This is a genomic window from Pseudomonas sp. S30 (genome assembly GCF_016518545.1).
Taxonomy (GTDB): domain Bacteria; phylum Pseudomonadota; class Gammaproteobacteria; order Pseudomonadales; family Pseudomonadaceae; genus Aquipseudomonas.
The window spans coordinates 113,575-171,245 of the sequence record NZ_JACVTO010000011.1 but is presented as its reverse complement, the minus strand read 5'-3'; the positions used below and the strand labels follow the sequence as shown (position 1 = coordinate 171,245).

Annotated in this window: 50 protein-coding genes and 1 pseudogene (2 of these 51 only partly in view); 36 read left to right on the top strand and 15 right to left on the bottom strand. The window is 65.1% G+C overall.

Annotated features, from left to right (window positions below; all coding sequences use genetic code 11):
• The 8 genes from sdhA to brnQ all read left to right on the top strand — a co-directional run.
• On the top strand, positions 1-1,535 hold the 3' portion of the coding sequence (sdhA, locus tag IAE34_RS14465) for a succinate dehydrogenase flavoprotein subunit (protein WP_200139644.1). The gene continues 238 nt to the left of window position 1, outside the view; only the last 1,535 of its 1,773 coding nucleotides appear in the window; its start codon lies off the left edge, out of view; the stop codon is at positions 1,533-1,535.
• A gap of 10 nt (positions 1,536-1,545) precedes the next feature.
• Complete coding sequence (locus tag IAE34_RS14460) at positions 1,546-2,250, top strand: succinate dehydrogenase iron-sulfur subunit (protein WP_060478582.1); 705 nt, start codon at positions 1,546-1,548, stop codon at positions 2,248-2,250.
• A gap of 238 nt (positions 2,251-2,488) precedes the next feature.
• A complete protein-coding gene (locus IAE34_RS14455) occupies positions 2,489-5,320 on the top strand; it encodes a 2-oxoglutarate dehydrogenase E1 component (RefSeq protein ID WP_200139643.1) in 2,832 nt (943 codons plus the stop codon).
• Positions 5,321-5,362: 42 nt separating this feature from the next.
• On the top strand, positions 5,363-6,595 hold the full coding sequence (gene odhB, locus IAE34_RS14450; protein WP_200139642.1) for a 2-oxoglutarate dehydrogenase complex dihydrolipoyllysine-residue succinyltransferase: 1,233 nt from the start codon (positions 5,363-5,365) through the stop codon (positions 6,593-6,595).
• Between the two features lie 96 nt (positions 6,596-6,691).
• On the top strand, positions 6,692-8,128 hold the full coding sequence (lpdA, locus tag IAE34_RS14445) for a dihydrolipoyl dehydrogenase (protein WP_200139641.1): 1,437 nt from the start codon (positions 6,692-6,694) through the stop codon (positions 8,126-8,128).
• Positions 8,129-8,297: 169 nt separating this feature from the next.
• The gene (sucC, locus tag IAE34_RS14440) at positions 8,298-9,464 is read left to right on the top strand and encodes an ADP-forming succinate--CoA ligase subunit beta (RefSeq protein ID WP_200139640.1); all 1,167 of its coding nucleotides are present in this window, start codon (positions 8,298-8,300) and stop codon (positions 9,462-9,464) included.
• The gene (gene sucD / locus IAE34_RS14435; protein WP_016393102.1) at positions 9,464-10,348 is read left to right on the top strand and encodes a succinate--CoA ligase subunit alpha; all 885 of its coding nucleotides are present in this window, start codon (positions 9,464-9,466) and stop codon (positions 10,346-10,348) included. Before sucC ends, sucD begins: the two co-directional genes overlap by 1 nt.
• A 376-nt stretch (positions 10,349-10,724) precedes the next feature.
• On the top strand, positions 10,725-12,038 hold the full coding sequence (brnQ, locus tag IAE34_RS14430) for a branched-chain amino acid transport system II carrier protein (RefSeq protein WP_200139639.1): 1,314 nt from the start codon (positions 10,725-10,727) through the stop codon (positions 12,036-12,038).
• A 247-nt stretch (positions 12,039-12,285) separates the two neighbouring features.
• On the opposite strand, the gene IAE34_RS14425 is transcribed toward brnQ, so the two are convergent.
• Entirely contained in the window at positions 12,286-12,561 is a 276-nt protein-coding gene (locus IAE34_RS14425; RefSeq protein ID WP_200139638.1) for a hypothetical protein, read from the bottom strand.
• Positions 12,562-12,713: 152 nt separating this feature from the next.
• Here IAE34_RS14425 and IAE34_RS14420 point away from each other — a divergent pair, with 152 nt between their 5' ends.
• The 5 genes from IAE34_RS14420 to IAE34_RS14400 all read left to right on the top strand — a co-directional run bounded on the left by IAE34_RS14420 (position 12,714) and on the right by IAE34_RS14400 (position 17,516).
• Positions 12,714-13,205, top strand: a complete 492-nt coding sequence (locus IAE34_RS14420; protein ID WP_233631148.1) for a PaaI family thioesterase — start codon at positions 12,714-12,716, stop codon at positions 13,203-13,205.
• Positions 13,202-13,660: a PaaI family thioesterase gene (locus tag IAE34_RS14415; protein ID WP_200139637.1), complete on the top strand. Its 459-nt coding sequence runs from the start codon at positions 13,202-13,204 to the stop codon at positions 13,658-13,660. Before IAE34_RS14420 ends, IAE34_RS14415 begins: the two co-directional genes overlap by 4 nt.
• A gap of 86 nt (positions 13,661-13,746) precedes the next feature.
• Positions 13,747-15,654, top strand: a complete 1,908-nt coding sequence (gene htpG, locus IAE34_RS14410; RefSeq protein ID WP_200139636.1) for a molecular chaperone HtpG — start codon at positions 13,747-13,749, stop codon at positions 15,652-15,654.
• A 63-nt stretch (positions 15,655-15,717) separates the two neighbouring features.
• Positions 15,718-16,443, top strand: a complete 726-nt coding sequence (locus IAE34_RS14405; RefSeq protein ID WP_200139635.1) for a dienelactone hydrolase family protein — start codon at positions 15,718-15,720, stop codon at positions 16,441-16,443.
• A 68-nt stretch (positions 16,444-16,511) separates the two neighbouring features.
• Positions 16,512-17,516, top strand: a complete 1,005-nt coding sequence (locus IAE34_RS14400) for an amidohydrolase family protein (protein ID WP_200139634.1) — start codon at positions 16,512-16,514, stop codon at positions 17,514-17,516.
• Positions 17,517-17,582: 66 nt separating this feature from the next.
• On the opposite strand, the gene IAE34_RS14395 is transcribed toward IAE34_RS14400, so the two are convergent.
• The gene (locus IAE34_RS14395) at positions 17,583-18,278 is read right to left on the bottom strand and encodes a type 1 glutamine amidotransferase domain-containing protein (protein WP_200139633.1); all 696 of its coding nucleotides are present in this window, start codon (positions 18,276-18,278) and stop codon (positions 17,583-17,585) included.
• Between the two features lie 351 nt (positions 18,279-18,629).
• On the opposite strand from IAE34_RS14395, the gene IAE34_RS14390 reads away from it, so the two are divergent.
• From IAE34_RS14390 to IAE34_RS14365, 6 genes are all read left to right on the top strand, one after another.
• On the top strand, positions 18,630-18,944 hold the full coding sequence (locus tag IAE34_RS14390; protein ID WP_200139632.1) for a DUF3077 domain-containing protein: 315 nt from the start codon (positions 18,630-18,632) through the stop codon (positions 18,942-18,944).
• Positions 18,945-19,088: 144 nt separating this feature from the next.
• Positions 19,089-19,595 (top strand): hypothetical protein, encoded by a 507-nt coding sequence (locus IAE34_RS14385; protein WP_200139631.1) that lies wholly within the window; start codon positions 19,089-19,091, stop codon positions 19,593-19,595.
• Positions 19,596-19,795: 200 nt separating this feature from the next.
• Positions 19,796-21,055 (top strand): cytosine permease, encoded by a 1,260-nt coding sequence (codB, locus tag IAE34_RS14380; RefSeq protein ID WP_200139630.1) that lies wholly within the window; start codon positions 19,796-19,798, stop codon positions 21,053-21,055.
• Positions 21,052-22,269, top strand: coding sequence for a PucR family transcriptional regulator (locus IAE34_RS14375; RefSeq protein ID WP_200139629.1), 1,218 nt, complete (start codon positions 21,052-21,054; stop codon positions 22,267-22,269). Before codB ends, IAE34_RS14375 begins: the two co-directional genes overlap by 4 nt.
• A 4-nt stretch (positions 22,270-22,273) precedes the next feature.
• Complete coding sequence (gene codA, locus IAE34_RS14370) at positions 22,274-23,515, top strand: cytosine deaminase (RefSeq protein ID WP_200139628.1); 1,242 nt, start codon at positions 22,274-22,276, stop codon at positions 23,513-23,515.
• A gap of 100 nt (positions 23,516-23,615) precedes the next feature.
• Complete coding sequence (locus IAE34_RS14365) at positions 23,616-24,359, top strand: hypothetical protein (RefSeq protein WP_200139627.1); 744 nt, start codon at positions 23,616-23,618, stop codon at positions 24,357-24,359.
• Between the two features lie 50 nt (positions 24,360-24,409).
• Here IAE34_RS14365 and fabB read toward each other — a convergent pair whose 3' ends face one another.
• The 5 genes from fabB to IAE34_RS14340 form a co-directional block, all read right to left on the bottom strand.
• On the bottom strand, positions 24,410-25,630 hold the full coding sequence (gene fabB, locus IAE34_RS14360; protein WP_200139626.1) for a beta-ketoacyl-ACP synthase I: 1,221 nt from the start codon (positions 25,628-25,630) through the stop codon (positions 24,410-24,412).
• Between the two features lie 11 nt (positions 25,631-25,641).
• Complete coding sequence (fabA, locus tag IAE34_RS14355; protein WP_200139625.1) at positions 25,642-26,157, bottom strand: 3-hydroxyacyl-[acyl-carrier-protein] dehydratase FabA; 516 nt, start codon at positions 26,155-26,157, stop codon at positions 25,642-25,644.
• A gap of 209 nt (positions 26,158-26,366) precedes the next feature.
• The gene (locus IAE34_RS14350; protein WP_200139624.1) at positions 26,367-28,286 is read right to left on the bottom strand and encodes an ATP-binding protein; all 1,920 of its coding nucleotides are present in this window, start codon (positions 28,284-28,286) and stop codon (positions 26,367-26,369) included.
• Entirely contained in the window at positions 28,283-29,173 is an 891-nt protein-coding gene (locus IAE34_RS14345) for an ABC transporter substrate-binding protein (RefSeq protein ID WP_200139623.1), read from the bottom strand. Before IAE34_RS14345 ends, IAE34_RS14350 begins: the two co-directional genes overlap by 4 nt.
• A complete protein-coding gene (locus tag IAE34_RS14340) occupies positions 29,173-31,284 on the bottom strand; it encodes a TonB-dependent receptor plug domain-containing protein (RefSeq protein WP_200139622.1) in 2,112 nt (703 codons plus the stop codon). Before IAE34_RS14340 ends, IAE34_RS14345 begins: the two co-directional genes overlap by 1 nt.
• Before the next feature lie 182 nt (positions 31,285-31,466).
• On the opposite strand from IAE34_RS14340, the gene IAE34_RS14335 reads away from it, so the two are divergent.
• From IAE34_RS14335 to IAE34_RS14265, 15 genes are all read left to right on the top strand, one after another.
• On the top strand, positions 31,467-32,492 hold the full coding sequence (locus IAE34_RS14335; protein ID WP_200139621.1) for an NAD(P)H-dependent glycerol-3-phosphate dehydrogenase: 1,026 nt from the start codon (positions 31,467-31,469) through the stop codon (positions 32,490-32,492).
• 24 nt (positions 32,493-32,516) lie between these two features.
• The gene (locus tag IAE34_RS14330) at positions 32,517-32,864 is read left to right on the top strand and encodes a DUF4389 domain-containing protein (RefSeq protein ID WP_200139620.1); all 348 of its coding nucleotides are present in this window, start codon (positions 32,517-32,519) and stop codon (positions 32,862-32,864) included.
• Positions 32,861-33,319 carry a phosphohistidine phosphatase SixA gene (sixA, locus tag IAE34_RS14325; RefSeq protein WP_200139619.1) on the top strand — a complete coding sequence of 153 codons (459 nt, stop codon included), beginning with the start codon at positions 32,861-32,863 and terminating at the stop codon, positions 33,317-33,319. The genes IAE34_RS14330 and sixA overlap by 4 nt, the downstream gene beginning before the upstream one ends.
• Before the next feature lie 91 nt (positions 33,320-33,410).
• Positions 33,411-33,791, top strand: a complete 381-nt coding sequence (locus IAE34_RS14320) for a hypothetical protein (protein WP_200139618.1) — start codon at positions 33,411-33,413, stop codon at positions 33,789-33,791.
• Positions 33,792-33,882: 91 nt separating this feature from the next.
• Entirely contained in the window at positions 33,883-34,671 is a 789-nt protein-coding gene (locus IAE34_RS14315; protein WP_200139617.1) for an alpha/beta fold hydrolase, read from the top strand.
• A complete protein-coding gene (locus tag IAE34_RS14310) occupies positions 34,668-35,522 on the top strand; it encodes an alpha/beta hydrolase (RefSeq protein ID WP_200139616.1) in 855 nt (284 codons plus the stop codon). Before IAE34_RS14315 ends, IAE34_RS14310 begins: the two co-directional genes overlap by 4 nt.
• A 105-nt stretch (positions 35,523-35,627) precedes the next feature.
• A complete protein-coding gene (locus IAE34_RS14305) occupies positions 35,628-36,422 on the top strand; it encodes a DUF4892 domain-containing protein (RefSeq protein ID WP_200139615.1) in 795 nt (264 codons plus the stop codon).
• A 12-nt stretch (positions 36,423-36,434) separates the two neighbouring features.
• A complete protein-coding gene (locus tag IAE34_RS14300) occupies positions 36,435-37,502 on the top strand; it encodes an AI-2E family transporter (protein WP_200139614.1) in 1,068 nt (355 codons plus the stop codon).
• 228 nt (positions 37,503-37,730) lie between these two features.
• Positions 37,731-37,820: a K(+)-transporting ATPase subunit F gene (kdpF, locus tag IAE34_RS14295; RefSeq protein WP_200139613.1), complete on the top strand. Its 90-nt coding sequence runs from the start codon at positions 37,731-37,733 to the stop codon at positions 37,818-37,820.
• Between the two features lie 9 nt (positions 37,821-37,829).
• The gene (gene kdpA, locus IAE34_RS14290; protein WP_200139612.1) at positions 37,830-39,524 is read left to right on the top strand and encodes a potassium-transporting ATPase subunit KdpA; all 1,695 of its coding nucleotides are present in this window, start codon (positions 37,830-37,832) and stop codon (positions 39,522-39,524) included.
• A 10-nt stretch (positions 39,525-39,534) separates the two neighbouring features.
• Positions 39,535-41,586, top strand: coding sequence for a potassium-transporting ATPase subunit KdpB (kdpB, locus tag IAE34_RS14285; protein ID WP_200139611.1), 2,052 nt, complete (start codon positions 39,535-39,537; stop codon positions 41,584-41,586).
• 13 nt (positions 41,587-41,599) lie between these two features.
• Entirely contained in the window at positions 41,600-42,163 is a 564-nt protein-coding gene (gene kdpC, locus IAE34_RS14280; protein ID WP_200139610.1) for a potassium-transporting ATPase subunit KdpC, read from the top strand.
• Positions 42,164-42,251: 88 nt separating this feature from the next.
• Positions 42,252-44,900, top strand: a complete 2,649-nt coding sequence (locus IAE34_RS14275; RefSeq protein ID WP_200139609.1) for a sensor histidine kinase — start codon at positions 42,252-42,254, stop codon at positions 44,898-44,900.
• Complete coding sequence (locus IAE34_RS14270; protein WP_200139608.1) at positions 44,897-45,607, top strand: response regulator; 711 nt, start codon at positions 44,897-44,899, stop codon at positions 45,605-45,607. Before IAE34_RS14275 ends, IAE34_RS14270 begins: the two co-directional genes overlap by 4 nt.
• A 113-nt stretch (positions 45,608-45,720) precedes the next feature.
• Positions 45,721-47,073 carry a spinster family MFS transporter gene (locus IAE34_RS14265; RefSeq protein ID WP_200139651.1) on the top strand — a complete coding sequence of 451 codons (1,353 nt, stop codon included), beginning with the start codon at positions 45,721-45,723 and terminating at the stop codon, positions 47,071-47,073.
• A gap of 8 nt (positions 47,074-47,081) precedes the next feature.
• Here the strand turns inward: IAE34_RS14265 and IAE34_RS14260 are convergent, their stop codons facing one another.
• Both IAE34_RS14260 and IAE34_RS14255 read right to left on the bottom strand, forming a co-directional pair.
• A complete protein-coding gene (locus tag IAE34_RS14260; protein ID WP_200139607.1) occupies positions 47,082-49,625 on the bottom strand; it encodes an HWE histidine kinase domain-containing protein in 2,544 nt (847 codons plus the stop codon).
• Between the two features lie 204 nt (positions 49,626-49,829).
• Positions 49,830-50,177: pseudogene (locus IAE34_RS14255) on the bottom strand (MerR family transcriptional regulator); the annotation flags it as partial.
• Between the two features lie 88 nt (positions 50,178-50,265).
• Here IAE34_RS14255 and IAE34_RS14250 point away from each other — a divergent pair.
• Positions 50,266-50,691 (top strand): hypothetical protein, encoded by a 426-nt coding sequence (locus IAE34_RS14250; RefSeq protein ID WP_200139605.1) that lies wholly within the window; start codon positions 50,266-50,268, stop codon positions 50,689-50,691.
• On the opposite strand, the gene IAE34_RS14245 is transcribed toward IAE34_RS14250, so the two are convergent.
• From IAE34_RS14245 to oxdA, 6 genes are read right to left on the bottom strand one after another with little or no spacing between them, the layout of a single operon-like run.
• Positions 50,685-51,869 (bottom strand): GTP-binding protein, encoded by a 1,185-nt coding sequence (locus tag IAE34_RS14245; RefSeq protein WP_200139604.1) that lies wholly within the window; start codon positions 51,867-51,869, stop codon positions 50,685-50,687. The two genes, IAE34_RS14250 and IAE34_RS14245, sit on opposite strands and share 7 nt — an antisense overlap.
• A 14-nt stretch (positions 51,870-51,883) precedes the next feature.
• Positions 51,884-52,531 (bottom strand): nitrile hydratase subunit beta, encoded by a 648-nt coding sequence (gene nthB / locus IAE34_RS14240; RefSeq protein WP_200139603.1) that lies wholly within the window; start codon positions 52,529-52,531, stop codon positions 51,884-51,886.
• A gap of 36 nt (positions 52,532-52,567) precedes the next feature.
• Positions 52,568-53,167, bottom strand: a complete 600-nt coding sequence (nthA, locus tag IAE34_RS14235; protein ID WP_200139602.1) for a nitrile hydratase subunit alpha — start codon at positions 53,165-53,167, stop codon at positions 52,568-52,570.
• Positions 53,168-53,197: 30 nt separating this feature from the next.
• On the bottom strand, positions 53,198-54,712 hold the full coding sequence (locus tag IAE34_RS14230; protein ID WP_200139601.1) for an amidase: 1,515 nt from the start codon (positions 54,710-54,712) through the stop codon (positions 53,198-53,200).
• Between the two features lie 48 nt (positions 54,713-54,760).
• Positions 54,761-55,639: a transporter gene (locus tag IAE34_RS14225; protein WP_200139600.1), complete on the bottom strand. Its 879-nt coding sequence runs from the start codon at positions 55,637-55,639 to the stop codon at positions 54,761-54,763.
• Positions 55,636-56,715, bottom strand: a complete 1,080-nt coding sequence (oxdA, locus tag IAE34_RS14220; RefSeq protein ID WP_200139599.1) for an aliphatic aldoxime dehydratase — start codon at positions 56,713-56,715, stop codon at positions 55,636-55,638. The genes IAE34_RS14225 and oxdA overlap by 4 nt, the downstream gene beginning before the upstream one ends.
• A 347-nt stretch (positions 56,716-57,062) precedes the next feature.
• On the opposite strand from oxdA, the gene IAE34_RS14215 reads away from it, so the two are divergent.
• A protein-coding gene (locus tag IAE34_RS14215) for a helix-turn-helix domain-containing protein (RefSeq protein ID WP_200139598.1) crosses the window boundary here: on the top strand, positions 57,063-57,671 show its 5' portion. Its footprint extends 324 nt past the window's final position; only the first 609 of its 933 coding nucleotides appear in the window; the start codon lies at positions 57,063-57,065; the stop codon falls past the right edge of the window.

The following is a 57,671-nucleotide window of genomic DNA, read 5'->3' as shown; positions in this document are numbered from 1 at the left end:
ACATCGGTGACCAGGACGCGATCGAATACATGTGCCAGGAAGGCCCGGCTGCGGTCTTCGAGCTGGACCACATGGGTCTGCCGTTCTCGCGCACCGAAACCGGTCGTATCTACCAGCGTCCGTTCGGTGGCCAGTCCAAGGACTTCGGCAAGGGCGGCCAGGCCGCTCGCACCTGCGCAGCTTCCGACCGTACCGGTCACGCACTGCTGCACACCCTCTACCAGGGTAACCTGAAGGCCGGCACCACCTTCCTCAACGAGTACTACGCGGTCGATCTGGTGAAGAACCAGGATGGCGCGTTCGTCGGTGTGATCGCGATCTGCATCGAAACCGGCGAGACCATGTACATCAAGTCCAAGGCCACCGTACTGGCCACTGGCGGTGCTGGCCGTATCTACGCCTCCACCACCAACGCCTTGATCAATACCGGCGACGGTATCGGCATGGCCCTGCGTGCCGGCGTGCCGGTGCAGGACATCGAGATGTGGCAGTTCCACCCGACCGGCATCGCCGGCGCGGGCGTACTGGTCACCGAAGGTTGCCGTGGTGAGGGTGGCTACCTGATCAACGCCCAGGGCGAGCGTTTCATGGAGCGTTACGCGCCGAACGCCAAAGACCTGGCTGGCCGCGACGTGGTCGCCCGTTCCATGGTCAAGGAAATCATCGCCGGCAACGGTGTCGGTCCGAACAAGGACCACGTGCTGCTCAAGCTCGACCACCTGGGCGAGGAAGTCCTGCACAGCCGTCTGCCCGGCATCTGCGAGCTGTCCAAGACCTTCGCCCACGTCGACCCCGTGGTCGCGCCGGTGCCGGTCGTTCCAACCTGCCACTACATGATGGGCGGCGTTGCCACCAACATTCATGGCCAGGCCATCACCATGGACGCCGACGGCCAGGATCACATCATCCCGGGTCTGTTCGCCGTGGGTGAAGTGGCGTGCGTGTCGGTCCATGGCGCCAACCGCCTGGGTGGCAACTCGCTGCTGGACCTGGTGGTGTTCGGTCGCGCGGCCGGCCTGCACCTGGAAAAGGCCTTGAGCGACGGCGTCGAGTACCGCGATGCGAGCGACACCGATGTCGACGTGGCACTGAACCGCCTGAACAAGCTCAACGAGCGCAGCACCGGCGAAGACGTCGCCAGCCTCAAGCGCGAGCTGCAGAGCTGCATGCAGAACTACTTCGGTGTATTCCGTACCGGCGAATACATGCAGAAGGGTATCGAGCAGCTGGCGGGCCTGCGTGATCGGATCGCCAACGTCAAGATCAACGACAAGTCCCAGGCCTTCAACACCGCGCGTATCGAAGCGCTGGAGCTGCAGAACCTGCTGGAAGTCGCCGAGGCGACCGCCATCGCGGCCGAGGCCCGCAAAGAATCCCGCGGTGCCCATGCCCGTGAAGACTTCGAAGACCGTGACGACGAGAACTGGCTGTGCCACACCCTGTACTACCCGGGTGAGAAGCGCGTAGCCAAGCGTGGTGTCAACTTTGCGCCGAAGACCGTTCCTGCCTTCGAACCAAAAGTCCGGACTTACTGAGGTGGCCACTATGTTGAAAGTCGAAGTTTACCGTTACAACCCGGACACCGACTCGGCGCCCAAGATGGAGTCGTTCGACGTCGATACCGGTGGCAAGGACCTGATGGTGCTGGACGTGCTGGCCCTGATCAAGGAGAAGGACGAGGGCTTCTCGTACCGTCGCTCCTGCCGCGAAGGGGTCTGCGGTTCCGATGGCATGAACATGAACGGCAAGAACGGCCTGGCCTGCATCACCCCACTGTCGGGCGTGGTCAAGGGCAATAAGCTGGTCCTGCGTCCACTGCCTGGCCTGCCGGTGATCCGTGACCTGGTGGTGGACATGAGCATCTTCTACAAGCAATACGAGAAGGTGAAGCCGTTCCTGCAGAACGACACCCCGGCGCCGGCCATCGAGCGTCTGCAGTCGCCGGAAGACCGCGAAAAGCTGGACGGTCTGTACGAGTGCATCCTGTGCGCCTGCTGCTCGACCTCCTGCCCATCGTTCTGGTGGAACCCGGACAAGTTCCTCGGTCCCGCCGCCTTGCTGCAGGCCTATCGCTTCCTGGCCGACAGCCGTGACACCAAGACCCAGGAGCGTCTGGCGTCGCTGGACGATCCGTTCAGCGTATTCCGCTGCCGCGGGATCATGAACTGCGTGAACGTCTGCCCCAAGGGCCTGAACCCGACCAAGGCGATCGGTCACGTGCGTAACATGCTGCTGCAAAGCGGCACCTGATTCAATCGTTGCACCAGCAGTAAGCCGACGCGCGGGTGGTGAGCCCGCGCCGAGGTAAAACCCGAGCAAGGGCCCACAACGCCCGCGCTCATACCTTTGAAGATGAGACCAGCAGGGGCTTCCGGGCTGGTACCCGGAAAATCTGCAGGATCCAGGTGGCGTGGTTGGTCGCTGTGTTCGGACTTTTCCAGGTTTGCGTGGTTCTTGCCGATCCGTCCCCTAACGAGGGTGACCAAGCATGCAAGAAAGCGTGATGCAGCGCATGTGGGAAAGCGCCCACCTTTCAGGTGGTAACGCTGCATATGTGGAAGAGCTCTACGAGCTCTACCTGCACGACCCTAACGCTGTGCCAGAAGAGTGGCGCACCTACTTCCAGAAGTTGCCCGCCGACGGCAGCACCGCTACCGACGTCTCGCACTCGACGATCCGCGATCATTTCGTACTGCTGGCGAAGAACCAGCGCCGCGCCCAACCGGTATCTGCCGGCAGCGTGAGCAGCGAACACGAGAAGAAGCAGGTTGAAGTGCTGCGACTGATCCAGGCCTATCGTATGCGCGGCCATCAGGCTGCCAAGCTCGACCCGTTGGGGTTGTGGCAGCGCCCCGCGCCCGTAGACCTGTCGATCAATCACTACGGCTTGACCAATGCCGACCTTGATACGACCTTCCGTGCCGGCGACCTGTACATCGGCAAAGAGGAAGCGAGCCTACGTGAAATCGTCGACGTCTTGCAGAAGACATATTGTCGCACCATCGGCTCGGAATTCACCCACATCGTCGATTCCGAGCAGCGCAGCTGGTTCCAGCAGCGCCTGGAAAGCGTGCGCGGCCGTCCCGATTTCTCCGTCGACGTGCAGACCCACCTGCTCGAGCGCGTCACCGCTGGCGAGGGCCTGGAGAAGTACCTGGGCACCAAGTACCCGGGCACCAAGCGCTTCGGCCTGGAGGGCGGCGAGAGCCTGATTCCGATGCTGGACGAAATGATCCAGCGTTCCGGCTCCTACGGCACCAAGGAAGTGGTGATCGGCATGGCCCACCGGGGCCGTCTGAACGTGCTGGTCAACACCTTCGGCAAGAACCCGCGCGAGCTGTTCGACGAGTTCGAAGGCAAGAAGATGAACGAGCTGGGCTCCGGTGACGTGAAGTATCACCAGGGCTTCTCCAGCAACGTCATGACCACCGGCGGCGAAGTCCACCTGGCCATGGCGTTCAACCCGTCCCACCTGGAGATCGTTTCGCCGGTGGTCGAGGGTTCGGTTCGCGCTCGCCAGGACCGTCGCAACGACAGCATCGGTGACAAGGTCCTGCCGATCTCCATCCACGGCGACGCGGCCTTCGCGGGCCAGGGCGTGGTCATGGAAACTTTCCAGATGTCGCAGACCCGCGGTTTCAAGACCGGCGGCACCGTGCACATCGTGATCAACAACCAGGTCGGCTTCACCATCAGCAACCCGCTGGACGCGCGCTCGACCGAGTACGCCACGGACGTGGCGAAGATGATCCAGGCGCCGATCCTGCACGTGAACGGCGACGACCCGGAAGCCGTGCTGTTCGTCACCCAGCTGGCCATCGACTACCGCATGCAGTTCAAGCGTGACGTGGTCATCGACCTGGTCTGCTACCGCCGTCGCGGCCACAACGAGGCCGACGAACCCAACGGCACCCAGCCGCTGATGTACCAGCAGATCAGCAAGCAACGCACCACCCGCGAGCTGTACGCCGAGGCGCTGATCCAGGCCGGGCGCATCGATGCCGAGCGCGCCCAGTCCAAGATCGACGAGTACCGCGGTGCGCTGGACAACGGCCTGCATGTGGTCAAGAGCCTGGTCAAGGAGCCGAACCGCGAACTGTTCGTGGACTGGCGCCCCTACCTGGGCCATGCCTGGACCGCGCGTCACGACACCCGTTTCGACCTCAAGACCCTTCAGGAACTGTCGGCCAAGCTGCTCGAGCTGCCGGAAGGCTTCGTGGTCCAGCGTCAGGTCGCCAAGATCTACGAAGACCGCCAGAAGATGCAGGCCGGTGGCTTGCCGATCAACTGGGGCTACGCCGAGACCATGGCCTACGCCACCTTGCAGTTCGAGGGTCACCCGATCCGCATGACCGGCCAGGACATCGGTCGCGGCACCTTCTCGCACCGTCACGCGGTGCTGCACAACCAGAAGGACGCCGGTACCTACATTCCGCTGCAGCATCTGTATCCGGGCCAGCCGCGTTTCGAGCTGTACGACTCCTTCCTTTCCGAAGAAGCCGTGCTGGCGTTCGAATACGGCTACTCCACCACCACGCCGAACGCGCTGGTGATCTGGGAAGCCCAGTTCGGTGACTTCGCCAACGGCGCGCAAGTGGTGATCGACCAGTTCATCACCAGCGGCGAGCACAAGTGGGGTCGTCTGTGCGGCCTGACCATGCTGCTGCCCCACGGTTATGAAGGGCAGGGGCCTGAGCACTCCTCGGCACGCCTGGAGCGCTACCTGCAGCTGTGCGCGGAGCAGAACATCCAGGTCTGCGTACCGACCACTCCGGCGCAGATCTACCACCTGCTGCGTCGCCAGGTCATCCGTCCGCTGCGCAAGCCGCTGATCGTGCTGACGCCCAAGTCGCTGTTGCGCCACAAGCTGGCGGTATCGACCCTGGAAGACCTGGCCGAAGGCTCGTTCCAGACCGTGATCCCAGAAATCGACGCGATCGATCCGGCCAAGGTCGAGCGCCTGGTGCTGTGCAGCGGCAAGGTCTACTACGACCTGCTGGAAAAACGCCGCGCCGAAGGCCGCGAGGACATCGCGATCCTGCGCATCGAGCAGCTGTATCCGTTCCCCGAGGACGATCTGGTCGAGATCCTGGCCCAGTACACCCAGCTCAAGCATGCGGTCTGGTGTCAGGAAGAGCCGATGAACCAGGGCGCCTGGTACAGCAGCCAGCACCACATGCGCCGTATCCTGGGTCGCCACGACAAGGCACTGGTCCTGGAGTACGCCGGTCGCGACGCTTCCGCCGCGCCTGCTTGCGGCTACGCGTCCAAGAGCGCCGAGCAGCAGGAAAAACTGCTGCAAGACGCGTTCACTGTCTAACGCCTTCGCGCACCTGAAACCGAATTTAAGGAAACACTGATAATGGCTATCGAGATCAAAGCCCCAACCTTCCCGGAATCGGTCGCCGACGGCACCGTCGCCACCTGGCACAAGCAACCGGGCGAGGCCGTCAAGCGTGACGAACTGATCGTCGACATCGAGACCGACAAGGTGGTGCTGGAAGTGCTGGCTACCGCCGATGGCGTACTGGGCGACATCGTCAAGGGCGAGGGCGAAACGGTCCTGTCCGATGAAGTGCTGGGTTCGATCGTCGAGGGCGGTGCCGCTGCTGCTGCCGCACCTGCCGCCGCCGCCGCTGCACCGAGCGCAGCCCCTGCTGCCGCCAGCACCGATGCCGGTGAAGACGATCCGATCGCAGCCCCGGCTGCGCGCAAGCTGGCCGAAGAGAGCGGCCTGGACCTGGCCACTGTGAGCGGCACGGGCAAGGGTGGCCGCATCACCAAGGAAGATGTGGTTGCTGCCGTGGCCAACAAGAAGTCGGCGCCGGCTGCCGCACCGGCTGCCAAGCCTGCCGCCGCTGCCGCTGCTGCGGTCGTCACCGCCGCCGGCGATCGCACCGAGAAGCGTGTGCCGATGACCCGCCTGCGCGCCAAGATCGCCGAGCGTCTGGTCGAAGCACAGTCGAACATGGCCATGCTCACCACCTTCAACGAAGTCGACATGACCGAAGTCATGGCGCTGCGCTCGAAGTACAAGGACCTGTTCGAGAAGACCCACAACGGCGTACGCCTGGGCTTCATGTCGTTCTTCGTCAAGGCGGCCACCGAAGCGCTCAAGCGTTTCCCGGCGGTCAATGCCTCGATCGACGGCAACGACATCGTCTACCATGGTTACGCGGACGTCGGCGTGGCCGTCTCCAGCGACCGTGGTCTGGTGGTGCCGGTGCTGCGCAATGCCGAGTCGATGTCGCTGGCCGAGATCGAGAACGGCATCGCCACCTTCGGCAAGAAGGCCCGTGACGGCAAGCTGTCCATCGAAGAGATGACCGGTGGCACCTTCACCATCACCAACGGTGGTACCTTCGGCTCGATGATGTCCACGCCGATCGTCAACCCGCCACAGGCCGCGATCCTGGGCATGCACAACATCATCCAGCGTCCGATGGCGATCAATGGCCAAGTGGTCATCCGTCCGATGATGTACCTGGCGCTGTCCTATGACCACCGCCTGATCGACGGTAAGGAAGCGGTGACCTTCCTCGTCACTATCAAGAACCTGCTGGAAGATCCGTCCCGCCTGCTGCTGGACATCTAATCGAGCAGCCAAGAGCTTGCAAGCTGCACGCTTCGAGAAGAAGTCTGTAGGCTTGCAGCTTTTGGCTTGTAGCTAGTTGCTGATAAGGAATCTTTTATGACCCAGAAATTCGACGTAGTGGTAATTGGCGCAGGCCCTGGTGGCTATGTAGCTGCCATCAAGGCCGCTCAACTCGGTCTGAAGACTGCCTGTATCGAAGAGTACACCGACGCCGAGGGCAAGCTGGCTCTGGGCGGCACCTGCCTGAACGTGGGCTGCATTCCTTCCAAGGCGCTGCTGGACAGCTCCTGGAAGTACAAGGAAGCCAAGGAAAGCTTCAACGTCCACGGTATCTCCACCGGCGAAGTGAAAATGGACGTCGCTGCGATGATTGGCCGCAAGGCTGGCATCGTCAAGAACCTGACCGGTGGCGTGGCCACCCTGTTCAAGGCCAATGGCGTGACCTCTATCCAGGGGCACGGCAAGCTGCTGGCGGGCAAGAAGGTCGAGGTCAGCAAGGCTGACGGCTCCACCGAAGTCATCGAAGCCGAAAACGTGATCCTGGCTTCCGGCTCGCGCCCCATCGACATCCCTTCGGCTCCGGTAGACCGCAATGTCATCGTCGATTCCACCGGCGCGCTGGAGTTCCAGTCCGTACCCAAGCGCCTGGGCGTGATCGGTGCAGGCGTCATCGGTCTGGAGCTGGGTTCGGTCTGGGCCCGCCTGGGCGCCGAAGTGACCGTGCTGGAAGCCCTGGACACCTTCCTGATGGCTGCCGACAGCGCCGTTTCCAAGGAAGCGCAGAAAGTCCTGACCAAGCAGGGCCTGGACATCAAGTTGGGTGCACGAGTCACCGGCTCCAGCGTCAATGGCGATGAAGTCGAAGTCTCCTACACCAATGCCGAGGGCGAGCAGAAGATCACCTTCGATCGCCTGATCGTGGCGGTCGGTCGCCGCCCGGTGACCACCGACCTGCTGTCGGCGGACTGCGGCGTCACCAGCGACGAACGTGGCTACATCTATGTCGATGACCACTGCGCTACCAGCGTTCCGGGCGTGTACGCCATCGGCGACGTGGTGCGTGGCCTGATGCTGGCGCACAAGGCTTCGGAAGAGGGCATCATGGTGGTCGAGCGCATCAAGGGCCACAAGGCCCAGATGAACTACGACCTCATTCCTTCGGTGATCTACACCCACCCGGAAATCGCCTGGGTCGGCAAGACCGAGCAGGCATTGAAAGCCGAAGGCGTTGAGGTTAACGTGGGCACCTTCCCGTTCGCGGCCAGCGGCCGTGCGATGGCGGCCAACGACACCGGTGGTTTCGTCAAGGTCATCGCCGATGCCAAGAGCGATCGCGTACTGGGCGTTCACGTCATCGGCCCATCGGCTGCCGAGCTGGTCCAGCAGGGCGCCATCGCCATGGAATTCGGCACCAGCGCCGAGGACCTGGGCATGATGGTGTTCAGCCACCCGACGCTGTCCGAAGCGCTGCATGAAGCCGCGCTGGCGGTGAATGGCGGCGCCATTCACGTGGCCAACCGTAAGAAGCGTTAATTATAAAAACCACGGCGGGCTGCCCGTCGTGGGTCTTGCGTGCAAGATCCACCGCGGAACGTCCGCCGGACCGGGCTACCGGATCATCCGGGGTTAACGGTCACAGGTGGCGCGGCGCTGGAAACAGCGCAGCGCCGAAGCGCAGTACCTAACGAAGACGGTATAAAGCATGAATCTTCACGAGTATCAGGGCAAACAGCTGTTCGCTGAGTACGGCCTGCCAGTTTCCAAGGGTTTCGCGGTCGATACCCCTGAACAAGCCGCAGAAGCCTGCGACAAGATCGGCGGTTCCGAGTGGGTGGTCAAAGCCCAGGTTCACGCCGGTGGTCGCGGCAAGGCGGGTGGCGTCAAGCTGGTTCGCAGCAGGGAAGACGCCAAGGCGTTCGCTGCACAGTGGCTGGGCAAGAACCTGGTCACCTACCAGACCGATGCCAATGGTCAGCCAGTTTCCAAGATCCTGGTCGAATCCTGCACTGACATCGCCAAAGAGCTGTACCTGGGCGCTGTAGTGGACCGTTCGAGCCGCCGCATCGTGTTCATGGCCTCCACCGAAGGTGGCGTGGACATCGAGAAAGTCGCCCACGACACTCCCGAGAAGATCCTCAAGGCCACCATCGATCCGCTGGTCGGCGCTCAGCCGTTCCAGGGTCGCGAGCTGGCGTTCCAGCTGGGCCTGGAAGGCAAGCAGGTGCAGCAATTCGCCAAGATCTTCGTCGGTCTGGCCAAGCTGTTCAAGGACCACGACCTGGCCCTGCTGGAAGTCAACCCGCTGGTGATCAAGGCCGACGGCGACCTGCACTGCCTCGATGCCAAGATCAACATCGACGCCAACGCCATGTACCGTCAGCCCAAGCTGAAGACCTTCCACGATCCGTCGCAGGACGACGCCCGTGAAGCCCACGCGGCCAAGTTCGAGCTGAACTACGTGGCGCTGGAAGGCAACATCGGCTGCATGGTCAACGGTGCCGGTCTGGCCATGGGTACCATGGACATCGTCAACCTGCACGGCGGCAAGCCAGCCAACTTCCTCGACGTCGGTGGCGGTGCCACCAAAGAGCGCGTGACCGAAGCGTTCAAGATCATTCTGTCCGACAGCAACGTCGCGGCCGTTCTGGTCAACATCTTCGGCGGCATCGTGCGCTGCGACATGATTGCCGAAGGCATCATCGGTGCAGTCAAGGAAGTCGGCGTGAAAGTGCCGGTCGTCGTTCGCCTCGAAGGCAACAACGCCGAACTGGGCGCTAAAGTACTGGCAGAAAGCGGTTTGAACATCATTGCTGCAACCAGCCTGACCGACGCTGCTCAACAAGTTGTCAAAGCTGCGGAGGGCAAGTAATGAGCGTCCTGATCAATAAAGACACCAAAGTCATCTGCCAGGGCTTCACCGGCTCGCAGGGTACCTTCCACTCCGAGCAGGCGATCGCCTACGGCACCAAGATGGTCGGCGGCGTCACCCCAGGCAAGGGTGGCACCACCCACCTGGGCCTGCCGGTGTTCAACACCGTCAAGGAAGCGGTCGAGGCCACTGGCGCCGACGCTTCGGTGATCTACGTTCCGGCGCCGTTCTGCAAGGACTCCATCCTGGAAGCGGCCTTCGGCGGCATCAAGCTGATCGTCTGCATCACCGAGGGCATCCCGACCCTCGACATGCTGGATGCCAAGGTCAAGTGCGACGAGCTGGGCGTGACCCTGATCGGCCCCAACTGCCCAGGCGTCATCACCCCGGGCGAGTGCAAGATCGGCATCATGCCCGGTCACATCCACCTGCCAGGCAAGGTCGGTATCGTGTCGCGCTCCGGCACCCTGACCTATGAAGCGGTCAAGCAGACCACCGACGCCGGCTTCGGCCAGTCGACCTGCGTCGGTATCGGCGGCGACCCGATTCCAGGCTCGAACTTCATCGACATCCTGAAGCTGTTCCAGGAAGATCCGAAGACCGAGGCGATCGTCATGATCGGCGAGATCGGCGGTTCCGCTGAAGAAGAAGCCGCCGCCTACATCAAGGCCAACGTGACCAAGCCCGTGGTGTCCTACATCGCAGGCGTGACCGCTCCGGCGGGCAAGCGCATGGGCCACGCGGGCGCCATCATCTCCGGCGGTAAAGGCACTGCAGACGAGAAATTCGCTGCACTGCAGGACGCCGGCGTGAAGACCGTGCGTTCCCTGGCTGACATCGGCAAGGCCCTGGCCGAGCTGACGGGTTGGGAAGCCAAGAAGTAAGCAGCACGCTTTACCCCCCCCACGCGCACAGAGGCCACCTTCGGGTGGCCTTTGTCGTTTCTGGGCGAGGATCATCAACCAAGACTTTTCCATCGGCGCTATAGGAATTCTCACACAGAAAATTTCTTAAAGTCCGACATAATTCGGACGTCTCCCATTCACAGAGACGACAAGCATGTACGTACATCGGACACAGGGCACCCTTACAGTGCGTTTCTTGAGCAAATTCTGTACTCTACGCGCCTACTTTGTGCCCGTGCCCCAAAAGGGAACGACACGCTAAACGGGTCTGGCTCATGACGCCGGGCAGCATTTCCGCCATCCATGTGGGAATCCCCTCTCGAACCCCGATTTCAGCAGTGTGGTACTTCCTTAAATGAAAGTGTTAAAAGGCCAGGACATCCTGGCGCTTGGCTTCATGACGTTCGCGCTTTTCGTCGGCGCGGGCAATATCATCTTCCCGCCCATCGTGGGCCTGCAATCCGGCCCGCACGTGTGGATGGCTGCCCTGGGCTTCCTGGTGACCGCCGTCGGCCTGCCGGTCATCACCGTCGTGGCGCTGGCCAAGGTCGGTGGCGGCATGGATGCCCTGAGCAGCCCGATCGGCAAGTTCTTCGGCGGCCTGCTGGCTGCGGTCTGCTACCTGTCGGTCGGGCCATTGTTCGCCACGCCGCGTACCGCCACCGTGTCCTTCGAGGTCGGCGTCGCGCCGTTGACCGGCGAGAGCCCGATCGCGCTGTTCATCTATAGCCTGGTGTATTTCGCCGTGGTGCTCGCCGTGTCGATGTACCCCGGCAAGCTGCTCGACACCGTCGGGCGCTTCCTCGCTCCGCTGAAGATCATCGCGCTGGCGGTGCTGGGCGTCGCGGCCTTCATGGCGCCCGCCGGTGGCATGGGCGAGGCGCAGCCGGCATATGCCGCTGCGGCGTTTTCCAAAGGCTTCGCCGATGGCTATCTGACCATGGACACCCTCGGCGCACTGGTCTTCGGGATCGTCATCGTCAATGCTATTCGCTCGCGCGGGGTCGAGTCGCCGCAATTGATCACCCGCTACGCCATCATCGCTGGCCTGATCGCCGGTGTGGGGCTGGCACTGGTGTACATCAGCCTGTTCCGCCTGGGCGCCGGCAGCCACGAGATCGCGGCTGGAGCCAGCAACGGCGCAGCCGTGCTGCATGCCTATGTGCAGCATACCTTCGGCTCGCTGGGCAGTGGTTTCCTCGCCGTACTGATCGCCCTGGCGTGCCTGGTGACTGCCGTGGGCCTGACATGCGCCTGCGCCGAGTACTTCAGCCAATTGCTGCCGTTGTCGTACCGCGCACTGGTGGTGATCCTGGCCGGGTTCTCCTTGCTGGTGTCGAACCTGGGCCTGACCAAGCTGATCATGTTCTCGATTCCGGTGCTCACCGCCATCTATCCACCGTGCATCGTGGTGGTAGGCCTGAGCTTCGTCAAAGACCTGTGGAATTCGCCGGCCCGCATCCTGGCGCCGGTGATGCTGGTCTCGCTGGTGTTCGGCATCGTCGATGCCATTAAAGGCAGCGATATCGCGCATGTCCTGCCTGAGTTCATGGCTCACCTGCCGCTGAGCGACCAGGGTCTGGCGTGGCTGCTGCCCTCTGTCGTCACCTTGGGCGCTGCCGTGGTGTTCGACCGCCTGCTGGGCAAGCCCCAAGAAGCGTTGGCCTGACGGTCGATGCACTTGGCCTAGGGCTGAAAACCGCAAGCCTTCAGTAACCTTGAAGCCCTGTACTCCAAACGCGTACAGGGCTTTTTCATGTGGGTTTGAAACAACCCATCAGCGTGTCGCTCGGGCAACTGCAAGTTGCAGGATGCGGCCGATGGGAAGTTGGCTTGCAGTGGCTGAAGCGTTTCACTTTTCCAACTAGCGCGCATAAAAAAACCCGACCAGGTCGGGTTTTTTCATACCAGGCGAATTACTGCTTGGCAGGTTCTGCAGGCGCGGTGGTCGGCGCTGGGTTGGCCGGCTGCGATTCCTCGACGGCTTTCTGCTGCGCTTCGGCCTGATCTTTGGCAGCTTCGGCGTTTTCCTTGGCGGCGTCGTTCACTTTATCCTGAGCTTCGCCCATCTTCTCCTGGGCTTGCTCGGCGTGTTTCTGTGCGTCCTGGGCCTTATCTTCGCTCGACTTGTCGCAAGCAGCCAGACCCATGGCAGCGGCCAGCATCAGAGCAAAAGCAAAAGGTTTACGCATGGGATGTTTCTCCTTGGTGGAATAAGTGAGTTGAAACCTTCGAGTTCGGCCGTGGGCGAGAAGTTCAATGGTTGCCGAAGATATATAAACTTTCGTGTGGACTCGACTTTTCAGCGTGTTCCAGGTGCAGTTCCAACGGTAGAGGTCCGAGCATGAACCGATCGGCGACCCCGCAGGATCCCCTGACCCAGATGGCCCACCGATTCCTGTCGGCAATCCGCCATTGCCAGCACTTGGGCATGCAGGTGCATCAGGCGGACGGGGAGGGCATGACACTGATGCTGCCATGGTCGGACCTGCTGGTGGGTGATCCGCACACGGGTGCGGTCCATGGCGGAGTGCTGGCCACGCTGATGGACACCGCCTGCGGTATGGCCACGCTGTGTGCGTTGCCACGGTTCGAGGTGTGCCCGACCCTCGACCTGCGTATCGACTACCTGCGCCCGGCCAAACCCGGGGTGGCTCTTTATGGCCATGCATGCTGCTATCGCATCACGCCCGAGGTCATCTTCACCCGCGGGTTCGCCTATCAGGACAATGCGCAGGAGACGCTTTGCCAAGTGGTCGGGACCTTCATGCGGCTCGGCGGGCAGGCACGGGGCGGGCTGAACTTCGCCAGCGCGGAGCAGGGCGGTGAGGCATGACTGTCCAAGCGTTTCATCAGCAGCTGCAGGAGGCCCACGCCCATGGCGATTACGCCGGGCTACTGGCCATGATTCCCTACGCCAAGCTGATCGGCCTGCAATGCCAGCGGCAGGACGCTGACCTGCTGTTCTGCCTTCCAGCCCACCCGGACAACATCGGCAACCCGCTGCTGCCGGCCATCCATGGTGGCGTGCTGGCCGGTTTCATGGAACTGTCGGCGACGCTGCACGTGCTGGTCTGCAGTCAGAGCCCGAGCCTTCCCGAGGTCATCGACTTCTCCATCGACTACTTGTGCGCTGCGCGCCATCGCGACACATTCGCCCGCTGCCAGGTGCAGCGCCAGGGTCGACGGGTGACCAATGTGGCGATCACGGCCTGGCAGGGCGATCCAGGCGCGCCAGTGGCCACGGCCAGGGCTCACTTGAAGATCGAGCCGCAAGCGCCCTTGAAATAGTCGGGCCTGCCCCCATCTGTTGAACATCCGCCCGGCCAGGCTCGACGCCTCGGGTGCAATGACCAACAGATCGGAGTTTGAAGACGATGAGTGTGGAGACTCAAAAAGAAACCCTGGGCTTCCAGACCGAGGTGAAGCAGTTGCTGCACCTCATGATCCATTCGCTGTACTCGAACAAGGAGATCTTCCTGCGCGAACTGATCTCCAACGCTTCCGATGCCGCCGACAAGCTGCGTTTCGAAGCCCTGGCCAACCCCGAATTGCTCGAGGGCGATGCCGATCTGAAGATTCGCCTGAGCTTCGACAAGGAAGCCGGCACCGTCACCCTGGAAGACAACGGCATCGGCATGAGCCGCGCCGACGTGATCGCTCACCTGGGGACCATCGCCAAGTCCGGCACCGCCGACTTCATGAAGAACCTCACGGGCGACCAGAAAAAGGATTCGCACCTCATCGGTCAATTCGGCGTGGGCTTCTATTCCGCGTTCATCGTCGCCGATCAGGTGGATGTCTACAGCCGTCGCGCCGGGCTGCCTGCCGCCGAGGGCGTGCACTGGTCGTCCAAGGGCGAAGGCGACTTCGAAGTAGCCACCGTCGATAAGCCGCAGCGCGGTACCCGCATCGTCCTGCACCTGAAGAAGGACGAGCAGGAGTTCGCCGATGGCTGGCGCCTGCGTAACGTGGTGAAGAAATACTCCGACCACATCGCCCTGCCGATCGAGTTGCCCAAGGAACAGCCTGCCCCAGCCGAAGGCGAGCAGCCGGCGGCCGAGGAGTGGGAGACCGTCAACCGTGCGAGCGCCCTGTGGACCCGTCCGCGTACCGAGATCAAGGACGAGGAGTACCAGGAGTTCTACAAGCACATCGGCCACGACTTCGAAAACCCTCTGGCCTGGAGCCACAACAAGGTCGAAGGCAAGCTGGAGTACAGCTCGCTGCTGTACGTGCCGGCGCGCGCGCCATTCGACCTGTACCAGCGTGAAGCGCCTCGCGGCCTGAAGCTCTATGTGCAGCGCGTGTTCATCATGGACCAGGCCGAGTCGTTCCTGCCGCTTTACCTGCGCTTCATCAAGGGCGTGGTCGACTCCAACGACCTGTCGCTCAACGTGTCCCGGGAAATCCTGCAGAAGGACCCGATCATCGATTCGATGAAGTCGGCCCTGACCAAGCGAGTCCTGGACATGCTCGAGAAGCTGGCGAAGAACGAACCCGAGCAGTACAAGGGCTTCTGGAAGAACTTCGGCCAGGTGCTCAAGGAAGGCCCGGCCGAAGACTTCGCCAACAAGGAGAAGATCGCCGGTCTGCTGCGCTTCGCCTCCACCCAGGACGAGAGCGGCGAGCAGAGCGTCAGCCTGGCCGATTACCTGGGCCGGGCCAAGGAGGGGCAGGACAAGATTTACTACCTCACCGGTGAATCCTACGCACAGGTCAAGAACAGCCCGCACCTGGAGGTCTTCCGCAAGAAGGGCATCGAAGTGCTGCTGCTCACCGACCGTATCGATGAGTGGCTGATGAGCTACCTCAGCGAGTTCGACGGCAAGACCTTCGTCGATGTCGCCCGTGGCGATCTGGACCTGGGTAGCCTGGACTCCGAAGAGGACAAGAAGGCTCAGGAAGAGGTTGCCAAGGACAAGGAAGGGCTGGTCGAGCGCCTGAAGGCCGCGCTGGGCGACAGCGTTGCCGAAGTGCGCGTGTCCCATCGCCTGACCGATTCGCCGGCGATCCTGGCCATCGGCGAGCAGGACCTGGGTCTGCAGATGCGCCAGATTCTCGAGGCGAGCGGGCAGAAGGTGCCGGATTCCAAGCCTATCTTCGAGTTCAATCCCAGCCATCCGCTGATCGAGAAGCTCGATCACGAGCAGAGCGAAGACCGCTTCGGCGAGCTGTCGCACATTCTGTTCGATCAGGCCGCGCTGGCGGCGGGCGACAGCCTCAAGGATCCGGCGGCGTACGTGCGGCGTCTGAACAAGCTGCTGGTGGAACTGTCTGCTTGATGTGATGCACCGCAAAGCCCGCTTCGGCGGGCTTTTCTTTTGCTACAGCCTGAGGAATGCATGATGAGCAAGGTAATCGTCGAGTCGTTGGTCTATCACCTTTCCGGGCGCAGCTACGAAAGCCGCCTGGTCTACGAGCCCGGTGCTGCGGCACGCCCGGCGCTGGTGATGGCACCGAACTGGATGGGTATCGGCGAAGTGGCCGAGCGCACCGCCAGGGAAGTGGCCGAGCAGGGCTACGTGGTCTTGCTTGCCGACCTGTACGGGCAGGGTGTACGCCCGTCGAATGCCGAGGAGGCCGGGGCGGCCATGATGCCGCTGAAAAATGACCGTGGCGAGTTGCGCAAGCGCATGCAGGAGGCCCTGGCGCAACTGCTCGGTCAGTCCAAGGCGCTGCTGACCCCTGGCCAGGCGGGCGCATTCGGCTTCTGCTTCGGTGGCTGCTGCGCGCTCGAGCTGGCTCGCGCCGGTGCCGATCTCAAAGCCGCCGTATCCTTCCACGGCACGCTCGACACCCCCGATCCTGAAGACGGCAAGCGTATCAAGGGCTCGGTGCTGGTGCTTCACGGGGCCGCCGACCCACTGGTGCCTGCCGAACAATTGCCGGCGTTCGAGGCGGAGATGAACGCCGCCAAGGTGGACTGGCAATTGACCAGCTACGGCGGCGCGGCGCATTCCTTCACCGACCCCACGGCCAATGTGCCAGGCAAGATGCAGTACGATCGGCGTACCTCCGAGCGTGCTTTCCGCTCGATGTACAATCTGCTCGAGGAAGTGTTCAAGGCGTGAGCGCAGGGTGAACAATCGGATCGTCGCGACGGTCTACGCTGTTCCGATCGTCACCAGGACACTGCACCATGCTCGCCAGCGCACTGGCTTTCCTTCTTGTTGGCGCGAGCCTGAGCCCTGCGGCGCAGGCCCGCGAATACCGCTACAGCGATGCTCACCTGCACTACGTGGATTTCTTCCAGGAGAGCGAGGGTATGCCGGCGCTGCTGCGGGCCATGGACGAGGCTGGCGTCGAGCACGCGATGATTTCCGGGATCCCGGTCGCCAAGAAATGGCACGAGGACGAGCCCAAGCGTCCGCGCTACTATGCCGGGGATGACGCCGAAGCCTATTGGTTCAGCGCCACCGACATCCATGTGGTCGCTGCCCTGCAAGCGCTCCCTACGTCTGAACGCAAGCGCTTTCATCCGTTTCTGTCGGGCATCAATCCTGTGGACAAGAATGCCGTGAACCATGTGCAGCGCATGCTCGAGCTGTACCCTGACTTCTGGCAGGGCATTGGCGAGATCTTCACTCGCCATGACGACCTCACCGCCCTGACCAGTGGCGACACGCCGCGTGCCAACAACGAGGCGATGGCGCGGATCTACCACCTGGCGGCCGAGCGTGACCTGCCGGTGCTGGTGCATTCCAACATCACCTCCAAGCGTGAGCGAAACCCGCTGTACCTGGCGGAGATCGAAGAGCCGCTACGTGATCATCCACATACCCGCTTCATCTGGGCGCATGCGGGTACCAGCCTGGAGATCCATCGCCATCAGCAGCAGATGGACTTCATCCTGCCGACGCTGGAGCGCCTGCTGCAGACCTATCCGAACTTGTACATCGATCTCTCCTGGAGCATGCGCCAGCCTTACCTGCTCGACGAGCAAGGCAAGCCTCGCCAGGCTTGGCTGGCCTTGGTGGAGCGTTACGCGGATCGATTCATGTTGGGATCGGATGTGGTCGGTCGGTTCGCCAGCATCGGTGAGCAGATGCATGGTTTCGATGCCTTCCTGGATGCGTTGCCCGAGGCGGTGGCGCGCAAGGTCGCTCGGGATAACTTTCTGGCGGTCCTTCCCAAGGGTAAATGAGCGGCCGCATCGAATCCTGATGGGCGCCGAGCCGGGTCTTAGGGGCCGGCCCGGCGCCAGTGCGGATCAGGCTCCGGGTTCCTCGGCCAATCGGTCGAGCAGGGCCTTGGCGGCCGCCTCCGACGAAGCCGGGTTCTGCCCGGTGATCAGGTGCTCGTCTTCGACCACGTAACTGGCCCAGTCGGCACCTTTGGAGTATTCGCCACCGTTGGCCTCGAGCACGTCCTGAACCAGGAACGGCACCACCTGGGTCAGCCCGACGGCGTATTCCTCGCTGTTGCTGAAGCCGGTCACGCGCTTGCCTTTGACGATCGAATCGCCCGAGGGGGTCTTGGCCTGCTTGAACACCCCAGGAGCATGGCACACGGCCGCAATCGGCTTGTTGGAGGCATACAGGGTTTCCAGCAGGGTGATCGAATGCTTGTCCTGGGCCAGGTCCCAGAGCGGGCCGTGACCGCCGGGATAGAACACGGCATCGAAATCGTAGGGGTCGATCTCGTGCAGTGGAACGGTATCGGCCAGGGCCATCTGCGCCTGGGTGTCGCCCTGGAAGCGGCGCGTGGCCTCGGTCTGGGCATCGGGCTCGTCGCTCTTCGGATCCAGCGGCGGTTGCCCGCCCTTGGGCGAGGCGAGCGTGATCTGCGCCTGTGCGTCGATGAACACGTAGTAGGGTGCAGCGAACTCTTCCAGCCAGAAACCGGTGGGCTTACCGGTATCACCGAGTTGGTCGTGGGATGTCAGCACCATCAAGATATTTTTCATAGGGGCAGTCCTTCGGATCTCCGTCGGGCAGCGCGGCATTCGCCCTGCATTAGTCTGTGAGGTTCGAGGGCAGGCGACGTTCCATCCGTGTGCTTTTCACTCAGGTTTTCGAGGAATCTGGGGGTGATCCCGAGAATCTTCCGAGTGTTGCGTAAGGTCTTTCCTAGGGGTGGGGTTTCCCCGTGTGGCGCCATTGCGCGGACGCGGCGCTGCTCCTAGGCTCTGACTGCTCGCTGCCTCCGTTCGCCTGACATGGCCCACGGGCAGAGACGCACGCCGGGTCGCGTGGGTCTGGTCGTGTCAGGCGTGCGGAGGTGGCGAGCTCTTTTTCCAATCACCTCAGGAGGCGATATGTCCCACGACGATCAATCCAGCAAAGGGCCGGGCCTCAAGGTGGTCAGCGGTATCGACCGCCTGCAGCGAAGGCCGCGCATGAACTGGGTACAGGCCATACCCGGCCTGCCAGCCAAGGACGCGCTCATGGAGATTTCCGCCATCATGAGTTGCGTGACCGAAATCACGCGTCGCGCCATCAACCATCCCAGCGAATCCGCCCCGTTGATGCGTGCCACTTATTACCTCAGTGGCATGACCAAGGCGATGATCGACGGGCAACTGGCGAGCCTGCGCGGCGAGCCGCCTCAAGGGGATGTGCCCACGGTCTGAACGCCTGGGGCGAGGGCCACTGGCCATTGCGGCGGGACCGCTGCTGTTCCTGCGATCGATCTCTCACTGCTTCCAGAGCGCCCGCTTGGGCTGGGCGGTTACACTATCCTCTAGGCACGATGAGCGATGGGGGAGGCGACCGGGATGCTCAATACACGCGAGACCATCACCTTCATGCGCCGGTACGGCGCGTGCGTGCTGCTGGCACACCTGTTGGCCCTTGGTGCTCTGACACTGGCGCTGGTTCGAGCAGCGCCCAGCACCTGGCGAGGTCACGAGCAGACGCTGCAGATCGCCTTCGGTGCAACCCTGATTGGCGCGCTGTTGGTGGGCATCGCCCTCAGGCTCGTCACCCGCGGACACCGGTGGGGGGTAGGGCTCAACGTCCTGGTTTTGCTGGCCTGCCTATTCACCAGCCTGGCGGGTGCCGGCAGAGCTGAGCAGCCCGTCGTTTTCTCACTGTCGGTCCTGGTGCCACTGGCGGGATTGCTGATTCTCAACACTCGACGTCACCGACAGGCCCTAAAGCGCTATGCCGTATTTCGCCGAGACCGGGCGCGTTGGGCCCTTGCGATGGCGATCGCCGCGCAGAAGGGCATCGACCTGGATCAGCACATCGCGCGTGTTCTGAACGACACCGCTCGAAGCTGATCCCGAGTGACACGCGAAGGTGCACGCGCGCCCCAAAACAGGCTATAACGCCCACTCTGCTCGCTCGTTTTCGCTAGTCATTGTGCAGGTTGCACACGATGGTGATCGAATCCGCCCGGTTTTTCGGCGCCTGGACGCAATCGGGATCCGGCCCGCATCTTGCTCTACCTGCTGAAGCACTCAACCAGGACTGTTTCATCATGAGCTCAACCGGCGAATTCCCCTTGACCGAAGCCCCTGCCAATGCGCGTAAAGGCCTGCTGCCCATTGCCACGGTGCTGTTCAGTTTCACGTTCTTCACCGGCACCATGTTCGCAGGGGGCAAGCTGGGCATGGCCTTCGATTTCGTCGACATGCTGTGGATTGCCGCCCTTGGCAATACCCTGTTGGCACTCTATGCCGCGGGCCTGGCGTTCATCGCTTCGCGCAGCGGTCTGAACACCGTGTTGATGGGACGGTTCTGTTTCGGCGAAGCGGGCAGCCGGTTGTCCGACGTGCTGCTGGGTTTCGCTGAACTGGGGTGGTATGCCTGGGGCACCGCGACGGTGGCCATCGTGCTGGTCAAGCTGCTGGGGTTGTCCGATGGCTACACGCTGCCGCTGATGGTGCTGTTCGGACTGGGCTTCAGCATCACCGCCATCATCGGCTTCCGAGGATTGAACGGGCTCTCGCGGATTTCGGTGCCGCTGATGTTCGTCCTGCTGGTGATCTCGATGGTCATTGCCACCCGCCAGGCCGGTGGCCTTGCCGGCCTGCTGGCGGTGATGCCCCACGAGACCCTGAGCTTCTCGGCCGCCGTGACCATGGTCTTCGGCACCTTCGCCAGTGGCGCCACGCAGGCGACCAACTGGACTCGCCTGTCGCGCAGCGGACAAATTGCAGTGACCGCCAGCGTGGTGGCCTTCCTGTTGGGCAACGGTCTGATGGTCGTGGCGGGGGCCTGGTGCGCCATGGTGTACCAGCAGGCCGACATCGTCGAGGTGATGATGCTGCAAGGATTGTCGTTCGCCGCAGTCGTGATGCTGTGCCTGAATCTGTGGACGATCCAGGGGCCGACGCTCTACAACGTCGCCGCCGCCAGCTGTCATCTGCTGCGCAGCGAGCGCCGGCGCACGGCCACGCTGGTCGCGGCCGGGCTGGGCATCCTGCTGGCGATCGGCGGTATGTACGAGTGGCTGATTCCGTTCCTGGTGCTGCTGGGGTCGGTCATTCCTCCGATCGGCGGTGTGATCATGGCCGACTTCTGGTATCGCCATCGCGGCCAGTACCCGACCCTGACGTCGGTGGATCTGCCGCGCTACAACGCGGCCGGGTTGTTCGCCTATGCCGTGGGCGCGGTGCTGGCCTACTGCTCGCCATGGGTGGCACCGCTGGTGGGAATCGGCGCGTCGGCTCTGTGCTACATCCTGGTGTTGCGCGTGCAGGCGCGCGCTCGCCCGGCCAACCAGGCCCGGACATGAGCCTGTCGCTGGAGCAATTGCTGGCGCTGCCCGGGCTGGAAGCGATGACTTTGCGCGCCGGTGCGCAGCAGTTGCAGCGGCGGGTACGCTGGCCTTACGTGGCGGAAAACGAGGGCATCGCCGAATGGGTGATGGGTGGCGAGCTGGTGTTCGTCACCGGCATCAACCATCCGCGTGGCCAGGGCAATTTGCTGAGCCTGCTCGAGGATGGCGACGCGGTCGGTATCGCCGGGTTGGTGATCCTCACCGGCGGCAGCTTCATCCAGCAGATCCCGGCTGCCGTGGTCGAACGGGCCGAGCAACTCGGGATGCCCCTGATCGAACAGCCCTACGCCTTGAAAATGGTGGTGGTGACTCACCTGATCGGAACGGCGCTGGTGCAGGGCGAGCAATGGCGCCGCTCGCGCGACGATCTGCTCGGCCAGTTGCTGACCGGCGACTATCCCAGCCTGGCCATCGTCCGTCAGCGCGCCGGTCACCTGCAACTTGCACTGGACGAGCCCCGGCGCGTCCTTGCCCTGCGGCTCGGTGCACCTGCCGAGCTGTTCGAGCGCCACTCGCCCAATCAGGCCGAGCGGACCTGGCAGCGTGCCCGGCAAAGGCTCGATGAGCAGTTGCAGGCGTGGTGCGAGCGGCAGTCCGGCGCGGTCATGGCCCAGTTGCCCGGTGAGCTGGCGGTGCTGTTGCTGCCGGACTCACCGGGGCTGCGTGCGAGCCTGGTCGCGCTGCATCGCCAACTGTCCCGTGCGGTGGACGGGTTGCACGTGGTCATGGGCCTGTCCAGCCTCGCACAAGGGTGCGCCAGTTACCGTCAGGCGCTGGGCGAGGCGCGCCAGGCACTCGAGGTGGCGCGCAGCCTGCGCCCGGCGATCGGATGGTGCGATTTCAGCGAGCTTGGGGTACTGCGTCTGCTGCAAGGGATCGCCGATCGTTCGCTGATCGACAGCTTTGTCGAGCAGACCCTGGGCGCCTTGCTCGAAAAGGGTCGCAAGCACCCGGACATGCTCATCCAGACCCTCGATGCACTGCTCAAGGCGCAGGGTAACGGCGTTCAGGCCGCGCAGTCCCTGGGCGTGCACCGCAACACCATCATCCAACGTATTCAACGCATCGAGCAGTTGAGCGGACAGTCGCTCGATGATCCGTATTTCCGCATGAATGCCTCAGTCGCGCTGCTGATCTGGCGCATGGGCGAAAGCCAAGGCAAGGAGTGATCACATGAACATCGTCAACGCCCGACTGCGAGGCAAACCCGGGCTGTTCAGCCTTCAGCTGGACGGCGAGCGCATCGCCGCCATCACGCCTCAGGCCGGAGTGCTCGCCGAGCTGGGGGGCGAGGGGATCGACGCTGCACAGAACCTGGTGACGGCGCCCTTCATCGAGCCGCACATTCATCTCGATGCGACCCTCACCGCCGGTGAGCCGCGCTGGAACATGAGCGGCACGCTGTTCGAAGGCATCGAATGCTGGGCCGAGCGCAAGGCTATCACCACCCACGAAGACATCAAGGCGCGCGCCAAGAAAACCATCGGCAGCCTGGTGGACCACGGCATCCAGCACGTGCGCACCCATGTCGATGTCACCGATCCGACCCTGGTGGCGCTCAAGGCGATGGTCGAGGTGCGGGATGAAGTCCGCCATCTGGTCGATCTGCAGATCGTCGCCTTTCCCCAGGAGGGCATCGAGTCGTACGCCAACGGGCGGGCGTTGATGACCGAGGCGGTGGCCCTGGGCGCCGATGTGGTCGGCGGCATCCCCCATTTCGAGAACACCCGAGACCAGGGCGTTTCATCGGTGAAATTTTTGATGGACCTCGCCGAGCGCACCGGCTGCCTGGTGGATGTGCATTGTGACGAGACCGACGACCCGCAGTCACGCTTTCTCGAAGTGTTGGCCGAAGAGGCCCGGGTGCGCGGCATGGGCGAGCGTGTGACTGCCAGCCATACGGTCGCCATGGGGTCCTACGACAACGCCTATTGCTACAAGCTGTTCCGGCTATTGAAGATGTCGGGCATCAACTTCGTGTCGTGTCCGACCGAGAGCATTCACCTGCAAGGACGCTTCGACAGCTTCCCGAAGCGTCGTGGCGTGACGCGCGTGGCCGAGCTCGACCGCGCTGGCCTGAACGTGTGTTTCGGCCAGGACTCGATCGTCGATCCGTGGTATCCGCTGGGCAACGGCAATATCCTGCGCGTGCTGGAAGCGGGTCTGCACATCTGCCACATGCTCGGCTACGAAGACCTGCAGCGTTCGCTGGATCTGATCACCGACAACAGCGCGCGCACCTTGAACCTGGGCGAGCGCTATGGCCTGGAGGTCGGCCGTCCGGCCAATCTGCTGGTGCTGTCGGCCGCCGATGACTATGAAATGGTGCGTAGTCAGGGGCAGGCGCTGGTGTCCATTCGTGCGGGCAAGGTGCTCATGCGGCGCACCCCGGCGCAGGTCGAGCGTTTCGCCTGAGGCGCGATTCGGGTGCTTGGCGCTTGCCTCGGCAAGCGTTACTTGGCACGCTTGGCCCCGGTCTTCGCCCGCGGATGCGGCGTCATAAGGAACCGTCAAGGTGAGCTGGGAAAAAGTCGGGAAAACCCTCGCAGGTCTGCTGGTCGTCGCAGGTGCCGTCACGGCGGTGTACATGTCGTTCAAGGATGATCGCGGTCTGGAGGCGTCCATCGCCTACCAGGCGTTGACCTACCCCAGCCAGTTCAACGAGCGCATCGGCCAGGCCCGCGAGCAGCTCAAGTACGAGCGGCTGTTCGCAGGCGTGGAGGCGGTGGCCAAGGGGGCGTTGAACCGTGATCAGGTCGAAGCGCTGGTGACCCAGGCGCAGACACCCTACATGCAGTTGTTCGCCAAACCGTTCGAAGCGGGCCTGGTGGATCATCGCACCGGTCTGTTCCTGACGCTGCGCAATACCAGCGACAAGCCGCTCAGCCAGGTGTACATCCGTTTGCCAGCCAAGGGGCTGGTGCAGGTGCGCGACGATGCCGGCGATGACAGCATCCCCGAAAAGGCCACCAACATCATTCAGATTCCCAGCATCGAGGCTGGGGGCGTGTGCCGGGTGTGGGTGTACTTCGACGCCGATTTTTCCCAGATCACTCAAGGCGGTATCAGCGTCGTTCACGCCGATGGCCCGGCGCGCCTGCAGTTCGTGCGTGAGGTCAGTGGTTTCCAGGCGCAGATGGCCCGGTATGGCCAGTGGCTGATCGCCGGCGCTGCCGGGCTGGGATTTGCGTTGCTGATCCTGGCCTACATCTGCGTGGGCCAGCGGCGCCGCTTGCGCCGTCTGCGCGAAACGCGCTGAAAACAAAACGCCCCGAACCAGTCGGGGCGTTTTGCTTCAACCGACGGGCCTTACTGGCCAGTCCAGCGCTTGAGTACCAAGGTGGCGTTGGTGCCGCCGAAGCCGAAGCTGTTGCTCATGACGGTATCGAGCTTGGCGTTTTCTTCGGTCTGGCGCAGCACCGGCAGGTCGGCCACTTCCGGGTCCAGTTCGTCGATGTTGGCGGAGCCGGCGATGAAGTTGTTTTCCATCATCAGCAGGCAGTAGATCGCCTCATGCACGCCGGCAGCGCCCAGGGAGTGACCCGAGAGGCTCTTGGTGGAGCTGATCTTCGGCGCGTTGCTGCCGAACACTTCACGCACGCCCTTCATCTCGGCGACATCGCCGACCGGGGTGGAGGTGCCGTGGGTGTTCAGGTAGTCGATGGGCGTGTCGACGGTCGACAGGGCCTGCTGCATGCAGCGGATGGCGCCTTCGCCACTCGGCGCGACCATGTCGTAGCCATCGGAGGTGGCGCCATAGCCGACGATCTCGGCGTAGATCTTGGCACCACGGGCCAGTGCGTGCTCGAGTTCCTCGACCACCACCATGCCGCCGCCGCCGGCGATGACGAAGCCGTCGCGGTCGGCGTCGTAGGCGCGCGAGGCGTGCACAGGATCATCGTTGCGCTTGGTCGACAGGGCACCCATGGCATCGAACAGGAACGACTGGCTCCAGTGCTCTTCTTCACCGCCACCGGCGAAGACGATGTCCTGCTTGCCCCACTGGATCTGCTCCAGGGCAGTACCGATGCAGTGTGCCGAGGTGGCGCAGGCCGACGAGATCGAGTAGTTGATACCCTTGATCTTGAACGGGGTGGCCAGGCAAGCCGAAACCGTGCTGCCCATGGTGCGGGTAACGCGGTAAGGGCCGACGCGCTTCACGCCTTTCTCGCGCAGGGTGTCCAGCGCTTCCATCTGGTTGAGTGTCGATGCGCCACCAGAGCCGGCCACCAGGCCCGTACGCGGGTTGGAGACCTGCTCTTCGGTGAGGCCGGCGTCCTTGATCGCGTCCTGCATGGCCAGGTAGGCGTAGGCGGCGGCGTGACCGACGAAGCGATAGACCTTGCGGTCGATCAGTTCTTCCAGGTTCAGGTCGATGGAGCCGGACACCTGACTCCGCAGCCCCATTTCCTTGTATTCCGGGTTGTAGCGAATACCCGGACGGCTGTTGCGCAGGCTTTCGGTGACGGTAGCTTTGTCATTGCCCAGGCACGAAACGATGCCCAGACCAGTGATAACGACGCGGCGCATGCGAATAACCCTTAGAAATTGTCAGTGGAGGTGAACACGCCGACCCGCAGGCCTTCGGCGGTGTAGATCTCGCGACCGTCGACGCTGACCGAGCCATCGGCGATGGCCATGTTCAGCTTGCCCTTCAGGACGCGCTTGATGTGGATGTTGTAGGTGACCTTCTTGGCGGTCGGCAGGACCTGGCCGAAGAATTTCACCTCGCCCGAGCCCAGCGCGCGGCCACGGCCCGGACGACCCTGCCAGCCGAGGAAGAAGCCGACCAGCTGCCACATGGCGTCGAGGCCAAGGCACCCTGGCATCACGGGATCGCCCTCGAAATGGCAGGCGAAGAACCACAGGTCCGGGTTGATATCCAGCTCAGCGACCAATTCACCTTTGCCGTACTTGCCGCCTTCCTCGCTGATGTGGGCGATGCGATCGACCATCAGCATGTTCGGGGCGGGCAGTTGCGCATTACCTGGGCCGAACAGCTCACCGCGACTGCAGCGCAGCAGGTCTTCCCGAGTAAAGGCGTGTTGTTTGGTCATGCGAGCTCCTCAATAACCCCCTGTGGCAGGGGATGAATCTTCCCGGCCGGTCTGGGATCCTACAGATACCAGAGCGGCAGCCTACAGGTAGACTATTGCGTTGGGGTGAAAGTCACAGTACACCCGACAAACGAGTACAGGTGTGCACTGAAAGTTTATTGTCCGGTCCCTTGCAGGCCCTGTCCAGTATTTAAGACTGCCGCACTTTATCATTTATCGCCAGTAGACGCAGTGAGCCCGGGCAGCCAGCCCTGCAGAACGCGCAGCAGCTCGGCGCGTTTGAACGGTTTGCTGAGGTAGTCGTTCATGCCCGCGTCCAGGCAGCGTTCGCGATCGCCGACCAACGCATTGGCGGTCAGGGCGATGATCGGCAGGTCGCGGCCGTTGTGGCGCAGGCGGCGCGTGGCTTCGTAGCCGTCCAGTGCGGGCAGGCGACAGTCCATCAGGATCGCCGCGTACGTTCGTTCCGTGCCCAGGGCGACGGCCTGTTCGCCATCGTTGGCCAGGTCGACCTGGAAACCCAGGCTGCGCAGCATGGCCTCGATCACGCTCTGATTGACCGGATTGTCCTCCACCAGCAGTATCCGCTGGCCGCGGCCGAGCGTCGCACCCTGGCGTTCCAGCTCCAGCGGCAGGCCGAACGGCTTGCTGGCGCGCGCCAGCGGGATTTCCAGGGTGAAGGTCGAGCCCGCACCCTCACGGCTTTCACCGCGCAGGGTGCCGCCCATGCGCTCGGCCAGGGTCCGGGCGATCGGCAGGCCCAGCCCGGTGCCGCCGTAGCGTCTGGAAATCGAGCTGTCGGCTTGCTGGAAGGCTTCGAACATGGTCTCCAGCCGGTCGCTGTCGATGCCGATACCGGTGTCGCGCACGGTGCACGTCAGGCGCAGCAGCTGGTGATCGAGCATGCGCCACTGGGCGTCGACCTGAACTTCGCCGCGCTCGGTGAACTTCAGCGCGTTGCCGACCAGGTTGAGCAGGATCTGGCGGATGCGCGTGGGATCGCCGGCCACCTGCAAGGTGTCCATACCCGCGGCCAGTTGCAGGCGCAGTTGCAGGTCGCGCTGCTGGGCGCTGTGCTGGAAGGACTGCACGCTGCTGCGGATCAGCTCGCCGAGGTTGAAGTCGATGTGCTCCAGTTCCAGGCTGGTGCGCTCGATGCGGGAAAAATCGAGGATGTCATTGATGACCTTGAGCAGGTGCCCTGTGGATTCGCTGGCCACTGCCGTGTACTCGGCCTGCTCGTGGGTCAGGGTGGTGGTCTCGAGCAATTGCAGCATGCCCATCACACCGTTCATGGGGGTGCGCAGTTCATGGCTCATCATGGCCAGGAAGTCGGATTTGGCGCGGTTGGCGCGCTCAGCCTCCTCGCGGGCCTGGACCAGTTCGGCGATGGTCTGGCGCTGTTCACGGCTGGCCTGATCGAGGGCGTTGGCCAGGTTGTTGATGTGCCGCGCCAGGTGGCCTAGCTCGCTGTCGTCCACCACCGGCAACGGCGCGTTGAATTCGCCCTGCTGGATGGCCTTGACCGCATGGCCCATGTCGCTGATCGGCATCGACAGGCTCCTGGCCAGGCGGCGCGCGAGCAGGAAGGTGAAGGCCAGGGCGAACAGCGCGAGGATGCACGCCTTGATCACGATTTCCTGCTGTCGCTCGCTGAAGGCGTCGTCCGACATGCCGACGATCACGCGCCCGAGGTAGTCGTCGCCGACGCTTGGCGGCGTACTGCCCTGGTGCAGGAAATCGTTGTCCAGGCGGATCTGCTGCAAGCGGATCGGTGCCTGGAACACTTCGACGCGCTGGGCGCGGTTGACGCTTTCACCGGATTGCTCGACATACACCAGGATATGGTTGCGCCCGTCCTGCACCTCCAGAAAGCGCACGTGCGGAATGCTCAAGGTGGCGCGCATCAGGCTCTCGAGCACTTCATTGTTGCCCGAGATGACCCCGTACTCGCACGCCGGCGCCAGCTGGTTGGCGATCAACTGCCCGGTATGGTCCAGTTCCTGACGCAGGTCCTGCAGGCGCACGAAGGTGAAGAAACCGATCAGCAGCAAGGTGAGCAGCAGTGCCGGCCCCAGGCTGATCATCTGGGTACGGGCATGGATGTCCCAGCTCAGGCGCTTGCTCATGGGGCGTTGGCTCCTTCGGCCACGACCAGGGCGGCGGCAGTCGGGTCTAGGGGTTCGAGTCCGAGGGCGCGGGCGACCTGCTGATTGCCGCTGACCTCGAATCGCTGGGGATAGAGACTGCGTGGCCAGTGGGCCGGCGGCTGCTGCAGCAGCTCGTCGAGCACCGCCAGCCAATCCTCCTGGTCGCTGTAGGTGCTGGCCAGGGCGCCGGCCCGGACGAAGCCGGCATTGGGGCCGATCATGGCCATCTGTCGGCCATAGCTGCTGAGCAGCACGTTCTTGGCGGTCTTGGCATTGAACAGCGCGGGATCATCGATTCCCAGCAGCACGTCGCTATCGCCCAGCACGGCCTGCAAGGGCCGATTGTCACGCAGGTCGTTCCATTCCTGGGCGATGATTTCCAGGCCCAGCGCGGTGGCGGCCTGGCGCAGTTCCTCGATCAGGAAGCGGCTGGCCGGGCCGTACAGCACACCGACGCGTCGCGCCTGGGGCAACAGGTAGCGTGTCAGGCGCAGCTGCCGCGCCGGCGGCGGATCGCTCCACAGCAGGCTCAGAAAGGCCGGTCGCGAGGCCCCCAGGCGTTGCTCGGCCTGCACTCGGCTGATCCGCAGCGCCAGTGCCGGAGGGCCTGACCCGTCGCGCAAACGCCAGTCCAGCGCAGCCTCGTCCAGCAGGATCAGGCGAGTGTCCGCGCCAATCCGATGGGGCGGCGGGACCTGTTCGAGGGTTTGGAAGCGCACCTCGTCGTGCGGCCGTCGGGTTTGCAGCGCGGCGGCGAAGCTGCGCACGCTGGGCTGGTCTTCACTGCCCACGAGCAGGATCTCGCTGGCGCACAGCGTGCCCGCCGGCCACAGGCACAGCAGCAGCAGACGCAGCAGCGCCAGCATCAGAACGCCAGCTCCGCGCTGAAGCTCAGGCGATGACGACTGTCGTAGCGGTTCTGTTCGATGGTGGTGGGTTGATCGTCCAGGCGCTGCTGCCACAGCGCCGACAGTTCCAGCGTGCTGCCCTGGATGCGCAGGCGCTTGGCGATCCGCAGATCGACCCGTTCGTAGCGATACTGGTTGAGCGCATCGTCGCCATAGTAGAAGAGGGCGCTGGACCAGCCGTCGCCCCACTCACGCAGCCAGCCGGCCGAGCCACTGTTGCGTGCGCTGAGGCGGCGGTCGTCGGGATTGCTGGCCCAGGCATCGACATAGGCGTAGGTCAAGCGCAGCCGGTCGCGCGGGCTCAACCGCCAGTCCAGCTGGGTCTCGGTGCCGGTGAATCTGGCCTGATTGGCGTTACTGGCGATGTACTGGTTGTTTTTCAGTGGCTCGCTGATCATGCCGGTGATCTGGTCATGGAACAGCTTCACGTCCAGGTTCAGACCCAGCTCGGAGAAGTCGCCGTTGTAGCCCAGTTCGCGCGAGCGCATGCGCTCCTGCTCCAGGTCGCCCGGACCGCGAGTCTTGACGAAGTACTGGCCGTCGCGCAGGCCGAGCACATTGGGTGTGAGGTTGCCAACGGTATAGCTCCAGTTGACGTTGTTCTCGAACATGTCGGGCGAGCGCACGGCTTCGGAATACACCGCGCGCAATCCGTGGCGTGGGGTGATCAGGTAGTTGACGGCTACCCGAGGGGTCAGCGAGCTCCCGGAAAGCTCGCTGTCTTCGAACATCGCACCGCCCTGGAGGATCCAGTGCTCGTCGGCACGCCATTCGAGCTGGCCGAACAGGCGCCAGGTGCGATCGTCCACGCTGCCGTCGAAATAGGTCTGCGAGTCGGCGCGATCATAGCGGTAGTTGAAGCCGCTGAGCAGGCGCAGGCTGTCGGTCAGGCTCAGCGTGTCCTGGATTTCCAGGTCGTAGCGGGTTTCCCGGGTGCTCTGGTCGACGTCCCCGCACACCTGGCGGTTGGCGCCGTCGTCCCACTGTTGCTGGACCTGGTCACGCAGGCCCTGGAACAGCGGATCGCGGCTGCCGGGCGGGTTGTTGGCGCTGCGCGCCACCCGCTCGGCATAGTCCGGGCTCAATTGCCACAGGCGCGTCAGCTCAGGGCTGAAGGCCAGGGTCGCGTCGCAGGCGCGCCACACCTGATGGCGGTCGAACTGCTGGGCCGAGCCCTGGACGTAGAGGCTGTGCTCGGGGCTGAAGTCGATGCTCCAGCGCAGCGATCCGGCGTAGTCCTTGGCATCCAGATCGGCGTTGTCGCCGCGCCCGTCGACGAAGGGAAACACGGGCTTGTAGGTGTAGGGGCGCTGGTCGCTGCCTTCCTTGGCCGCCAGTTGCCACTCCAGGGTCTGATCGGCCGTCAGCGCATGGCTCACGCTGAGGTTGAAACGGCTCAGGCGGCGGCTGTCACGGTAGTCTTGCCCGTATTGGTCCTTGTCGAAGCCGTCGTCCTGCAGGCCGGACACCGACAGGCGCGCGTCCCCGCCGTCCCAGCCCCAGCCCTGGCTGGCATAGAAGTCGTCGATGCCGTCCTCGCCACGGGTGATCTTCAGGCGCGTGCCGTGGCTGTCGGCAGGGCGGCGGGTCAGGATGTTGACCACCGCCATCAGTGCATTGGCGCCGTAGCTGACGGTGTTGGGCCCGCGAAACACTTCGATGCGCTCGATGTCCTCGATGGCCAGCGGGATGTCGCTCCAGTCGACCGTGGCCAGGCCCGCCCGGTATACCGAGCGACCGTCGATCAGTACCTGCATGCGCCGGGCGTCGTTGACGTTGCTGCCGTGGTAGTTGACCGTTGGCTGGTTGCCCGCGCCGTAGCCGATCATCATGCCTGGCACCAGGCGCAGCAATTCGGGGATGTCCCGCGCCCCGCTGGCGTGGATCAGTTCGCTGTCGAGCACGGTCATGCTGCCGGGCACCGCGGCCGGGGATTGTTTGAGCCGCGTGGCGGTCAGAACCTGCGGCAGGTCCTGGCTGTCGACGAACAGATCGTCGGCCATGGCCGGTCCACCGAGCAGGGCAGTCAGCAGCAGCAGGCGGTGGGCGGGGGGCGTGCCGGGGAACACGTGACGGCCTTGTGTGGAAGATCAGGCGCGCATGTTACCCGAGCGGTCCGCAGGCAAGCTAGGCACGGCGAGCCGGTGTCGCAGACCTTGTCGGCTTTTCTTGAGATGGGTCGTTTGAAGCCGGCCGCTTGCCCCTATAATGCCCCGGTCGCCCTCTATTTATTGGCTTTGACGGATTGAATATGACTGAACAGCGACCTGTTGCAGTGCTCGGAGGCGGAAGCTTCGGCACCGCCGTGGCGAACCTGCTGGCGGCCAACGGCAACCCAGTGCGTCAATGGATGCGCGACCCGGAGCAGGCCCAGGCCATGCGCATCAACCGTGAGAACCCACGCTACCTCAAAGGCATCCGCCTGCACGACGGAGTCGAGCCGGTGAACGACCTGTCCGGCACCTTGCAGGACAGCGAGCTGATTTTCGTCGCGCTGCCGTCCAGCGCTTTGCGCAGCGTCCTGGCGCCGCATGCCGAGCGGGTTCGTGGCAAGGGCCTGGTGAGCCTGACCAAAGGCATCGAGCCGAACACGTTCAAGCTGATGAGCCAGATCATCGAGGAAATCGCGCCCCGGGCACGCATCGGCGTGCTGTCCGGGCCCAACCTGGCGCGGGAGATCGCCGAGCATGCGCTCACCGCCACCGTGGTGGCCAGCGAGGACGAAGCCCTGTGCGAGCAGGTCCAGGCCGTGCTGCACGGGCGCACCTTCAGGGTCTATGCCAGCACCGACCGGTTCGGTGTCGAGCTCGGCGGGGCGTTGAAGAATGTCTACGCGATCATCGCCGGCATGGCCGTGGCGCTGGAGATGGGCGAGAACACCAAGAGCATGCTGATCACCCGAGCGCTGGCCGAGATGACCCGTTTCGCCGTCAGCCAGGGCGCCAACCCCATGACCTTCCTCGGACTGGCAGGGGTAGGGGACCTGATCGTCACCTGTTCCTCGCCCAAGAGCCGCAACTACCAGGTGGGCTACGCGCTTGGCCAGGGTTTGAGCCTGGAGGAGGCGGTGAGCCGCCTGGGCGAGGTGGCCGAGGGGGTCAACACGCTCAAGGTGCTCAAGGCCAAGGCGGTGCAGGCGCAGGTGTACATGCCGCTGGTGGCGGGGTTGCATGCGATCCTGTTCGAGGGACGCACCTTGGCCCAGGTGATCGAGCACCTGATGCGCGCCGAGCCCAAGACCGATGTCGATTTCATTTCCACCAGCGGCTTCAACTGAGCCGCCTACAGCGAGGAGCGAGACATGAACGATACCCCCGAGCACGCCCGGCGCGAGTCGATCGTCCTGCGGATTCTGTGGATGCTGGTGTTCGTGCTGGTCTGGCAACTGGCCGAAGTGCTGCTCGGCGCATTGGTGCTGGTGCAACTGGTCTACCGCCTGGTGTACAGCGCGCCCAGCGCCAGCCTGATGAACTTCGGCGACAGCCTCAGCCAGTTCCTGGCCCAGATCGGTCGCTTCGGCAGTTTCCACACCGAGCAGAAACCCTGGCCATTCGCCGACTGGCCGACGCCGCGTGCTGCCGATGGCGAGCCAGCGCACCGCGTGGAGCCTGCTGCGTACCCGGCCCGTGACGAGGAGCCGAAACTGTGACGCTGTGGATATTGCGCCACGGCGAAGCCGAGCCGCGGGCGAACACCGATGCCGAGCGGCGTCTGACCGCCCATGGACGCGAGCAGGTGTTGCGCAGCGCCGCTCGGCTGTTGGGTCAGCCCTTGCAGGCGATCATCGCCAGCCCTTACGTGCGGGCGCAGCAGACCGCCGCACTGGTGCACGACATCCTGGATTTCGCCCAGCCCGTGCGCACCGTCCCCTGGCTCACGCCGGAGAGCGACGTGGGCGAGGTGATCGGCGAAATCGAGCGGCTGGGGCTGGAGCAGGTGCTGCTGGTGAGCCATCAACCCCTTGTGGGTGCGCTGGTCGGCATGCTGGTGGAGGGGCATGTCCAGGCCCCCGCGCCCATGAGCACCGCGACCCTGGCGCAGTTGGAGGGTGACTGGCCTCTGGCAGGCCTGATGATCTTGCGAGGACTGCACGCCCCGGAGTGATCCTTGACCACTGACATTTCTGTCAGTTGTGGGCGCCGCGCACCGCTTGCTAGCGTTCGGGGCAACCAATGCAGTGATCCTGGGGGTCTTGATGAGTGGTCTGCAACGCGAATTGATGAGGTCTCTGGATTTGCGGCCGACGATCGGCAAGCTGGAGGCCGGCGTGGCGCTGGACTTCGCCGAGCACAGCCTGTTGCGCGAAGCGGCCGATGCCCGGCTCTACCACTTGCTGGGTCGTCTGGAAGACCGTGAAGTCTCTGCGGCATCGCTGCATGCGGCGCATGAGTTGCAGGTGTTGCAACAGGCGTGCTGCGAAGTGTCCAGTCGCGTTCAGACCAGTTGTCTGGCCTTGGCCCGCGCCGAGTTGAGCCCTCTGGATCTGCAACTCGCCTGCGAGGCGCTCAACAGTCAATTGACCTATATGAAAGCCTGTTTGCAGCGAGCCTTGAGCCGCCTGGACGGTGGTGCCTGACCTGAATACCCTCGGCGATGACCTATCCGGACGTTGCCGAGGGGGTGTGGCTTGCCGACAATGGTCCGACTCCCTTCTGGATCCGGCGACCATGTCCCAGCAGATCTTCTTCGTCCATGCCAACGGCTTCCCCTCGGCCACCTATGGCAAGCTGTTCGCCGCGCTGGCGCCGGACTACCAGGTGCTGCATCTGGATCGCCATGGCCACGACCCACGCTTTCCGGTGAACGACAACTGGCTGTGCCTGGTGGATGAGTTGCTCCATCACCTGGCCGCGCAGAGCACGCCGGTGTGGGGCGTGGGGCACTCGTTGGGAGGCGTGCTGCACCTGCATGCAGCCCTGCGGCGGCCCGAGCTCTATCGTGGCGTGGTGATGCTCGACTCGCCCCTTTTGACCCGCGCCGACCAGTGGGTGATCCGCACCGCCAAGGGTCTGGGCCTGATCGATCGCCTCACCCCGGCGGCACGCACCGCCGGGCGCCGCGAGGCGTTCCCGGACCGCGAATCGGCCCACCGCTACTTCGCCAGCAAGGCGCTGTTTCGCGCCTTCGATCCCGACTGCCTGCAGGCCTACGTGGACCACGGCCTGGAACAGGCGGAGCAGGGCGTGCGCCTGCACTTCGACGCCTCCACCGAAATGCGTATCTACCGCAGCATCCCTCACACCAGCCCGGCGCCTGCGCGCCAGTTGCAGGTGCCGCTGGCCATGGTGCGAGGCCAGCACAGTGGCGTGGTTCGCAGGCACCACGCCCTGGCGGTGCGTCGCCTGCCGCGCGGCGAATGCCACAGCGTGCCGGGCGGGCACATGTTTCCGCTCGAGCGCCCGCTCGACACGGCCAGCCTGATCAAGGGCCTGTTCGACCGCTGGAGCCGGCAATGACAAGGGTGGCCGAGGAAATCCGCCTTAGCCTGGGTCATATCGAGCTGGCCGCTCACCTGTTCGGGCCCGCCGATGGGCTGCCCGTGATCGCGCTGCATGGCTGGCTCGACAATGCCAACAGTTTCGCCCGCCTGGCGCCGCGACTCGCAGGCCTGCGCATCGTCGCCCTGGACCTGGCCGGGCATGGCTGCTCCGAGCACCGTCCTATCGGCGCAAGCTATCACCTGGCCGATTATGTGCACGATGTGCTGAGAGTGGCCGCCCAGCTGGGCTGGACGCGATTCGCCCTGCTCGGCCACTCGCTGGGTGCGGTGATCAGCGTGCAACTGGCCGGTGCATTGCCTGAGCGGGTCAGCCACCTGGCGCTGATCGACGGTGTCGTGCCACCTACCGCGAGCGAGCACGAGGCCGCCGAGCGGCTGGGCATGGCTCTGCAGGCGCAGCTGCGCCTGGATGGCAAGCGCAAGTCGGTGTACTCCACGCTGGAGCAAGGGGTGCAGGCGCGCATGAAAGGGATGGTTGCGGTCAGCCACGAGGCCGCCGAGCTGCTCGCCCAGCGCGGGCTGATGCCCGTGGCGGGCGGCTACAGTTGGCGAAGCGACAGCCGCCTGACCCTGCCATCGCCAGTGCGGCTGAATCCGGCCCAGGCCATGGCCTTCGTGCAGCGCATTCAGTGCCCGACCTGCCTGGTGGTGGCCGAGCAGGGCATGCTGGTGCGCCACGCCAGCCTGCTGGAGCAGTTGCCCTTCGAGCAGGTGACGCTGCCCGGCGGTCACCACCTGCACCTGAACGACGAGCAGGGCGCGGCCCTTGTTGCAGACTGTTTCAATCGCTTCTTCGGCTTGGCTTGACTTGACCCGGACAAGTGCCGAGGCTTGACGGGTTGATCAGGGAGAAACCATGCACATGCCAGTTCTACAGGCACCTCACCGCGGCCTGCGTCGCAAGGACGGCCAATGACCATGCCGTCGATTCTGCGCGGCGTGATCGCCGTCTGTTTCACCGTCGCCAGCCCTGCGCTCTGGGCCGGCGAGTTGCCGGTACCGCTCGACGCCCGACGGGTCGACCAGCGTCCGGCCGTCGAGCAGGAGCGCGTCTACCCCATGGGCCCTGTGCGCAAGATCAGCGGTCGGCTGAGAGTCGACAGCAAGATCGAAAGCCGTGGCCAGGTCAGCTCGGTCACCTATGAACTGCCCGTGGAGCGCACGGCGCGGGAGGCGTTCACCAGCGCCCGCGAGGCGCTGCAGGCCGACGGCGGCTACCCGCTGTTCTGGTGCCAGGGCCGCGACTGCGGCGAAGCCAGCATCTGGGCCAACGACGTGTTCGGCAATGCGCGTCTCAATGGCGGCGACGAGCGGCAGGCCTTCATCCTGCTGCGTCGCTCGGCCGACGAGGCCGATACGCTGGTGGCCTTGTACAGTGTCACCCGCGGTAATCGCCGCGCGTACCTGCACATCGAGCAGTTCGTCGCCGAACGCCCACTAGGCGAAGTGCTGCCCACGCCGGCCACGGTGCTGCGCGAGATGCGCGACACCGGCAAGCTGGACTACGCCGACCTGTCCGAACCGCGCCCGGCCTGGGTCCTGTTGCTGGCGCGCAGCCTGAATCTGGACAGCACCTTGCGTGCCAGTCTCAGTGGCGCCCAGGCCGAGGCCTGGCGTGAGCAACTGGTGAAGGCAGGCGTGCGCAGCGCGCGACTGGAAATCGGCAGCGCTGCCACCGAGGGCATGCATCTGGAACTGATTCGTTGAGCGAGCGCAGCCATGGCCAACACTGACCGCCTGCTGGTACAGATCCTGCTGCTGGCGTTGCTGGGCGCTGCGCTGTGGGTCATGGCGCCGTTCATCTCGGCGCTGCTCTGGGGCGCGATCCTGGCCTTCGCCAGCTGGCCGCTGATGCGTCTGCTGACGCGCTGGCTGGGCGGGCGCGAGACGCTCGCGGCCAGCCTGCTCACCGCAGTCTGGATCCTGCTGGTGGCGTTGCCGCTGGTGTGGCTGGGCTTCAATCTGGCGGACCACGTGCGTGACGCCACGCTGTTCGTGCGCGATGTCCAGGTCGATGGCCTGCCCGATGCGCCCGAGTGGGTGGCCGGGCTGCCCTTCGTCGGCGAGCGCCTGGTCGCCTGGTGGCAGTCGCTCGACCAGCAGGGCGCCGCCTTGCTCGCTTCGGCCAAGCCGTACTTCGGCCAGGTCGGTAACTGGCTGCTGGCACGCAGCGCGCAGATCGGCGGCGGCGTGCTGGAACTCACCCTGAGCCTGATCTTCGTATTCTTCTTCTACCGCGACGGGCCGCGCCTGGCGGCCTTCGTGCAGCGCCTGCTGCTGCGGCTGGTAGGCGAGCGCGCCGACTATTACATCCTGCTGGTGGCGGGCACCGTACAGCGCGTGGTGAACGGCGTGATCGGCACGGCGGCGGCCCAGGCCCTGCTGGCCCTGATCGGATTCCTCATTGCCGGCATCCCTGGGGCGATCGTGCTGGGTCTGGTGACCTTCATGCTCAGCCTGATTCCCATGGGCCCGCCGCTGGCATGGATTCCGGCCACTGCCTGGCTGGTGTGGAAAGGCGAGTATGGCATGGCGGTGTTTCTGGGCATCTGGGGTACGTTCGTGATCAGTGGCGTGGACAACGTGCTCAAGCCCTACCTGATCAGCCGCGGCGGCGACCTGCCACTGGTGATCGTGCTGCTCGGTGTGTTCGGCGGGCTCATCGCCTTCGGCTTCATCGGCCTGTTCATCGGTCCCACCCTGCTGGCGGTGGGCTACAGCCTGTTGCTCGACTGGACCCGTGACGCCGGGCAGGTCCCACCACCCCCGGCGCAGTCAGAACGCTGATCTGCCCACGCCCCGCTGCGTTCGAACCCGCTTCAGCCTTCGTGCACATCGCTCCCAGCTCGCCACAGGGGTCCAGGCCGCCGCCGACAGGCGCTGGCCTGCGGCGTCGGCGTCGATCTTTACGCATTCTTTATGGGTTCGAACGGCCCTCGCTCTCGTTCCTTTACGCCCCCGCCTCGGACAATTGCCCCCACAGCGGCCCATGCCGCACGACGGGGAGATTCATCGATGAACATGCTCGACGGCCTGTCACTGCTGCTGGCAGTGGCGCTATCCATCTATTTGCTGGTGGCGCTGCTGCGCGCCGATCGCGGCTAGGGAGCGGCCATGCACAGCTACGACTTCGCATTGCTGCTGGCCTTCTTGGTCCTGGTGCTGCTGCCGGCACCCTGGCTCGGCCGTTTCTACTACAAGGTCATGGAAGGCCAACGCACCTGGCTGTCGCCGCTGCTGGGGCCGGTGGAGCGCGGGTGCTATCGCGTGGCCGGGATCCGCAGTGATCAGGCCCATGACTGGAAGCAGTATGGCCTTGCCTTGCTGGCCTTCAACCTGGCCGGTTTCCTCCTGCTGTTCGCCGTACTGATGCTCCAAGGCACGCTGCCACTGAACCCGCAGCACCTGCCGGGACAAGAGTGGTCGCTGGCGTTCAACACGGCGGTCAGTTTCATGACCAACACCAACTGGCAGGCCTATAGCGGCGAAGCGTCGCTGAGCTACCTGAGTCAGATGATCGGCCTGACCGTGCAGAACTTCGTCAGTGCGGCCACTGGCCTGGCGGTGCTGGTCGCGCTGTGTCGTGGGATCGCCCGGCGCTCGACGCATGAGCTGGGCAACTTCTGGGTCGACATGACCCGCGCCACCCTCTACGGCCTACTACCTCTGTGCCTGGTGCTGGCGCTGTTGCTGGTCTGGCAGGGCGTGCCGCAGACCTTCGCCGACTATGCCCATGCCTTCACCTTGCAAGGCGCCGACCAGAGCATCCCGCTCGGCCCGGCCGCCAGTCAGATCGCGATCAAGCAGTTGGGGACCAATGGCGGGGGTTTCTTCGGCGTCAACTCGGCCCATCCCTTCGAAAACCCCACGGCCTGGAGCAACCTGTTCGAGGTGGCGTCGATCATCCTGATCCCGGTGGCGCTGGTCTTCACCTTCGGCCACTACGTCAAGGACCTGCGCCAGAGTCGGGCGATCCTGGCCTGCATGCTGGGCCTGTTCCTGATCGGCGGCGCCGTCGGCCTGTGGTCCGAGCACCAGCCCAATCCGAGCCTGGAAAGTGCCCAGGTGCAACAGAGCGCACCCATGGAGGGCAAGGAAAGTCGCTTCGGCACCACCGCCAGCGTGCTGTGGGCAGTGACCACGACCGCGGCCTCCAATGGATCGGTCAACGCCATGCACGACAGCCTCAATCCGCTCACCGGCATGGTAGCGCTGGTCAACATGATGGTCGGCGAGGTGATCTTCGGCGGGGTGGGTGCCGGGCTCTACGGCATGCTGCTGTTCGTGTTGATCGCGGTGTTCCTGGCCGGCCTGATGATCGGCCGTACGCCCGAATACCTGGGCAAGAAGCTGCAAGCCCGCGAAGTGCAACTGCTGGTGGCCACCTTGCTGGTGATGCCGGTGGGCGTGCTGGTGCTCGGCGCCATCGCCGCCAGCCTGCCTGGGCCGGCGGGTGCGGTGAGCAACCCCGGGCCTCACGGGTTCAGCCAGTTGCTCTACGCCTACACCTCGGCCACGGCCAACAACGGCTCGGCGTTCGGCGGCTTCAGTGCCAATACGGTGTTCCACAACCTGATGCTCGGCCTGGCCATGCTCATCGGCCGCTTCGGCTACATCCTTCCGGTGCTGGCGCTGGCCGGTAGCCTGGCGGCGAAGAACACCGCGCCGCAGAGCCAGAACAGTTTTCCTACGCACGGTCCGCTGTTCGCCGGCCTGCTGCTGGTCACCATCATCCTGGTGGGGGGCTTGACCTTCCTGCCGACCCTGGCCCTGGGGCCGATCGCCGAACAGCTGAGCCTGGGTTTCTGAGGATCCGAACATGAACATGCCCCTTCCTGAAGTCAAAGCCTCCCAGGCGGTCGACCAGACGCGCTTTGCCGCCCTCTGGCGACCGGCGCTGGTGCAGGCCTTCGTCAAGCTCGACCCGCGCCAGCTCAAGCGCTCGCCGGTGATGCTGGTGGTGGCCCTCACCGCCTTGCTGACCACCGTGCTGTGCCTGCTGCCCAACAACGGCGTGAGCCTGTCCGTAGCGGTGCAGATCGCCCTGTGGCTATGGTTCACCGTGCTGTTCGCCAACTTCGCCGAAGCCCTGGCAGAAGGGCGCGGCAAGGCCCGGGCCGACAGCCTGAAGGCCGGCAGCCAAGGCCTGTCGGCCCAGCGCCGCAACGCCGATGGGTACTTCGAAAGCGTCCCGGCCAGCACCTTGCGCAAGGACGACGTGGTCCGCGTGGTCGCCGGTGAACTGATTCCGGGCGACGGCGAAGTGCTCGAAGGCATCGCTGCGGTCAACGAGGCCGCCATCACCGGTGAATCGGCGCCGGTGATTCGAGAGTCCGGTGGCGATCGCTCAGCGGTCACCGGCAATACCCGGGTGGTCTCCGACTGGCTGCTGATCCGCATTACCAGCAACCCTGGCGAATCCACCCTGGACCGCATGATCGCCCTGGTGGAGGGCGCGAAACGGCAGAAGACGCCCAACGAGATCGCCCTGGACATTCTGCTGATCGGCCTGACCCTGGTGTTCCTGATCGTGGTGGTCACCCTGCAGCCGTTCGCCCGCTTCAACGGCGGCAGCCTGCCGCTGATCTTCCTGGCCGCCTTGCTGGTGACCCTGATTCCGACCACCATCGGCGGCCTGCTTTCGGCCATCGGCATCGCCGGCATGGACCGTCTGGTACGGCTGAACGTCATCGCCCGTTCCGGCCGGGCCGTTGAAGCGGCGGGCGATGTGCACACGCTGATGCTCGACAAGACCGGCACCATCACGTTCGGCAACCGCCGGTGTTCTGCCCTGCACGCCGCTCCCGGCGTCACCGCCAAGGAACTGGGGCAGGGCGCCTTGCTCGCCTCGCTGGCCGACGACACGGCAGAAGGCAAGTCGATCGTCGAGTACCTGCGCCAGTTGCACGACTTCGTCGAGCCGCCGGCCGCGCAGTACCAGGCCATCGCCTTCAGTGCTGAGACGCGCCTGTCGGGCATCGATTTCGAGCAGCGTCGATACCGCAAGGGCGCGGTGGACGCGGTCCTGGCGTTCGTCGGCCTGCAGCGCATGGACATGCCGGCGCCCTTGGCCCGCGAGGTGGAGCGCATCGCCCAGAGCGGTGGCACGCCCTTGCTGGTATGCCTGGACAAGCGCCTGCTGGGTGTGATCCATCTCAAGGACGTGGTCAAGCCCGGCATCCGCGAGCGCTTCGCCGAACTGCGCAAGCTGGGCATTCGCACCGTGATGGTGACCGGCGACAACCCGCTCACCGCTGCGGCCATCGCCGCCGAGGCCGGCGTGGACGACGTGCTCGCCGAGGCGACGCCGGAAAAGAAACTGGCGCGCATTCGCCAGGAGCAGAACGATGGACGGCTGGTGGCGATGTGCGGTGACGGCGCCAACGACGCGCCGGCGCTGGCCCAGGCGGATGTCGGCATGGCCATGAACGATGGCACCCAGGCGGCGCGCGAGGCGGCCAACATGGTCGACCTGGACAGCGACCCGACCAAGCTGCTGGACGTGGTCCAGGTGGGCAAGGCGCTGCTGGTCACCCGAGGCGCGCTGACCACTTTTTCCATCGCCAACGACGTGGCCAAGTACTTCGCCATCCTGCCGGCGCTGTTCGCCTCGATCTACCCGCAGCTGGGCGCACTCAACCTCATGGGGCTGACCAGCCCGCAAAGCGCGATCCTCTCGGCCATCGTGTTCAATGCGCTGATCATCGTGGTGCTGATTCCCCTGGCCCTGCGCGGTGTGCGGGTGCAGGCGGCGAGCGCTGCGCAACTGCTGCGGCGCAACCTGCTGATCTATGGCGTGGGCGGCATCCTCGTACCCTTCGCCGGGATCAAGTTGATCGACATGCTGCTCACTGCCCTGCACCTGGTCTGAAGGAGAGACGAACATGAGTACCTATCTGCGTCCGGCAGTCAGCCTGCTGGTTCTGATGACCCTGGTCACCGGTGTGCTGTACCCGCTGACGGTGACCGGCATCGCCCAGGTGGCGTTTCCCGATCAGGCCAATGGCAGCCTGGTGCGCGATGCCCAGGGCCAGGTTCGCGGCTCGGCGTTGATCGCCCAGGCCTTCGACGGTGATGGCTGGTTCCATTCCCGGCCCTCGGCCGGGGCCTTCGCCACGGTGTCGAGCAGCGCCAGCAACCTGGCCCCGAGCAATCCGGCCCTGGCCCAGCGCGTCCAGGCCGACGCCCAGACGCTGTACCAGCCGGCCCTGGGACCGGTGCCGCAGGCACTGCTGACCACCTCCGGCAGTGGCCTGGATCCGCACTTGCCGCCCGAGGCGGTGGCCTACCAGGTGCCGCGGGTGGCTGCGGCGCGGCAAATACCCGCGCAGCGCTTGCAAGCGCTGGTCGATGAGGCCACTCTGCGGCCATTGGTCGGACCGCCCGTGGTCAATGTCCTGGTCCTGAATCAGGCGCTGGAGCGATTGGCGGCCCGAGGCAGTGAGTGAGGCGCCCGTTGCGTGTCGAGTCCTTACCGGCGAGGCCGCTGCCAGCAGCGGCCTTGCGTGCGCAATTCCCTGATCCGAAGGACTGTCCATGAGTGATGCTTCACGCGCCGATGCCTTGCTGGCTGGCCTGCCTCGCACCGGTCGCGGCCGGCTGAAGGTGTTCCTTGGCGCGGCTCCCGGCGTGGGCAAGACCTTCGCCATGCTGCAGGCCGCCCATGCCCTGCAACGCCAAGGCGTGGGGGTGGTGGCCGCGGTGGTGGAAACCCATGGGCGCAGCGAGACCGAGGCGCTGCTCGGCGGCCTGCCTCACCAACCGCTGCTGCGTCGCGAGTACCGCGGCGTGGTCCTCGAAGAAATGGACCTCGATGCGCTGTTGCACGCCGCGCCGCGCCTGGCGCTGGTCGACGAACTGGCCCACAGCAACGCGCCCGGCAGCCGTCACGCCAAGCGCTGGCAGGATGTGCAGGAGCTGTTGGCCGCGGGCGTCGATGTATACACCACGGTCAACGTGCAGCACCTGGAGAGCCTCAACGACAAGATTCGCGACATCACCGGCGTGCAGGTGCGCGAAACCGTTCCGGATTGGGTGGTGCAGGAAGCCTTCGAGCTGGTGCTGATCGACCTGCCGCCACGCGAACTGCTCGAGCGCCTGCGCGAAGGCAAGGTCTACGTGCCCGAGCAGGCGCGGGCTGCGATCGACGCGTTCTTCTCCCAGACCAACCTCACCGCCCTGCGCGAGTTGGCCATGCAGACCGCCGCTGCCCAGGTGGATGCCGATCTCGCCCATGGCTATCGGCAACGCGGCGAGCAGGCGCCGACGCTGCGCGGGCGACTGCTGGTGGGCATCGACGGCGACTCCCAGGCCGAGCGCCTGGTGCGTCATGCCAGTCGTGTCGCTCAGCGCCGCCATCTGCCCTGGAGCGCCGTGCACGTGGACAACGGCGGGCTCGCCGACGAAAGCGCACGCCAGCGCCTGCAAGCCGCACAGCAGCTCGCCGAGCGGTTGGGCGGCGAAGTGGTGGTGCTGCGCGCCGGTGAAGTGGCGCGAACCCTGGTGCAGCATGCGCTGGAACGGCGGGCCAGCCTGGTGCTGGTCGGTCAGTCCCGTCGTCGTTTGCGCCGCCGCTTGTTCGGTGCGGGTGTCGCGGCGCGACTGTTGCGCGACAGCCGTGGCCTGGAGATCAACGTGCTGGACCGCGACGAGCCGCGCGAGCCGGCGAGTCTGGCGGTCCAGCGGGTCTGGGTGTGGCGGCATTACCTGCTGGCGCTGTTGGCCACGTTGCTGGCCGCTGGCCTGGCCTGGGGCGTGTCCGGCGTCCTGGCGCTGCCGAACATCTCCCTGGTGTTCCTCGCCGCCGTGCTGCTGGTGGCCGTGCGCAGCAGCCTGGGCCCGGCGCTGGCGTGTGCCGTGATGTCGTTTCTGAGCTACGACTTCCTGTTCATCCCACCCAGTTTCTCCCTGAGCATCCAGCGTGAAGAGGACGTGCTGACGCTGGTGTTCTTTCTCCTGATGGCAGCCCTGACCGGCAACCTCGCCGCTCGCCAGCGGCGACAGTTGCAGGCGCTGCGCGAGACCCAGGGCGAGACGCGACAACTGCTCGACCTGTCGCGCCGGCTCACCGTCGCCACCGATCGCCAGGCGGTGTTCAGTGCGGCCAGTCAGCACCTGGGTGACACCCGGGACCTCGACGTGTGTCTGCTCGAGCGCGACGGCGAGGGCCTGTTGCAAGTGGCCGGTGGTGCTGCGCAGACGTTCAGCGACAACGAGCGAGCCGCAGCGGACTGGGCCTGGCAGCATGGCCAGGCGGCCGGGCAGGGCAGCGATACATTGCCCAATGGCCGCTGGTGGTGGTGGCCGTTGGCCGTGGACGAGACGACGCTGGCGTTGCTGGGCGTGCGGGCCAGCGGTGACGAGCCGCTGAGCGCCCAACGCCGACGGCGCTTGATGGCGCTGGCCGAGCCCCTGGCCCAGGCCCTGGCCCGCGCCCGCCTGGGCGAACAGCTCGAGGCCGCGCGCCTGCAGGGCGAGACCGAACAACTGCGCAGCGCCTTGCTCGCTTCGGTGTCCCATGACCTGCGCACGCCGCTGACCGCCATGCGCGGGAGTATCGACAGCCTGCTGGCGCTGGGCGAGGCGATCCCCGTCGACGATCGCCGCGACCTGCTCGAAGGCACCCGCAACGAGGCCGAGCGTCTGGACCGCTACATCCAGAACCTGCTGGACATGACCCGTCTGGGCCACGGCAGCCTGAAGCTGGCCCGCGACTGGGTAGCCCCTGGCGATATCGTCGGCAGCGCCCTGCATCGCCTGCGGTCGGTGCTGGCGCCTCTGCAGGTGCATACCGAGGTCCCTGCCGAACTGCCGCTGCTGTTCGTGCACGCCGCGCTGATCGAGCAGGCGCTGGTCAACGTCCTGGAAAATGCCGCGCGTTTCTCGCCGCAGGAGGGCCGCCTGGAGCTGCGCGTCAATGTCGAGCAGGCCCGGCTGTGCCTCGCGGTGGCCGACCAGGGACCGGGAATTCCACTCGCTGAGCGCGAAAGGATCTTCGACATGTTCTACACCGCGGCCCGCGGCGACCGCGGCGGCCAGGGCACCGGTCTGGGCCTGGCCATCTGCCAGGGCATGATCGGCGCGCACGGTGGCAGCATTCTGGTGGGCGACGGCATCGATGGCCAGGGCACCTGCATCACTCTATGCTTGCCCTTGCCCCCACAGCCCGACAGCGACGCCCCATGAGCCAGCCCGCCACCCTTCTGGTCATCGACGACGAACCGCAGATCCGCAAGTTCCTGCGCATCAGCCTCACCTCCCAGGGCTACAAGGTCCTGGAGGCGGGTACCGGCGGCGAGGGCCTGGCCCAGGCCGCGCTGAACAGGCCCGACCTGGTGGTGCTCGACCTCGGCCTGCCGGACATTGACGGCCAGCAGGTGCTGCGCGAGTTGCGCGAATGGAGCGAGGTGCCGGTGATGGTGCTGTCGGTGCGCGCCAGCGAGTTGCAGAAGGTCGACGCACTCGATGGCGGGGCCAACGACTACGTCACCAAGCCCTTCGGCATCCAGGAGTTTCTCGCCCGGGTGCGTGCGCTGCTGCGTCACAAGCCCCAGGCCGACAGTGTTCAGGCGGCCAGCGCCCGTTTCGGCGCGCTGCTGGTCGATTTCGCCTACCGCAAGGTCAGCCTGGACGGCGTCGAGGTGGCGTTGACGCGCAAGGAGTACGCGCTGCTGGCTCAGTTGGCCGCGCATCCTGGCCGGGTCATCACCCAGCAGCAGTTGCTCAAGGACATCTGGGGTCCGACCCACGTGCAGGACACCCACTACCTGCGCATCGTGGTCGGGCACCTGCGCCAGAAGCTCGGCGACGATCCGACCGCGCCGCGCTACCTCATCACCGAAGCCGGTGTCGGCTATCGCCTGGTCGCCCCCGGCGAATCCGCGACGATCTAGGCCAGCCCACCCCCCTTATCAATCCGGTCAATGGTACGCGCCCGATCCGCCATCCCTGCCTACAGTCTTCGGATGTGCTGGACGCCCCGAACACCGACGACGAGGGACCGACCGTGACCAACGCCGCGCAAGCCGCCAATGCCTGGCGCATCCTGTTCCTGCTGTTTCTGGCCAATCTGTTCAATTTCTTCGACCGCACCATTCCTGCCATCATCATCGAGCCTATACGCCTGGAATGGCAGCTGAGCGATTTCCAGCTGGGCATCATCGGCACCGCCTTCACCTTGGTCTACGCCCTCGCTGGTCTGCCGCTGGCACGCCTGGCCGATACCGGCTCGCGGGCCAGGTTGATGGGCTGGGGGCTGGCGGCCTGGAGCGGTTTGACCGCCGTCAACGGCATGGTCGGCAGCTTCTGGAGCTTCCTGCTGGTGCGCATGGGCGTGGGCATCGGTGAGGCCAGCTACGCACCGGCGGCCAACTCGCTGATCGGCGATCTGTTTCCCGCCGAGCGCAGGGCCCGGGCCATGGGGCTGTTCATGCTGGGGCTGCCGCTGGGCCTGCTGCTGGCATTTTTTTCCATCGGTGCGATGGTCCAGGCATTCGGCAGTTGGCGTGCGCCGTTCTTCATCGCCGCGGTGCCGGGGCTGTTGCTGGCACTGCTGGTGTTCAGGATTCGCGAACCCGCCCGCGGCGCCGCGGATCACCTGCCAGCGCTCCAGGGGCCCCTCGACCGACCGTTGCGGCGGGTGTTGAGCGTACCCACCTTCGCCTGGCTGGTGCTGGCCGGACTGACCTTCAATTTCGCCTCCTACGCCTGCAACTCCTTCATGGTGCCGATGCTGCAACGTTACTTCGCCTTGCCATTGCACGACGCCGCCGTGGCGACGGGTGTGATCGTCGGGCTCAGCGGACTGGTGGGTTTGACCCTGGGTGGCTGGGTGGCCGACAAGCTGCACCAGCGCCTGGCCAATGGGCGGTTGCTGTTCGCCGTCGCGAGCCTGCTGGTGGCGACGCTCGCCACCGCCTGGGCGCTGCACGCCGGCCGTATCGAGCTGGGGGTGTTCGTGGCCGTGTTCGGTATCGGCTGGCTGTTTTCGTACACCTTCTACACCTGCGTCTACACCGCGATACAGGACGTGGTGCCACCGCCACTGCGAGCCAGGGCCATGGCGCTGTACTTCGCCGGTCTTTACCTGCTGGGCGGGGGGCTGGGGCCGGTGATGGTCGGCGCTCTATCGGACCATTTCGCTATCAAGGCCATGCAGGCTGCAGGCGAGGGGGCCATGAGCGAGGTGTTCAAGGCCCAGGGCCTGCACGATGCGATGTACCTGATCCCCGCCGCGCTGCTGCTCACACTGCTGTTCCTGTTGGCCGCCTCGCGCTGTTTCAGCCGCGATGCCCAGCGCATGCGTGAAGGCCTGGGGGCGCCGGTGGCAGTGCCCGGCGGCCGTGTGGCCCGTGCCTGAAGCGTGATTCAGCTACGGGCCAGCAGGCGGCGCAGGGTGCCGAGGATGGACGCCGAGTCATAGGGCTTGCGCACCACCGGCACGTCGCGCAGATGCTCGGCGATGCTCAAGGTATCGCCATAACCGGTAGCGAACAGAAAGGGAACGCTGCGCCGTGCCAGTTCCTCGGCGATGGGCATCGATGTACTGCTGCCCAGGTTGACGTCCAGCACGGCGACGTCCGGTGCGCGGTCCTCGATCAGGCGCAGCGCCTCTGGCACCGATGCGGCGGTGCGCACGTCTTCGAGCTGGGCGTCGGCGAGGATCTGCTCCAGGCCCACGGCGATGACCAACTGGTCCTCGACGATGAGGACGCTCACAGCTGGCAACGTCTCGAAGCCGTCCGCCTGCTTTAGCGGGTCGGCAGGCGTAGGCGAACGCCCCGCGTCATCGCTTGCAGTGACGTGTCGGGCGGGGATGCCGAAGATCCCGACCAAACCTTCGGACCGATAGTCCAGCTGGCTGGTGCCGCCCAGATCGAAGGGAATGCTGCGGTCGATCAGCACCGAGCCGAAACCGCTGCGTGTGGGCGCGTGCACCGTCGGGCCGTCGCTTTCATGCCAGACGATCTCACAAGCGCCGCCGGCGTCCAGGGTCCAGTCGACTCGCAAGCGTCCTGCGCTGCGCGACAGGGCGCCATACTTCGCGGCATTGGTCGCCAACTCGTGCAGGACCAGTGCCATCACCGAGTAGGCACGAGCGTCGAGCATCACCGCCGGACCGTCCAGCGCGATGTCCTGGGCGCCTGAACAGTAGGGCGAGAGTTCCGCCTCCAGCAGCGAGCGCAGCCCGCCGCCGCCATCGCCGCGTACCACCTGGTCGTGGGCCAGCGACAGGGCCTGAATACGCCCGCGCAGCTTGCTCACGTAGTCGTGCAGGGTCTGGTGCTCGGGCGCCGGGTGCGCCACCAGGGCGCCGATCAGCGAGAGGATGTTCTTGACCCGATGATTGAGCTCTTCGTTGAGCATGCGCTGGCGCACGTCGGCCTTGGACCGCTCGTTGGCCAGCAGCTCGCTGTTGTGGAGCGCCACCTCGACGATGGCGGCGCGGATGGCTTCGCCGAACTGGCGGTCATGTTCGCTCCAGGGCACCGACTGCTGCTGCACCGTTTCCTTCCACAGGGCGAAGCTCTTGCGCGGGGTCAGGCGCTCGCCCAGGCTGCCGGTGCCATAGGTCTTCTGCGGATCGCCCGCCCAGTCCAGGGTCGCCAGCACCTCCCGGCGAAAGAACAGCAGGTAATCCCTGGGGTGCTGGGACATGGGAATGGCCAGCACCCCGCAGACCTCTTCGATGTAATCCTGTGCAGCCGGATGGACCAGCGTCAGCTGGTGGCTGGCCCAAGTGCGACCTTCGGCCAGGGTCTGCACCACACGCAGCAGATCGGGCATCGCGGCCACTGACGGCGTATGGCCCAGGGCCGACCAACGTCCCTGCAACGACATGCCGATGCCGTCACAGGCGATCAGCGATTTGAATTCACCCAGCCGGGCCTGGAAGAAATTGGCCAGGTCCGGGCTCTGGTTGGCGTCACGCAGCAGGGTATCGAGCGAGCGACGCACCTGCTCGGCGGCTTCGAGCTGCTGGCGGGTGCGCAGGCGTTCGATGTGCAGCGAAAAGAACTCGCCGAACATTTCGGCGGCGGCGCGCTGACCCAGGTTGAGCAGGCGAGGCGCATAGTGGTGGCAGGCGATCAGACCCCACAGCGCGCCGTCGACGATCACCGAAATCGACATGGAGGCGCCCACGCCCATATTGCACAGGTACTCGCAGTGTATCGGCGACACGCTGCGCAGATGCGCGTGAGACAGGTCCAGCGGTTCCCCCGAAGGGTCCAGCAGCGGCTCGATGGCCACCGGCGCGAAGCGCACGTCGCCGATCAAGCGGATCGGATTGCGCAGGTACAGCGCGCGTGCCTGCTGGGGAATGTCGGAGGCCGGAAAGTACTGGCCCATGAAGCTCTCCAGGTCGGCGCGCTTGGCCTCGGCCACCACCTGGCCCGCACCATCCACGCCCAGCTTGTAGACCATCACCCGATCATAGCCGAGCATGGCCCGCAGGTAGCGCGCCGAGTCGCTGAACAACCTGGGGGACTGGTCGATCTCTCGCAACTGGGCGATCAGGCTGCGGGCCAGATCGATGGGCTCGGTAGCGCCGGTCGTGGCCGGCTCGAACTCGATGATCGTCGAACCCTTGAAGCGATGGGCAGCGATGTCGAAGCGGTCCCCCGAAGGCAGGGGCACGGCGAACAGCAGCGCGGGGCGTGATGCGTCTCGGGTGCGTGCCAGGGCGTTGCGGATATCGTGCGCCACCTGATCGCCCAGCACGGCCTGGAGCGTACGCCCGTTCACCTGTTCGCCGCAGCCGAGCAGCGCCGGCGTATTGGCCGAGTGGCGCAGGACCACCCCGGCCGAGGCATCGCAGGCGATCAGGCAGCCGTGGGGCTGGATACTGCCGGGTATCTGGATCGGCTCGCGGTCGCAGTTGGTGAGGTTTACACGGGAGTCGAAGGTCATCGGCCCTGCCTGTCGAGAAGATGGGGGCAGGCAGGCGAGAGAGGCGCCTGCCGCGTGGGGGAGGTCATCGATCGTGCAGGGCATGTCGCGCGATCGGCCCGTGCAATGAACGTGTGACAGCCCCGCTCAGGCAGTGGTTTCAACCTGCGCGCGATCCGCCAGCGAGGAGCCTGGCGCCACCCCAGTGGCTGGCAGGTCGATGTCCGGACGCAGCGGGCAGGTCAGTGTCAGGCGTTGGCGCAAGGCGCCGCGCAACTGCTGGAGGTCGTCGATGCGCTGCTCGATCAATGCCAGCTTGTCCTGCAGCAAGGCCCGCACCGCCTGGTCGGGATCGCTCGCTCCCCAGAGCCGCTCGACGTTGACGCCGATTTCTCCGAGGCTGAAGCCCAGGCGTTGAGCGGTGCGGATGAACATCACCAACTGCACCGTGTCCGGTGGGTACTCGCGGTAGCCATTGGCACGACGATGGGCGCGGACGAGGCCGCGTTCTTCGTAGAAGCGCAGGGTGTCACGGCTCACGCCGCAGGCCTGGGCGAGTTCGCCGATACGCATGATCTTGCTCGCTCACGAGAATGCTTGACCTTGGAGCATACCCGAAGGTCTAGCCTGGCGCTCTCATCGAAACGAAGGAACCGACACCATGTGGACCCATTCCCGCTATCACACGCTGGTGCGTGCCAGCGGCCTCTACGACCTGACGATCACCCTCGGCTTCGCCACGCCCTGGACCTTCATGCTGCTGCACGGCTGGCTGGGTAGCCTGCACACCGCGCTGGGCCTGCCAGGCCAGCTGCCGGCGTTCGGCCCGGAGCCGATGATGATGGCCAACCTCATGGGCTCGATCGTCTGCGTCTGGGCCTGGCTGCGCATCCGTCATCCGTCGGTACGCCTGGGGCGCTACGACGCGGTGGGCAGGGTGCTGTTCGCCAGCTGGCAGCTATATGCCCTGGCCCACGGCGCCACGGCCCTGATCTGGGGCATCGTCGCGCTGGAGATCGCCTGGGCCATCGCTCAGGGGCTGCCGATCAGCGGCCGGGACGAATCGCCGATCGTGGTCGGTCACTGACTGGCGAAGGCCTGCGCGCCCGGCAGGGCCGCCCAGGCCTGCGGCCCTGCGAGGATCTCCGCCTCGCTGAGCAGGCAGGCGTCCAGATCCCGGCGCAGCGCCTGATGGTCGAGCGCCTGCCCGATGAACACGATCTCCTGGCGACAGTCGCCGACCTGGCCATCCCACTTGTCGGCGATGGCCTGGCGCCGATAGGTATCGGCCGGCCACTGCTGCTGGTCGATGAAACGCCACCAGCGTCCGGCGTGCTCCCAGCGGAAGTGCCCGGCGGTCTGCGCCAACAGGCCGATTTCGTGGAAACGGCTGGCCACCCAGAAATAGCCCTTGCAGCGCAACAGGCGACCCTGGGGCCAGGGTCGCTCGAGCAGTTGCAGCAGCCTCTGCGGGTGGAACGGCGCACGCTCGCGGTACACCCAGGAACTGATGCCGTAGGTGACCGATTCGGCGTGCGCCGAGTCCTGTTCGTCCATTCGCCGCATCCAGCCAGCCGAGCGCGCCAGGCTCGGCAGGTCGAACAGGCCGGTGCCCAGGACCTGCTCGAGCGCCACCTCGCCGCGGGTCATCGGCAGGATCCGTGCCCGTGGGTTGAGCTGGCCCAGCAGCGCCTGCAAGCGCGGGTACTGGGTCGGCGCGCACAGGTCGAGCTTGTTGACCAGTATCACGTCGGCATACTCGACCTGCTCGATCAGCAGCTCGCCGAGCGGTCGTTGCCCAGGCTCGCCGCCGGCCGGTTGCGCCGAATCGAGCAGGCCTTCGAACGTGCTGGCGTCGACCACGGTGACCAGGGTGTCCAGGCGCGCCAGCTCGCTCAGGCTGAAACCGTCGACGTCCAGGAACGCAAAGGTCTCTGCCACCGGCATTGGCTCGGAGATGCCGGTGGATTCGATCAACAGATAATCGAAGCGCGCGGCGCGCGCCAGCTGGCTGACCTGTTCGAGCAAGTCGGCGCGCAGGGTGCAGCAGATGCACCCGTTGCTCATTTCCACCAGTTGGTCGCTGCCGCGATTGAGGGTCACCGTTCGCTCGACCTCCTCGGCATCGAGGTTCACTTCGCTCATGTCGTTGACGATCACGGCCACCCGCAGCCCTGCGCGGTTGCGCAGGATGTGGTTGAGCAGGGTGGTCTTGCCGGCGCCGAGAAATCCCGACAGCACGGTCACCGGCAACCGAGCTGGCACGGCCGCCTCGGGGTTCACCGCGCTACCACCGGATCGAGGTAGCTTTCGAACAGGTCGACCACCACCTGTCCGTCGTCGGCGGCCTCGCCCCACAAGTCCCGGACTTCGAACTGGACGTGATAGGTAGGTTGCAGCAGCGCCGAGCGATCCCCGTGACCGATGCTGTCGGGGAATGGCCAGCGCTCACGGGTACGGTGCAGCACGACCCCTTCCTTGCCGCGCACGTAGCCGGGAAAGCGCACGTGCCCGGCGAAGTGCTCGTCACGCACCCGTACCCGCTCGCCGACTTCGAAGGGCGGCCGGTCGCCGATGGCCGCCCGGCCCTGGCTATGGGGCGGATTGGCCAGCTTGAACGGCGCGCCCAGGGCGTCATCGAGGGCCTGGCGATCGATCGCGCCTGCCTCGACCAGCAGCGAGGCGGTGGCGATCACATAACGCTCGTAATAGGTGGTGCCCACGTGCTGGCGCACGTCCAGACGCTCGACGGCATGGCGCACTTCGTCGATGCTGAACAGGCCCAGGTGGTCACAGGCCACGAACATGAGGCTGTAGGCCAGATGCTCCCAGTCCTCCTTGAAGACCGGTTTGTAGCTGAGGCTGTCGATGCGGTGGGCCACCTGGCCGAAGCCCTGGAAACCGCCGAGATCGTGAAATCCGTTCATTGCACTGTACCTTTGCAGAGGGAGAAGGGCAGGTGCTCAGCGCACCACGGGCAAGGCGACGCCGATCAGCACGTCCTTGGTGACCAGGCTGCGTAAAGCCAGCTCATCCAGGTGCTCGCTGCCGGCTGGCCGCTGTGGCAGCACCAGGTAGCGGCTCTCGGCGGAGGTGTCCCACACCCTCACCTGGGTGGATGGCGGCAGCTCGGTGCCCAGTTCGCTGAGCACGGTGCGGCCCTCGCGCACCAGGCGGGCACGGAATTCGAAGCTTTTGTACCACTCCGGCGGTAACCCCAGTACCGGCCAGGCCGTGCACGAGCACAGGCTGCAGACGATGACGTTCTTCACCTGGGCAGTGTCTTCCAGTGCGACCAGGTATTCGCCTTGGGGACCGGTGTAGCCGAACTGGCCACAGGCGGCGGTGGCGTCTTCGAGCAGCAGTCGACGGAAGTCATCGTCGACCCAGGCGCGCGCGACCACTCGAGCGCCGTTGGCCGGGTCCCAGTGATTTTCCATCAGGTCGGTGAGGTGTTCGATGTAGCCCTCAGGGATCATGTCCTGTTCGCGCATGACCTTCAGCAGCGCGCGTGCGCGCTGGCCCGGGGTGGTGGTGTGCGGATCCGGCACGGCTGTGCTCATGGGTTTCTCCTCGGTTCTCGGCTCGGTGAGTTACAAGGTGCGCCAGTCGACGCTGGTTTCGAAAGCGGCGGCAGCCTGGTACAGCAGGCCTTCGCCATGGTGGCGGGTGACCAGCATCAGACCCACGGGCAGGCCATCGACCTGCCCGCAGGGGACCGACATGGCCGGATGACCGGTGATGTCCTGGGCGCTGGTGTTGCCGATCATCTCCAGTGCACGGCCGACGTACTCGGTGATCGAGCAGTCCTGCGGTGGATGCGGCTGTGCCAGGATCGGCACCGTCGGCATCACCAGCACGTCGCAGCGCTGCAATGCCTGGTCATAGGCGGCGCGGGCCACACGGGCGATGTTCTGCGCCTTGGCGTAGTAGCGCCCGTGGTAGCGATCCAGGCCGTACTGGCCGACCAGCATGCACAGCTTCAGTGAACAGGACAGCCGATCGGCCTGATCGCGCCAGCCGACCTGCTTGTCCAGCAAGGCGACGTCGTACAGCCCCTTCCAGTTAAAACCTGCGCCATTGCCGTGCATGAGTTGCGCCATCAGGCCCTCGCAGCCGATGGGGTGCCACAACGCTGCGGCCAGCCGGTGCTCGGCCACGGATTCGGACAAGACCACCGCACCCAGGCCGCCCAGCCGCTCGATGGCGGCGTTGACTTTGTCGGCGACTCGCGGGTCGAGATTGCTCAGCCCGAAGCCTTCGCGCAGCACACCAATGCGCAGCCCTTGCACCCCACGGTCCAGGTACTGGCTGTAGTGGTCGACCTGCGGTGCGAGCTGGCGCGGATCCAGCCCGTCGGCACCGGCCATGACTTCGAGCATCAAGGCGTTGTCGCGCACGTTGGCGGTGATGGGCCCGGCGTGGTCGATGGTCGCCTCGATGGCCATGATGCCGGTATAGGGCACCAGGCCATGGGTCGGCTTCATGCCGTAGGTGCCACAGAATGCCGACGGAATTCGGATCGAACCGCCCTGGTCGCCGCCCACCGCCATGTCGACTTCGCCGGCCGCGACCAACGCTGCGCTGCCCGAGGAGGAACCCCCGGCGGCATAGCCTCGACGGTGAGGATTGTGCACCGGCGCCGGGTCGGACGTGTGACTGCCGCCTGACAGGCAGTAATGCTCGCAGGTGGCTTTGCCAGCAATGGTCGCGCCGGCCTCCAGCAGGCGCGTGACCACGGTGGCGTCGAAGCCGGGCACGAAGCCTTCCAGTGGCGCTGCACCATTCATCATCGGCACGCCGGCCAGGGCGATGTTGTCCTTGAGTGCGACGCTGCGCCCCGCCAGCTTGCCGTGCACGGCGCCGCTGACTTCACAGCGGTAGTACCAGCCATTGAGCGGGTTGTCGGCGGCCTGCGGGCGGTGACTGGGCCGCGGCCCGGCCGGCGGCACGGGGGTGTTGTCGGGCAGTTCGTCGATCAGGTCGTATGCCTCGAAGCTGCCCTGCATCAGGGCCAGGTATTCGCTGGCCTGCTCGGGTGAGAGGCGCATGTGCAGACGCTCGCCGAGGGCCTGCAGTTCGCTGGGGGTGGGGCGGTCGATGGCCATGGGTCGAGTCCTTCAGGTTCGTGACTGGGTAAGCGGGTGAAGCGCGGGTCAGAACACCCGTGCGTAGCGCAGGTTGATGCGCAGGTCTTCCTTGGGGCCGTTGTCCACCGAGAGGTCACGCCCCAGTTGCAGTTGCAGCTGGTCCTGGGTCGTGACGAAGTGCGTGGCGGTCAGGCGCAGGTTGGTGGTGCCGAGGCGGTTGTCCTGGTTCACCTGCTGGATTTCGGTTTCTCCGCCCCAGGTGCGCCCGACGCCGACACCGAAACTGGTGCGTGCATCCGGCATATAGCGGGCCATCACCTGCGCGGCATAGGAAACGTCCTGCTTCAGGCGCTGGCTGTCCGGGCCGTAATCGTCGTTGTCGCCATACCAGGTGGCGCCGCCGACCAGGTCCAGCGCCCAATGCGGGTCGAAATGCTTGACGTAGGCGCCCTGCAGTTCGAACTTCCAGCGGTTTTCACCGAGATTGAGCGGGTCGTCGCGGTCATAGTCACCCGTGGGCAGGGTGAGGTAAGGGGTCAGGCTCAGCACGTCGCGCGCCTCGTTGAGCCGCCACCTGAGCGGCGCGGCCAGTATCGGATCGCCCATGCCGCTGGCGCTGCCCAGCGCAGCCGCGTCGCCGTGGCCGCTGACATGGCCGAACGGCGCGAGGAACTGCGGATCGATGGTCACCGTGTCGCTCAGGGCGATCACGTGCAGCAGACGCAGGATGCCGATGTCCGAGCGCAGCTTGAAGTCGTCGCTGACCTGGTGGCCACGGGCGTGCAGGGAGTCGGTCGTGGAATGCTGGTAGTAGATCAGGCCGATGGTGGTCCCCGGCGCGAACTGCTCGTAGTCGCCCGGCGCCACTTCCACCGCGCTGGCCGCCATGCCTGGCAACAGCAGGCTCAGGCCCAGCAGACGCAGGGCGTGTCTGTCGGCGCTCATCGAGCACCTCCTGACTGTGGCGTGCAGGACGGCGTGGCATCGCGCAGCATGCCGGTTCGCGGATGGCAGTTGATGTACTCGAAGCGTTGCTCACGGCCATCGCTGACCGACACCTCGTGGTACAGCCGCAGGTCACGCAGCCCGGCAGCCACCCGGAAGAAGGTGACGAAGATGCGCAGGTGGGTGGGGTGCGACTCGGCCCAGCGTTCGAGCTTTTCCACCGAGCGCCAATGGCCGATGTTGTAGCTGGTATCCAGTGGATTGCCCTGCAGGTCGATGTTGCGCACGAAGCGGTTGCTGTAGCAGCCCAGCGCAGCGCCCTGGTCACGCAGGAAGTCCATGCCCGCCTGCAAGGTCGGCAGGATCTCGTCCAGGTACAGCGAGCGCTCCTGGGCATCGGCCTGTGCCCAGTCCTGGCCGGAGCGGATCAGTGTGAGGTTGTCGTGCCCTGCCACCACCACTCGGCCACCCTTGGCCGGATCGCCACTGACGATGCGCAGTTCGCCGTCGGGGGCCATCCAGTCGTTCTGCGAGATCGGGAAGCGATCGCGCATCGAGCCCCAGTAGCCGTGTTCCTCGATCTCGCCACTGCTGGCGTCCATCACTGCTCCCACGCCTGGAAGCCGTTCGCGGAAGGCGTACAGGGTTTCGAACTGTTCGGCACGCGGCGCGACGACTTCCCGGAAATAACCCAGGTCTTCGTGCAGGCGCGCGTCGGCGGACCACCACTGCTCCACGTCGCTGCTGCGCATCCAGCGGCAGTAGGCGGCAGGGTCTCGCCAGTAGCCGACCGCGATCAGGTTGTCATGGCCGCTGTCATCGGTGTGATGGGTCAGGTCATGATGCAATGGCCCATCGCTGAGGCCGAAGCTGGCCACGATCCGCTGCAGGGCCGCCAGCGCGGCCGGCTTGCGTGCCTCGCCCAGGTACTGCACGCCCAGATACGCCATCACCACTTGCTGCAGGTCTTCGCCGGCTCGTCCCACCCACATGGCGAAGGGCGGTTGGTAGTCGTCCGGGACCCTGCGCGACAGGGTGCGAGGGCATTTGAGATGCTGGTCGATCGCCGATTCCATGGGGGCTCCTTGTTGGGTTCTGCTCATCAGGGGGTCTATGTGCCGCCTTGGTGACGCCATGGATTGCGCGGCGTCGGCTAGACAGTAGGCCGCCCGCGGGGGCCACTGCTTGTATGGCCGGGACAACGTGTTGGCTGGGCGTGACAAGGGGTTGTGCGAGCGCCTTACGGGGGCGACTCGTGCACGCGGAGCACGCTTGAGGTGCAGCGAAACCGGGTTGTGCAGGGCCGGGTCGAGCGCATGTCGCGCAATTCAAAGAGGTTATCGAGGGTGGCGCGGGTATTGCTTGCGAAGTGGGATTCACCTTTCCCGAACTGCACGCATCGAGCCTGTCTGAGGTTAATGCCATGCCCGACCCCAATCGCTATTCGACGCTCGCCGTGGACCCCACCCGTCGCTTCGATTACTGGCGGGACGTGGTCTGCCAGCACTGCCTCAAAGCGGACAGCCAACCCGCCTCACCCAGCGATTTCTGCGGCACCCTCGGCGTCAAGGGCATTGGCGCGCTGGAGCTCTACACCTTGTCCTCGCCGTTGCACCATTGGCAGCGCGACGACCGGCATCGACGCTGCGACCCCAACGATGACCTGTGGCTGAGTTTCTCCGCCCAGGGCTTCGGACGTTTCGAGCAGAGCGGCCGACGGGTGAGCGTGGCGGCCGGCGATGTGTTCCTATACGACGCAGACCAGTGTTTCCGTTTCAGCCTGGGTGGTACTGAAAACCACCTGTTGCGCATTCCACGACGCTGGTTGGCTGCGCGTGTGCCGGGCATCGAGCAGCGAACGGCCACCGTTCTGGACGATCGACGTCCCGGTGTGCTGCCGCTGCGTAGCATGCTCGCGCAAGCGGCGGAGCACGCGACCCTGGGTGATGGCGCGTTGAGCGCCCGCTATGCAGAAACTCTGCTGGATCTGCTGGTCCTGAGCCTGGAATGGCAGGATTTGACGGTGACCCAT

Coding starts and splice junctions, on each gene's coding strand:
- IAE34_RS14460 (WP_060478582.1), top strand. CDS start 1,546: ATGTTGAAAGTCGAAGTTTACCGTTACAACCCGGACACCGACTCGGCG.
- IAE34_RS14455 (WP_200139643.1), top strand. CDS start 2,489: ATGCAAGAAAGCGTGATGCAGCGCATGTGGGAAAGCGCCCACCTTTCA.
- odhB (WP_200139642.1), top strand. CDS start 5,363: ATGGCTATCGAGATCAAAGCCCCAACCTTCCCGGAATCGGTCGCCGAC.
- lpdA (WP_200139641.1), top strand. CDS start 6,692: ATGACCCAGAAATTCGACGTAGTGGTAATTGGCGCAGGCCCTGGTGGC.
- sucC (WP_200139640.1), top strand. CDS start 8,298: ATGAATCTTCACGAGTATCAGGGCAAACAGCTGTTCGCTGAGTACGGC.
- sucD (WP_016393102.1), top strand. CDS start 9,464: ATGAGCGTCCTGATCAATAAAGACACCAAAGTCATCTGCCAGGGCTTC.
- brnQ (WP_200139639.1), top strand. CDS start 10,725: ATGAAAGTGTTAAAAGGCCAGGACATCCTGGCGCTTGGCTTCATGACG.
- IAE34_RS14425 (WP_200139638.1), bottom strand. CDS start 12,561: ATGCGTAAACCTTTTGCTTTTGCTCTGATGCTGGCCGCTGCCATGGGT.
- IAE34_RS14420 (WP_233631148.1), top strand. CDS start 12,714: ATGAACCGATCGGCGACCCCGCAGGATCCCCTGACCCAGATGGCCCAC.
- IAE34_RS14415 (WP_200139637.1), top strand. CDS start 13,202: ATGACTGTCCAAGCGTTTCATCAGCAGCTGCAGGAGGCCCACGCCCAT.
- htpG (WP_200139636.1), top strand. CDS start 13,747: ATGAGTGTGGAGACTCAAAAAGAAACCCTGGGCTTCCAGACCGAGGTG.
- IAE34_RS14405 (WP_200139635.1), top strand. CDS start 15,718: ATGAGCAAGGTAATCGTCGAGTCGTTGGTCTATCACCTTTCCGGGCGC.
- IAE34_RS14400 (WP_200139634.1), top strand. CDS start 16,512: ATGCTCGCCAGCGCACTGGCTTTCCTTCTTGTTGGCGCGAGCCTGAGC.
- IAE34_RS14395 (WP_200139633.1), bottom strand. CDS start 18,278: ATGAAAAATATCTTGATGGTGCTGACATCCCACGACCAACTCGGTGAT.
- IAE34_RS14390 (WP_200139632.1), top strand. CDS start 18,630: ATGTCCCACGACGATCAATCCAGCAAAGGGCCGGGCCTCAAGGTGGTC.
- IAE34_RS14385 (WP_200139631.1), top strand. CDS start 19,089: ATGCTCAATACACGCGAGACCATCACCTTCATGCGCCGGTACGGCGCG.
- codB (WP_200139630.1), top strand. CDS start 19,796: ATGAGCTCAACCGGCGAATTCCCCTTGACCGAAGCCCCTGCCAATGCG.
- IAE34_RS14375 (WP_200139629.1), top strand. CDS start 21,052: ATGAGCCTGTCGCTGGAGCAATTGCTGGCGCTGCCCGGGCTGGAAGCG.
- codA (WP_200139628.1), top strand. CDS start 22,274: ATGAACATCGTCAACGCCCGACTGCGAGGCAAACCCGGGCTGTTCAGC.
- fabB (WP_200139626.1), bottom strand. CDS start 25,630: ATGCGCCGCGTCGTTATCACTGGTCTGGGCATCGTTTCGTGCCTGGGC.
- fabA (WP_200139625.1), bottom strand. CDS start 26,157: ATGACCAAACAACACGCCTTTACTCGGGAAGACCTGCTGCGCTGCAGT.
- IAE34_RS14350 (WP_200139624.1), bottom strand. CDS start 28,286: ATGAGCAAGCGCCTGAGCTGGGACATCCATGCCCGTACCCAGATGATC.
- IAE34_RS14345 (WP_200139623.1), bottom strand. CDS start 29,173: ATGCTGGCGCTGCTGCGTCTGCTGCTGCTGTGCCTGTGGCCGGCGGGC.
- IAE34_RS14335 (WP_200139621.1), top strand. CDS start 31,467: ATGACTGAACAGCGACCTGTTGCAGTGCTCGGAGGCGGAAGCTTCGGC.
- IAE34_RS14330 (WP_200139620.1), top strand. CDS start 32,517: ATGAACGATACCCCCGAGCACGCCCGGCGCGAGTCGATCGTCCTGCGG.
- IAE34_RS14320 (WP_200139618.1), top strand. CDS start 33,411: ATGAGTGGTCTGCAACGCGAATTGATGAGGTCTCTGGATTTGCGGCCG.
- IAE34_RS14315 (WP_200139617.1), top strand. CDS start 33,883: ATGTCCCAGCAGATCTTCTTCGTCCATGCCAACGGCTTCCCCTCGGCC.
- IAE34_RS14310 (WP_200139616.1), top strand. CDS start 34,668: ATGACAAGGGTGGCCGAGGAAATCCGCCTTAGCCTGGGTCATATCGAG.
- IAE34_RS14305 (WP_200139615.1), top strand. CDS start 35,628: ATGACCATGCCGTCGATTCTGCGCGGCGTGATCGCCGTCTGTTTCACC.
- IAE34_RS14300 (WP_200139614.1), top strand. CDS start 36,435: ATGGCCAACACTGACCGCCTGCTGGTACAGATCCTGCTGCTGGCGTTG.
- kdpF (WP_200139613.1), top strand. CDS start 37,731: ATGAACATGCTCGACGGCCTGTCACTGCTGCTGGCAGTGGCGCTATCC.
- kdpA (WP_200139612.1), top strand. CDS start 37,830: ATGCACAGCTACGACTTCGCATTGCTGCTGGCCTTCTTGGTCCTGGTG.
- kdpB (WP_200139611.1), top strand. CDS start 39,535: ATGAACATGCCCCTTCCTGAAGTCAAAGCCTCCCAGGCGGTCGACCAG.
- kdpC (WP_200139610.1), top strand. CDS start 41,600: ATGAGTACCTATCTGCGTCCGGCAGTCAGCCTGCTGGTTCTGATGACC.
- IAE34_RS14275 (WP_200139609.1), top strand. CDS start 42,252: ATGAGTGATGCTTCACGCGCCGATGCCTTGCTGGCTGGCCTGCCTCGC.
- IAE34_RS14270 (WP_200139608.1), top strand. CDS start 44,897: ATGAGCCAGCCCGCCACCCTTCTGGTCATCGACGACGAACCGCAGATC.
- IAE34_RS14260 (WP_200139607.1), bottom strand. CDS start 49,625: ATGACCTTCGACTCCCGTGTAAACCTCACCAACTGCGACCGCGAGCCG.
- IAE34_RS14250 (WP_200139605.1), top strand. CDS start 50,266: ATGTGGACCCATTCCCGCTATCACACGCTGGTGCGTGCCAGCGGCCTC.
- nthB (WP_200139603.1), bottom strand. CDS start 52,531: ATGAACGGATTTCACGATCTCGGCGGTTTCCAGGGCTTCGGCCAGGTG.
- nthA (WP_200139602.1), bottom strand. CDS start 53,167: ATGAGCACAGCCGTGCCGGATCCGCACACCACCACCCCGGGCCAGCGC.
- IAE34_RS14230 (WP_200139601.1), bottom strand. CDS start 54,712: ATGGCCATCGACCGCCCCACCCCCAGCGAACTGCAGGCCCTCGGCGAG.
- IAE34_RS14225 (WP_200139600.1), bottom strand. CDS start 55,639: ATGAGCGCCGACAGACACGCCCTGCGTCTGCTGGGCCTGAGCCTGCTG.
- oxdA (WP_200139599.1), bottom strand. CDS start 56,715: ATGGAATCGGCGATCGACCAGCATCTCAAATGCCCTCGCACCCTGTCG.